The following is a 46,431-nucleotide window of genomic DNA, read 5'->3' as shown; positions in this document are numbered from 1 at the left end:
ACAACACGCTCCAATCAGAGGCCGGATACATTGATGCAAGACCGCATCTGCCAGGTTGACGAAACCTCTTGCAACGCGCGGCCGGACCATACATTGGGGTCAAAAGCTTCGGTCGAGCGCTCGGGTGCAAAACTTCCGGTCCGCCTTGAGAACCGACATGACGAGCCGCCCCTCGGACGGCGGCGATGGGCCAGAAGCAGTCATCAGCTCCCGCAGACTGACGCCTGCCTGGCTCCACGCTGTCGCCCACTCAGGACGAGTGCCACCCTCAGGCATGAATCAGACGGCCCTGTGGGGCCGTCTGATTCAGCCTTAGAGCGGATGACCTATTGGCAGAGATGCCGCAGACCGTCAGCACCCTTGAAATAGGTGCCGGGCTTACAGACGATGCCGTTGCGGGCAGCATACGCATTCCAGTTGCCGTGCCAGCCCATCTCGCCGGACATGGCGTAGGAATTGCCCCAGCTGCCGACGGTAGCGTCGGCCGCCGCCGGCTGGCGATACGCCGTTCGCCGAGTTGATTGCCGATATCGATAACCTCCGGTGGGAGTACTCCCGGTTCCTAAACCCGTGCAGCTGGCGAATTCAGCTTGGCATTCGTCCGGATTGGAGAGGGCCGCCTGCGCCAGTGCAGCAGAGCTGGACAGGGCGGATGCCGCAACAACGACCGCGCCAAGAACTTTCAGATTTATCATGGCTTCCTCCTTGCGCTTGAACCGTGGCCCAATGCCACGTCTCGTAGTAGTCGGTCGGCCTTTGCAAGCCTGTGCTACTTCGGCAAAACTCGCACCGCCAAGATTGGGACTGCCTTGGGTCAAAATGCGAAGAACTCAACTTTGAGCAAATCCAATCGGCTTCAATTCATCTTCTCACGCAGCTTCCGGATGATTTCGCGAAGGTCATTCGCGTACTCCTCAACGATCCGGCGCGCCTCCTCCAAGCGCGTTGGTTTGGGCTCGGGCTTATCGGATCCGGACGGCTTGTTCATCACAGAGCCTTGAACCTGGATCGCGGCAATCCATTGAGCTAAATCAATGGGCTCATCGCTTTAGCTCCTCTCAGTAAATAGTCGCGGTCATCGGTGTGGAGGGACTGTGTATCTCTCATCGTCGCCAGCACGGCCCGTCGCATTTTGGTATCAGGGTTGTGCCGGTCCTTGCGGATCGAAATCGGCAAGCCGCCGCCTGTCGTTTAACATGATCTCTCGCTGATCGTGGTCTAGGAACGTAAGGACGCCCGCTTTACGCAAGCTAGATAGCGCGCGAGAAACCGTTTCGAGCGTCAAGCCGAGATAGTCCGCAATGTCGAGACGAGTCATGGGGAGCGACATCTTGTCTGCTCCCGTGCGGAAATCCATCTCAAGTAAGAAGGCGGCGACCCTTTCTACCGCGGTCTTGCGGCCCAGAAGCAGCATATGGTTTTCTGCGTGCTCCAGGTTGCGGGTGATCATGCTGAGTAGGTTGTGCGAGACGACCGCGTCTTTTGCGGCTACCAATTGAAGGCTTTCTCGCTTAATCAGGCGCACGACGGTTTCGACGACCGCCTCTGCGGTAAATCGATGCTCATCGCCGTTTTCAAGCCCGAAGATATCGCCCACTAAGTGAAAGGCGCCGATTTGACGCCGACCGTCCGAGAGCAACTTGTAACTTCGCACCGCACCATGCTTGACTTGATAGACATACACAGCGGGCTCTTTTTCGCCGAAGATTTCAGTGCCTTTTCGGTATGTAAACTCACCGAGGCCGATAATTCGGTTGAACGCACTCGTCAAACCGAAGTCATCGAGCGTATTGGGCTGAGGTCGTCGATCCGTTGGGATACGCACAAACATGGCCAGTTCCCCTTCCGCATCAATTCTTTTTCCGTATCAATTCTTTGAATAATCCTCTCTCGCCCGCTGGTCGTTCGACGAGCGACCATATTCATTGGATATCCCTCAGGTCATTGTACCAAGGTACAATGTCAGGTTGCTGGCGCCACCGCCGGGCGAATGGCGTAACCACTGCGTTATGGATCAATTGCGAGAGTTACCCCTCGGGCAATGACTTCCGGTCTAATTCCGGCTCCTGACGTCTGGCTGCGCGGCACAAACTGAAGCAATGGGCCACGAGCGGATGCAGCGTTGAATGGCTAAAGTCCGAAGCACTCCACCGGGGTCTGATCCTACTGCTCGCAGGCCATGATCAGCTCAGTGCTACTTTCAGAGCGCGCCCGGTTGAGCAGGTGGACTGGGCCAATCCGATCGTAGGTTGTTTGGGTTATTCCGATCGAACAAGTCCTGCCTTACAAGGCCGCTTGGGCGAGCATCAATTGCGGGTGGAATTCGGCGAGTGTCGTGAATTGGGGCGCCCCCGAATCCCGGCCGTGCGATGCAAGCAACCGGATAGCCAGCGTATTGGCAATAGACTACGTCACTCGCCCTTCCAGTGCTTCCAGCGAACCCAATTATTAGCAATGCCGACAGCGCGATTGATCGTTTCATTTCGGTCTCCTGTGGCGAACCGACTCCCCTACAGCGACATCGGATCAGGGCGGCAGAAAAGCCCCACGGCGTTATGTTGGCGGCACCCAATATTGCTCAAGAATGTCCGCAACGGTCAGAAGCGGACAAACCGCCGAGCCAGTTTAACCGCCGCTACGAAATTGCGTGATGTTCGGCGGTGGTGGATTTGGATGTTTCTTGAGGGTCGCTAAATACTCTTCGACAGTTTTGAGCGCAGGACCCGATACCCAGCCAAACATTGCCGCGACGATGAGGTCCTCGTGCGGATCCATTTCAATGTTGTAAATCTTCGGGTAGCCGGCCATCGGCGCACTCGCGGAGAACATGCCGGGCTGCCGCTGTGGTCCGATGCCGGTCGGATGGACGTCCGTGAAGTAGATACGCCACTGTTTCCAGCGCGCGGCGACGAGATCTCCACCGATAAAGCTCAAGAGGCTTTCGCGAGGCGCTGTCGCCGTGTTGCCCAACAGGAGATCGGCTTGATTGATCCCGTCGATCTGGCGGTCTGTTGGCATCTTGGCACCGACGATGTGGGCAAAGGTCGGCAGGAAATCCATGATCGAGAACATGGCGTATGTGGTTGTGTTTGCCTTGACTTTGCCGGGCCACCGGATGATCCCCGCCGTCCGTATTGCTCCTTCAGTGACTTCGCCTAACTCTCCGCGAAACGGACCTGAATTACCCATATCAGGCGTTCCCTGGTTGCCGTGTTCTCGCGCGGTCTGGCCCTGGGGGCCATTGTCCGAGGCAAAGACAACGATTGTGTTGTCGTCAATGCCGAGTTGCTTCAGCGTATCTAGGATTTGTCCGACGTGATAGTCTCCCTCCATCAACTTGTCGCCGTAGTTGCCGATCCGTGATTTTCCTTTGAACTGTTGAGAAGGCAAGTTTGGAAAGTGCCCCATTGAAAAAGGAAGATAGAGAAAAAAGGGCTGTCCCGATGCTCTCTGGCGCCTCATAAAATCGATTGATCTGTCCACGAACTCATCGTCGATGTTGGCGCGGACGTCCTCGGTAAATGGCTTGACCGCCTGTAGCGGGCCTCCGGCCTTCGCCTCAACGATCTGCGGCCCAGTCTTCAGCAGTGTCTCGTACGGCTCATTGATTGAGTGCGTGAGCGCGATTGTAGCCGGGTATGTTGCTGCATCCCAGCTAATGTCCGGCGGGATACCGTAGAACTCATCAAAGCCGTGCGCGGTCGGCAGACTTTGAGGCGCACTTCCAAGGTGCCATTTCCCGAAGATCGCAGTCGCATAACCAACGCTCTTGAACATCTCGCCCATGGTGAAGGCATTAGCGGGAAGCGTATAGGGACTACCCTCAATAGCGATCAGCGACAGACCGTTTCGGATCGAATATTGCCCAGTCATCAGCGCTGCACGGGAGGGGGTACACGCCGGTTCCACCAGGAACTGTGTGAGGCGCAATCCGTCTCGAGCCATTGCATCGAGATGCGGCGTCGATGCCCCACGCAACTCGCCGCCGCCGTAGCACCCAAGGTCGCCGTAACCGACATTATCGGCGAGAATGAAAACAATGTTGGGCTTATTGTTTTGCTGCGCAAAGGCTGTCGCCGAACCCATCAACGCAAGCAGCACCACCGCCGAGGCGAAGTGCTTGACCGAGTTTTGCATGCGAAACTCCGGAAGATGCTGCGTAACCATTCTAGAGAAAGCCTAACCTCGAAGCTATCCGAAATCCGCGCCAATGTCCGCATTGCGGCGGTAAGACGCCAACCTGGATCGGCGTCCGGCTTGCCTCTGACAGCCGATATGACACATGTTCAACCGGCCTTCGGCCAGGAGCCCAGAAGCTGACATCGATTGCTTATCTCGCATGGCCACCAGGGGCAGATGAAGTGCGTCGCTTACAGCAGCGGTTCGACCTTCGCCGCCATGTCGGGAGAGCGGGTAACCCGATATGTTGCGTTGCTGCACTTCAGGATCCAGACGGCCCGATCCGGACGCGAGCGTTTTGCATCCCTTGAGGCACCGAGCGGTTTGTCACAGGTGAAACCTTGCAAGCGAATCTGCGCTGCCAACATCGACCGCGGCGTTTCGGCTGCAACCCGCGGTGCTGTTGCCTGTTGCGCCTGCACCAACGGGCTGAAAATTAGAGCTGCGGTAGCCAGCAGTATTGACCCAAGCGGTCTGTACATGACGGCAATCCTTATTGCAGTTCTCTCGAACGCGGCAGAGCAAGTGCATCATCGGCTTGTCAGCGTCGCGTTGACGGATTGGATCGTCCGATAGTCTTGGGGCAGCAAAATTGGAGTAGCAGCCTTGGGGCGTCAGCAGCCTTGGGGATCATCGGAGTTGAAGGGACGGCACCCGACGCTGACACAATTGTGCTTGCAACGGGCGGCTTTTTTCAAGACCGCCCGCTTAGACATCATCAAGGCATACTATCCCGCCTCGTTCACTCGCTCTGATGGCCGGACTTCTTCATTTCAGCAAGGATACCATCGAGGTTGTAAGTTTCCGGCGCCTGCATCGGAGGGAAGTCCTTGTAAGAGAATAGCTCCTTTTCCCAGAGAAGTTGGCCGAGGGGCAGGATATTCCAGTCATACAGGTAGGCGGTGCTCGGCGAGCCGATCGAACCGGCATAGCCCAGCAACGATTTGGCATCGGAGCCGACCGTCTGCTCGAATGGGTCACGCTTGATGTTGGCGACCTGCGTCCAATGGAAGCTCTGCGCTCCGAACAACCCGCCGGTCCCGGTGTCCGGCACCATCGTGTAGTACATCTTCCAGTTCTTGTAGCGTACCGCCGATGGCTGCGCGCCGGTGTAGTAGAAGAAGACCTCGCGCGCGGATTTATCCGTGCCTTCGAGATAGGCGCGCTGATCGACGCCGTCGAGCGTTGTCTTGACGATGCCGGGGTAGCTTCCAGCCTCGATCTGCTTCTTCAAAGCGTCGCCCTTCGGCCCGCCGGCGATGTCGACCAACGTCGGCAGCCAGTCGAGTGCCGACATCATCTCGCTCTTGACCGTGCCCGGCTTGATGTGGCCCGGCCAGCGAACGACCATCGGGGCACGCATGCCGCCTTCCCAGGTGGTCAGCTTGCCGCCCTTGAAAAGGGTGGTGCCGCCGTCAGGAAAAGTGATGTTCTCGGCGCCGTTGTCTGTCGTGAAGACGATGATGGTATTGTCAAGCTGGCCCATGTCTTCGAGTTTCTTGAGGACATAGCCGATATTGTCGTCCATCTGCTTCATGCCGGCCTCGTTGAGGCCCCAGTCCTTGCCACCCGGCTCGCCAATCATCGCCTCGTATTTCGGCGGCAGCACGGTCGTGATGTGCATGCGCGCCGGGTTGTACCAGACGAAGAACGGCTTGTTGGTCTTCTTGGGATCGTTGCGATCAAGATAGTCGATGACCTTGGCTGAGATTTCTTCGTCCACGCTTCGTGAACGGTCGAGCGTCAAGGGACCTTCGTCCTTGCAGGTCTGGTTTGCTTGTGAGCCGTCCGACGACTTGCACGCAAGCACCGGCCGCGGCGGCGTCAGGCACGTCGTTGTTCGAGGATCCACGGCGCCGGGGACCTCGGTAAGGCCCGGGACCGGGGTTGCCTTGCACGGCGGCGCAATGCCTTGCACGGTCGGGCTCTTGTTGATGTCCGGGAAACTCACCCCCTGCATCGCGTCGAGGTGATACAGGTACCCCCAGAACTCCTGGAAACCATGGGCGGTTGGTAGCGCCTCGGGATTGTCACCAAGATGATTCTTGCCGAACTCGCCAGTGTTGTAACCGAGGTCGAGCAAGAACTTGGCAACGGCGGGCGTACCGGGCCGCAGCCACGACGGGCTGCCGGGCAATTGCGGAGGAATCATGCCGGTGCGCAGCGGGTGCATGCCGGTGAAAAACGCGTTGCGGCCGGCGGTGCAGCTCTGCTCCGCATAATAGGTCATGAAGAGCGCGCCCTCGTTTCCGATGCGGTCGATGTTCGGTGTCTCTCCGACCATCAAACCGCGATGGTAGATGCTGGGCTGCATGATGCCGATATCGTCGCCCATGATGAAGAGGATATTGGGCTTTTGCGCCGGCTGTGCAGCCACCGGCGTGCTGACCAAGCCGGATGCCGGTATCATCATCGTCGCACCCAGCAGCGCTGTGCTGGACCGCTTGAGCCAGCTTTGGGTCTTGCGTGGCGTTGCGACCGAAAATTTGTGATCGAATACGCAATTCAACATGGCGTCGCTCTCCCGTTAAGATGCCTAAGAGGCTCCTCGCCTGATGCACCGAAATCCAAGATGACTTGTGGAGGTATCGACCGGCTCCGCATGCCGCGCAGCCGGCCGATAGCGTCGGCAGTAATTCGGCGCGCACAAATGCGAGCCGCCTTTGATGACCTTGCGTGGGATCTTGACGTTGGTGGTGCTCGGGTCGTAGCTATCAGCCTCGCGGCCGCCGCGCGGGTTCTCGGGAATGCAGCAGGCCTTTGCAGCGTCGGCTTCATGCCGAGGCGAGTACCAGTCCGACGTCCACTCCCAGACATTGCCGATCAGATCGTGCAGCCCGTACCCGTTCGGCGGGAATGCCGTGACCGGCGATGTCCGTTCGAATCCGTCGTCTCTGGTGTTTTGGCGCGGAAATTCGCCCTGCCAGGTGTTGGCCATATGACGGCCGTCAGGCGTAAATTCATCTCCCCATGCGAACTCGGCGCCGTCCAGTCCGCCGCGCGCCGCAAATTCCCATTCGGCCTCGGTCGGCAAATCCTTGCCGGCCCATCTTGCGTAGGCGAGCGCATCGCTGAAGGCCACATGCACGACGGGATGATCGTCGAGCCCCTGGATTTTGCTCCCCGGTCCGTAGGGATGCCGCCAGTCCGCACCTTTGGCGAAGGTCCACCACTGGCTGAAGTCCCGCAGGCTGACCGGATGGTCAGGCGGCGAGAACACCAGAGAGCCCGCATAGACCATGTGCGGGAGCATTCCGGGATAGTCCTTTGGATCGGGCGTGATCTCGGCAACGGTGACGTGGCCGGTAGCCCCGACGAACGCCTTGAACTGCCGGTTCGTGACGGAATGGCAATCCATCCAGAAGGCATCCACGGCGACGCGGTGGACCGGCGCTTCCTCCGGATAGTGCCGATCCGAACCCATGCGGAACGTGCCGCCCGGCACATACAGCATCCCCTCACCTGCTGGATGCTCGAACGATTGTCCGTCGTCCGACGACGATTTCGTGTCAGCCAAGTGCATCACGATCTCCGGGCCCCTACATCAGCGGCCTGCGTTGCTTCATTTGTGACTCTGTTTATTTGCGACGCTGTTTCGCTCGATATGCATTTTCCGGTACTGGGTCCTTTGACCGAGGCTGAGGCGTAGGGAAACCGGAACGACACACTTCAGGGTTGATCTAGATCAAAGGATATCCGACTCGGATCATTCGAGTCGAATTGGTCGCGTCTCCGCCACGTCCGGTCTGGCCTCAACCACCGACTTGCCGGACGCTATCGCCAGCTTCGCCTTCGGGCCAACCGCGTCAGCAGCATTGACTCAGTTGCCGTCTGCGAATTGGTGACGGGGTGAGCAACAAGCGTTATGTGATTTGTGTCGCAGAAGGGTTATCCGGGATTTGGCGTTCTGGTCGAGTGGACGGTGCCATGGAAAACCTGACGCATTATCCTGCTCTGGTGTTCGCGGTGGCCTTTGTTTCGCGCCGCTGTCGGCGGTGCCGGTGGCGTTCGGTGATGACTTCGGCGATGATCTCGCCGTCGCGCTCGACATAGCCTCCGAGATCCGCGAAGGCCGAATTGCCGCCCAGCAGCTTGCCGTCATGCATGCACATGATGCTGCGGTCGAAGGCATCGTTGCCCCTCCTCACGGTTTGGGAGCGGACATGATCAGCTCGCTTTAGCGAGCTGGCTCATGGCCAACAGGCGACATCGCAGGCTTAGCGCTGACATGAGAGAGGCCACCCGTTGGAGCGGCCTCAACTTGTTCTGTCGCGCCAACTTCGCCATCAGCGAACGGTGCCGCTCACTCTGTCGTACGATTGAGCGCTGCACCATTGAGAAGTGGCATTTAGATCCCAAGCCCACTTCTTTCCGGCTGCCTGGCAAGCTTCGAAAGTGGCCCACTTGGGAGGCCAAGGCTCACCTGGATTCCATACCGGCGCGGTCTGTGGTTTCTGGATCTTTTGAGTATCGCGGGCATTCGCCGGCGCCACCGACAAGATCGCGACAACGATACCCATGGACAAAAGTGCCGAGACTTTCACTGCCATGTCCTCCTAGATTTCCGGGACAGCAAACGCTATCCCAAGAGGCATGATAGCACATTTTCAACCAAGGGGATTCCGGACGTCGTTCTTCTTCGGGTCAAAGGCGGCGGTCGGCCGCCGAGTGGGACGACTTCCGCTCTACCTTTCGCTTCGGACACGTCGCCGCCGTGTGCCAGCCATCGCGATGGGCCACAAGCGATCACCGGCGAAAAGGAACGGCCGCCTCGACTCTGCGGCGGCCGCCTCCATTCTTGGCTGTCAGTCAGGCGGATGTGCCTCACATCTTGACGATCTCGGTGCGATATTTCGGCAGCAGGGCCGCGATCAGTTTTCCCTTCTCGGCCATCTCTTCCGGGGTCGGCTTCGGCGGCGGCGATGTGCGGCCTTCGACGGGGAAACCGACCGCCAGAAAGAATTCATCCTGTCCTGCCGGCGTACACATGCAGAGCATGCGAGCCGTCTTGCCGGACAGGTTCTTAAACGCGTGCGGGGCGTTCGCCGGAACGTTGACGGTCGATCCCGCGCGTACGGTGTGCGACTTTCCGCGAAAAGTGAACTCGAGTTCGCCTTCGAGCAGCGAGAACATTTCCTCGAAGTCGTGGCGATGCGGCGGGGGGCCACCGCCGGCGGGCACCAGCATATCGACCAGGCAATAGCGTCCCGCGGTCTGCGCGCCCGACACCAGGATCGTGTAAGTGCCGCTCGCCACCGAGATATGCGGCACGCCGGCGCCGTCAGGATCGGCTACCGTCAGACAGCGACCAGGATCGTCGGCGGGGATCGAGGAAGCAGACGGAGCATTCGCAGGAGAGGTGTCGGTCATCTCGACCTCGTTTCCATGATTTTGAGGAGAGGCACCTTACCATCACAAGCGGTGTCTTTTTCGAGGCCGGATGTCCGCTCCGGGTCAACAGCCGACATCGCCGCGAGTTGGACGTCAGGCCTGCTTTACCCTCGAGCGGACATCCCAGATCTCTAAGTAACCGCCCTACGCTCGCCGCATCAGTTTAAGCGAGGCCGCCAGCCGCAGGCTGCGCTTGCCGGCCAGCGCGATGCCTTCGAGCTCACCGCTGTCCGCCGTGCAGGTTCCGGAGAAGCCGATGCCGACCTCGTAGCCGCCGAACACGGGGTTCTCGCCTTTCGCCGGCGTATGCTCCTGGTTGAGCATCTCGCCCTTCCAGCGGCCGTCGGCCGAGGAATAGGAGCCGAGATAGTAGAAGAACGCATCGCCGCCCAGGATGCGGCCGTCGATCAGCAGCATGACGCCGGAGAGCCCGGCGTCGACGCCGTCGAGCGCGCGCAGATGGATCGCATAGAGCCCGTTCACGACCCCGCCCGGACCGATCGTCCCCTGCGGCGGTAACCCCTCGTCATCGAGCCGCGTGAGATTGGCCCAGAAACCGGCGCCCGGCATCGTGTCCGCGCTGCCGGCGAGACGGATCTGGTTGCCGACGAGCCGTCCGCGCGCGCCGATCGCGGCGACGTCAGCCCCCATCAGCGGCTTGTAGTTGGGATCGTCGTTGTGCCGTTCGGTGATGACTTCGGCGATGATCTCGCCGTCGCGCTCGACATAGCTCCCGAGATGCGCGAAGGCCGAATTACCGCCCAGCAGCTTGCCGTCATGCATGCACATGATGCTGCGGCCGAAGGCATCGTTGACGCCGTATTCAACCTTGTAGAGCCCGTCCAGCAACGCAATTGACCCGGAAATATCAGAAGGAAAGCACGCGCTACCTAGCACCGCCGTCGCACCAAGGCCATCGGGCTTTTTCGCGCAGGGCCATTCGCGGAGCCACACCTGCCATGATGCCATCATGCGCCTGTTTTGCCCGACGGCGCAATCGATTTCGGCGTTTCCGCAGATGGCGATTTCACACCATTTGCAGGCCTGTGATTTCAACCACTTGGCTACTGTGCATGGGGTTGTTTTTCGAGTTTTTTGTTTGACCGGTGGTGAATGGCGTTCCTCAGGCGCTAGTGACGCTTGAAATACTGCACCTCGCGCTCATGCTTCTCGGCCGCGGCGCGGCTCCTGAACGTGCCGAGGTTGCGGCGCTTGCCGGTCTTGGGATTCACTTTGCGCGAATACAGCCGATATTCGCCGGATGCGAGCTTGCGGATCATGGTTGCGCCTCCTGCTGTCGAGGATTCAACGGACCGTGTCCAGGCTGGTTCCTGACGCATTCGAACCCGTCGACACAAGCACGCGACAAAGTGGGCATGGAGCAGTCACGGCCATCGGCGGCGGACGAAACATGATCCGGAAAGGTGCGCAGCGGTTTTCCGAAAAGATCATGCTCGCAAATAACTCTAAAGCGCGTTCACCGCGCTTTTAGAAGCACAGCGTGGTGACGAGCTTGCCCTGCTTGTCCTTGATCGCATAGGGACAGCGCAGCCGCTCCAACGCCTGCTTGGCATCCTCGTCGCCGAGCGCCGCGGCGCGCTCGTAATAGGATTTCGCGGCGTCCTTGTCCTTTGGCCCGCCGCGGCCCTCCTGTGCGAAGGCCCCCATCCGCTCCAGCGCGCCGGGATGGTTTTGCGCCGCCGCCTTCTCGAACAGCGCGCGTGCCGCGGCGTCGTCCTTCGCCCCGCCCGTGCCTTCGGAGAGCATCATGCCGAGCTGGTACTGCGCCTCCGCGTTGGTCTCGGCCGCCTTGCCGAGCAATGCGCGCGCCTGTGCGGGATCGGCCGGCGTGGCACCGCCGGTGCCGCCGAGCGCGGCGAGATTGCTGATGCCGCGGGGATTGCCGGCCTGCGCCGCCTTCTCGAACAATTTGCGCGCCTGCGCTTCATCCCTGGCGACGCCGGAGCCGGTGCCGTAGGCCACACCGAGCTCGACCATCGCCGCACTCGATCCCTTGTCGGCGGCCTTGCGCCAGGCAGCCATCGCGTCCGCCGTCTGCCGGTTGGCCGCATAGGCGCGGCCGAGCGCGAACATCGCGCGCCGCGACGAGGGCGCAGCCTGCTTGCAGAACTTGATGGCGGTCGCAACGTCGGCGGCCGCAATCTCCGTCACGCCCCTCATATCGGCTGGCTTGTCGGGATCACTGGGATCGGCGGCGACGCGGTCGCACAGGACGAGATCGGCCGATTGCGCATGCGCAGATAACGGCGCCGCAAGCGTGAGAAGGATGGCAACGAGGAAAGTCCGCATGGACGCCAGGTTGCGTCGTCGTCCCGGCAAATTCAAGGCTCGAGTCCCGATTGGCGCAGCACGGGGACGACCTCGGGCGACGCCAGATAGCGCAGCAGCCGATCCGCGGCGTCGGCGTGCTCGGCGTTTGTCATCCGGCCAGCGGAGAACACGGCCGGCGTTTGCAGATCGTGCGGAATCGGGCCGACCACCTCGATGCCCTCGACCTGCTTCAGCTCGCTGATCTGCTGCACGGCGAGGTCAGCCTCGCCGCTCACGAGCCGCTCTGCGGTAAAGCCCTGCTCGACGATGGTGGTCTTGGCGTTGATCTCTGCCGCGATCCCCATCTGCGCGATCAACCGAGCGAAATAGACCCCGCTCGCACCCAGCCGCGAATAGGCCAGGGACCGCGCCGCGAGCAGCGTGTTGCGCAGTGCGGTTTCCGTGGCGATGTCGGGATGTGCTTGCCCTGCCCGCACCGCGATGCCGACGAAGGAACGCGCGAGATCGGCCGCGTTCCCTGAGACGACGCGGCCCTCGCCGATCATCTCGTCGAGCCCCTCGCGGGTAAGGATCACGAGATCGGCGGCCTCGCCGTCGCGCAGTCGTTTGAGCAGCGCCAGAGTCGGCGCGAAATCGGCATCGATGTGGACGCCGGTCGCGGTCTCGTATGCGGAGGACAGGCTGCGCATCGCGCCCATCAGGCCGAGCGTCGAAAGCACGCGAATTTTTTCCATCAGCGATTCCCGTGGCGATCAGGCGCGATGCATCAGCTTGAGCGCGGCGGTCAGGCGCAGGCTGCGCTTGCCGGCAAGCGCCGTTGCCTCCAGCACCGCCTGCTCGGCGTCATAACTGCCGGAGAAGCCGATGCCGACCTCGTGGCCGCCGAAGATCGGATCGTCCTTGGCCGGCGTGTGCTCCTGGTTGAGGATCTGGCCCTTCCAGCGCCCGTTGGCGGCGGTGTAGCTGCCGAGATAATAGAACGATGCATCGCCGCCGAGGATGCGGCCCTTGTTGAGCAGCATCACGCCGGTGAGACCGCCGTCGACGCCGTCGAGCATGCGCAGATGCACCGAGTAGAGCCCGTCGGCGATGCCGGCCTCGCCGACGCCGCCGGCGATCGGCATCTCGTCTTCGGTGATGGGTGTCATCAACGACTGAAAGGGTACGCCGGGCAGCTCCTTGAGCTCGCCCTTGCAGCGATAGAGATCGCCGTCGGCCCAGCCCTTGGCAAGCAGGGTCGCATCGTCAGTGCCGGCCATGGCGCGATAGTTCGGATCGGGGTTGTGGCGGACGGTGTTGATCACGATGTCGACCCCGGCTTCGGTCTTGGCGTAGGTGCCGATATGGGCGAAGGCCGAATTGCCGCCGAGCATCTTGCCGTTGCCGGCATGCATCACGCTCCGGCCAACGGCGTCGCCGAGCTGAAATCTCACCTTGTAGAAGCCTTCAAACACCAGCCGTCCCTGGCCCTGCGCGCATCCAGACGCACTCTATCCCGCTTTCGGCGGCGATGGACAAGTTTCGCGCCATGAGGTCCGAGGGGTCTCCGCACCGGCTGTCATCAGAATGAAAAATCCGCCGAAGCCTTTCGGCTTCGGCGGATCGAAGTCCAACCCGGGCCAGCCCCCCAGCCCGGGCCGGGAGGATCTTAGGCGGCGGCCTTCTTGTCGGCCGGCACGGAGGCGATCGTCTTCAGGATCTGCGAAGCGATCTGGTATGGGTCGCCCTGCGAATTCGGACGACGGTCTTCCAGATAGCCCTTGTAACCGTTGTTGACGAAGGAGTGCGGCACGCGGATCGAAGCACCGCGATCGGCAATGCCGTAGCTGAACTTGTTCCAGGGCGCGGTCTCGTGCTTGCCGGTTAGACGCTTGTCGTTGTCCGGGCCGTAGACGGCGATGTGGTCCATCAGGTTCTTGTCGAAGGCGGCCATCAGTGCCTCGAAGTACTCCTTGCCGCCGACCGTACGCATGTACTCGGTGGAGAAGTTGGCGTGCATGCCGGAGCCGTTCCAGTCGGTGTCACCGAGCGGCTTGCAGTGGAACTCGATGTCGATGCCGTACTTCTCGGTCAGGCGCAGCATCAGGTAGCGGGCCATCCACATTTCGTCAGCGGCCTTCTTGGAGCCTTTGCCGAAGATCTGGAATTCCCACTGGCCCTTCGCGACTTCCGCGTTGATGCCTTCATGGTTGATGCCGGCTGCCAGGCAGAGGTCGAGATGCTCTTCGACGATCTTGCGGGCGACGTCGCCGACGTTCGAGAAGCCGACGCCGGTGTAGTACGGACCCTGCGGGGCCGGATAGCCCGAGGCCGGGAAGCCGAGCGGACGGCCGTCCTTGTAGAAGAAGTATTCCTGCTCGAAGCCGAACCAGGCACCGGAATCGTCGAGGATGGTGGCGCGCTTGTTGGTCGAATGCGGGGTCTTGCCGTCGGGCATCATGACTTCGCACATCACGAGCACGCCGTTGGTGCGGGCGCCATCCGGGAACACCGCGACCGGCTTCAGCACGCAATCGGAGCTGTGGCCTTCAGCCTGCTGGGTGGAGGAGCCATCGAAGCCCCAGAGCGGAAGCTGCTCGAGCGTCGGGAACGACGCGAATTCCTTGATCTGAGTTTTGCCGCGCAAGTTCGGAGTCGGCGTATATCCGTCGAGCCAGATGTACTCGAGCTTATACTTGGTCATTGAGCCTCTCTGTAGATGATGCGAAAGGTGGGGGCCGCAGGCCCCCGCACGATTGTTTACCCGGCCAACATCGGCCGACCCTTTCCAAGCATTTAACGTGCCAAAAGGCCGCAGCGCGGGAGGTTTTCCACCGCGGCCGGCCTCCTCTCCATCCCGGCGGATCGGCGAGTGAGCCGTGCGTCATAGCGGCGCACCTTTGCGTGAAGCTGCACCGCAAAAACCCCGCGGAAAACGCCCGATTCTGGAGCAGGCAGGCCCGGGCCTGAGGTTGCCGACTAAACGCGCATCAACGTCCGGCAATATTCGCCAAGTCTGCGCCCGCCGCCCGCAACCTTCGCAACGGCCCACGCGTTAGCCACCCGACCGCTGCCTTAGAGGAAGCAGAATGCAGTCTGCCTACAAAATAGGCCAAGGCTGATTTCCTTTTCAGCACTTTGCATTTCGGAATGCACGGCCGATATGGGGATTCCAGTAACCACAAGCCAACGAGTCGGGCGCACCATGGAGGCCCAGCGCTGCGATCTCGGGAGATACCGCAATGATGAACAATGGACTGAGTCACGGATCTGCACAGATCTACCAATTCCCTGTCGGGGGCCGCTCGGCTCTCGGGGGGCGCCGCAACGGTGAGACCCGCCTTCCCGCCAACCACGCCTCGCTCCCCGTGAACGAGACGATTTGCAGCGGCAGCTGGTACCATCAGGAAGCAGTCGATGAAGCCAAGCCGAAATGGGATCGCTGATGCCTGCGTTCGGTTCAGTACCGCCGCGCTCTCTCAAGCGTCCGGCGTCAGATTGAAAAAGGGTCGAAACAACGAAGTTTCGGCCCTTTTTGATTCCGGACTTGATTACAGGATCATGTGGTCCCACAGCCGTCACCGACCGTTTCAGATGCCTGACAAGACACCTCCATGAAAGACTCCCCTGCCCGCCATCTCGCCCTGCAGGGCGCCAGTAATTTTCGCGACCTCGGCGGCTATCCGACCGCAGATGGCCGTACCACGCGCTGGCGGCACATCTTCCGCTCCCGGCGTGCGCAGCGCCTTCGATTTTCGCGGCGTCGAGGAGCGCGCGGCGGGTGTCTGTGTGGTCGACGAGATCGCCGTGCATTCGTTGCCGATCGAGCCGACGGTCGTGGCTGCGCTGCGCGCCGAGCTCGCCAGGGGCAGGCTGACCGCGCCGGTCGCGCTCGAACTCATGCGCGAATCCTATCGCAACTATGTCCGCCACAACACGGCCAGTTTCCGCAACATGTTCGGGCATCTCCTGGAGGACCACGCGCCGCTCGTCATTCACTGCACCGCCGGCAAGGATCGCACCGGCTTTGCCAGCGCGCTGATCCTTCATGCGCTCGGCGTAGCCGACCACGTCATTGCCGAGGACTACCTGTTGACCAACCTGCACTACAAGCGCGACGCGTCAAACGTCTCCGATCTTCCTGCCGACGTTCTCGACGCGATCGGCACCGTCGAGGCCTCTTATCTTGCCGCTGCTTTCGAGGCCGTCGGTAGCGAGTATGGCGATCTCGAAACCTACTTGCGCGACGGTCTCAAGCTCGGCACAGCGGAGCGGACCGCGCTGAAGGCGCGCTATCTGCAATCGTAAGCGGCCGTAAATCTTGAGCGGCCGCGCCGGGAGAACGATGATGCAAGGCAAGGTTCTGATCGTGACCGGAGCACTCGGCGCACTTGGAAAAGTCGTCGCCGAGACCGCGCAGTCGCGCGGCGCGCGCGTCGCCGGCATCGACCATGCGCCATCGCAAATCTCCGCGACGCCTGAGCGCATCGAGATCGGCGGCGTCGATCTGTCCGACGCAGCACAAGCAAAGACGGCGGTCGAGGCGGCGGCGAAGCATTTCGGCCGGCTCGATGCGCTGATCAACATTGCCGGCGGCTTCGCCTTCGAGACCGTCGGCGACGGCGACATCAAGACATGGCAGCGCATGCATGCGCTCAACTTGCTGACGGCGCTCAACGCCTCGCACGCGGTGCTGCCGCATCTGGCCGCGTCCAAGGCCGGCCGCATCGTCAATATCGGCGCCATGGGCGCGCTTCAGGCCGGCTCCGGCATGGGCCCCTACGCAGCGTCGAAAGCCGGCGTCCATCGCCTCACGGAGGCGTTGGCGAGCGAGTGGAAAGGCAAGGTGACCGTGAACGCAGTGCTGCCTTCGATCATCGATACCAAGGCCAACCGCGCCGACATGCCGAAGGCCGACTTTGCCAAATGGGTGACACCGCAGGAGCTCGCCGAAGTCATCCTGTTCCTCGCCAGCGATGCCGCCAGCGGCGTCACCGGCGCGCTGATCCCGGTCGGCGGGCGGGTGTAGCATCTTTTCCCGGGCCCATCGGGCTGCTATATTTGAACAATGACAACTGAAGATATCGAACGAGCGATCGAACGGCTTACGCCTGACGAATTGGTGCGGTTTCGCGCCTGGTTCGAGCAGTTCGATGCACAACGCTTCGATCATGTCCTGGAGCAGGACATCAAGGCGGGTAAGCTCGATCAATTTGCCGAGGAAGCGCTGAGCGATTATCGCGCCGCCCAAACGCGCGACTTGTGAAGCACACCGCTTCCACGAGATTCTGGAAGGCTTATGAGGCCTTGCCCGTCAATGTTCGGCGGCTCGCCGATGCCAATTTCAAGCTGCTGAAGAACGACCCCACTCATCCTTCGCTTCAGTTCAAACGGGTCGGTCGATTTTGGTCCGCCAGAGTCGGCCTACGTTACCGCGCCCTGGCTATCGAATCTGACGGCGCCTGCGTTTGGTTCTGGATCGGCTCGCACGCAGACTACGATCGTCTCATAGGCTAAAGGCGTCAATCCGGCACCAACAGCGGGAGATTGCCTCTGAAACGGATGCTCTGCTTGCCGGCGAGTGCGATGCCCCCGCCCATGTCGTCTGTTCCCCGTCAAATGGCTCAGAGCCCTAAGTCCGTTCCGGGCTAAAGTGCCGAGACTGATTCTCCGATCGGACGTGACACTCGGAAGCTTCCTTTGGAAACCACGCTCTATTTGCCCGTAAAACGCTTCCTCGAAGAGCTCGGCTTCACGGTCAAGGGCGAAATCGGCGGCTGCGATCTCGTGGGCCTTAGCGCCGGCGATCCGCCGGTGGTGGTGATTGGCGAGCTCAAGCTGACCTTCAATCTCGAGCTGATCCTTCAGGCCGTTGATCGTGCACCGGCCGGCGACGAGGTCTGGATTGCCGCAAAGATGTCAGTGCGCGGCAAGGGACGCGAGACCGACGCACGCTACCGCAATCTCTGTCGCCGCCTCGGCTTCGGCATGCTCGGGGTGACCGACAGGGGCCAGGTCGAGGTGCTGGTGAAACCGCCGACGGCAGCGCCACGCCGCGAGCCGAAGGTCCGTTCCCGCTTGGTCGCAGAGCATCAGCGCCGCCAAGGCGATCCGGTGCTGGGCGGCAGCACGCGCGCGCCGATCATGACGGCCTATCGGCAGCAGGCGTTGGCCTGCGCCTCGGAGCTTGCAGCAGGCCCGCGGAAGGTGAGCGAATTGCGCCAACGCTGTCCCGATGCCGGCAAGATCATGCTTAACAATGTGTATGGCTGGTTCGAACGCACCGAGCGGGGAATCTACGGGCTGACGGAAGCGGGCCACGCGGCGCTGAAACGCTGGCCACAGCAGCGGGTTGCGGATGTTGCCGGTGTCGCGTCACCACCCTGACACCCAACCGGTGCATAGCTGAGATGCCGCACCGATTTCATATTGCAATGCAACATAGACGGCACTAGGTATCCCGGCATCGAAACGAGGCCGTTATGAACGCAGACTGGAATACCAAATATGGCACGCGGCGCGTGCGCCACGATCCGCCGACCCTGGACGAGGCGATCTTCGCTGCCGTCGGCATCACCGATGATCAGGAGCAGCAGGCCGAGATCGCCGCAGCCCTGATGGGTATGCCGCTCGATGTCGTCCAGGCCGAGGTCAAGAAACAGGTTCGCACCAACAGCCGCATCACCTCGACGCGCGTGATCGCCGGCGAACAGGGCGCGCAGCGCTCGGTGGTGGTCGAACGCCGTGTCGTGCGCCGCTTCGGCAACGACAAGCGCACCGGCACCTGAGCGCTTAGTTCCCTTATATCCAATACAAAAGCGGACCGGTTTTGCCGGTCCGCTTTTTTGATTCCAGTCGGCTTTTTCAGGTCAGGCGGCGCGATTACCGTAGATGCTGGAAATGATCTTCCAGCAGGTCGAGTTGAAGCTGATCAGAGCGCGGCCGGCTGTGAATGGCGAGGCCGCAAGATCAGCGAGCTCGTCCTCAGGCGCCTTGGCGAGATCGATCGTACCGGTCGATTCGCCGTGACGGAATTGCAGATGCGCCCCAAACTTCCTGGCGAGCGCGCGCATCGCGTGATTCTCGGCGCCGGTGGTAATGCGCAGGCGCTTGTAGCCTTTCCAGCGCGCTTCCGCGATCAGGCGGCTGAACAGCACAGTGCCGACGTTCTGGCGCCGCGCCGAGGCTTCGACGCTGAAGGCGACCTCGGGCAACGAATCGCCCTCGGGCGGATGCAGCTCGGCCGCCCCGCGGACCACGCCATCCACGATATAGGCGACGATCACGGTGCCGTCCTCGGCACAGCGGGCTGCGTAACGCTCGATAAAACTGTCGTCGAGAAAACCGTTGAAGCGATCGTGCCGGCTTTCGGCATCGAGCCTCAGCAGATGATCGCGCAAAAGCGGCAATTCTTCCTGCTGGCTCAAGGTGCGCACGTAGCCCTGAACGGACTTCGGGCGGCTGGTTACTTCAAGTCCAAAATCTGCTGCGAGTGACAAGTCAAAACTCCTCTTGGTGTCCCTCGAGGAGGCGTTCGAATCCCTAGGCCTCCAATATTGTGCATCGCAACAAACTTTTCAAGACGGGAACCTGCCCAAGTTTCGGGCATTGGAGGCGACTAATTCGTTAATAAAATCAAGCCCCCGTATTCATACGAGGACCAGTTGGGTCTGCGTCACCACCGCGACCAGCTTGCCGTCCTCGGTCTCCAGCCGGGTGGTCCAAACCTGGGTGCGCCGGCCTCTGTGGATTGGGGTGGCGGTCGCGACCACCGTGGTTCCCTCCTTGGCCCCGCCGATGAAATTGGTCTTGCTCTCGAGCGTGGTCGTGCCCTTTGCGTCCTCCGGCAGATTGATCACGGTGGCCGCCGCGCCGACGGAATCGGCCAGCGCCATCACCGCGCCGCCGTGAATGGTGTGATGAAGCGTGCAGAGATCGGGCCTGACCGTCATCCGCGCCACCACGCGATCTTTCCCGGCCTCGACGAACTCGACGCCCTTGAGTTCGGCAAACGGCATCTTCATCGCTTTAAGTTTTTCGAGCGGCGTCATCGGATCTCCTCCCAAATCATTCTGCTCACAGGGTGAATTGCTCTGCGCGACAAAGCAATGACGTCCGAGGTCATCAGTGCGAGCGCAGCGAAGCAATTCGAGAATCTTTCCGCTGATACATTTCTGGATTGCTTCGCCGCGCTCGCAATGACGGGAGACAGCCGTCGTATCTCACGTCACCGCATTCACCACCTGATACTCCGGCCGCCGCCAAATCTCGCCCGCGATCACCTCCTCGATGAACTCGGCTGCCCGCAGGATCTCGCTCTCGCCGATATAGAGCGGTGTGATGCCAAACCTCATGATGTCAGGCGCGCGGAAATCGCCGATGACGCCACTGGCGATGAGGGCCTGCATCGCGGCGTAGCCGCCGTCGAAAGCGAAGGAGACCTGAGAGCCGCGCCGCTCATGGGTGCGCGGCGTAACAAGCTTCAAGGACGGACAGCGGCGCTCGACCTCTGCAATCAGGAGATCGCCGAGCGCCAACGAACGCGCCCGGACCTCCGCGATATCGACGCGGTCCCAAATGTCGAGCGAGGCCTCCAGCGCCGCCATTGCCAGCACCGGCGGTGTTCCGACGCGCATGCGCTCGACACCGCCGGCGGCCGCATAGGCAAGCTCGAACGCGAACGGCTTTGCGTGTCCCATCCACCCCGACAAAGCGGCGCGCACGCTGTCGGCGTGGCGCGGCGCGACGTAGAGGAAGGCCGGCGCGCCGGGGCCGGCGTTGATGTATTTGTAGGTGCATCCGGCGGCGAAATCAGCGCCGGTGCCTGCAAGGTCAACCGTCAGCGCCCCGGCCGAATGCGCGAGGTCCCACACCGTGACGATGCCGAGCGCATGCGCTCTCGCAGTCAGCTTCGCCATATCGTGGCGTCGTCCGGTGCGGTAATCGACCTCGGTGATATAGAGCACCGCGATCTCCTCCGACAACGAAGACTCGATCTCCTCCGGCGCCACCAGGCGCAATTGATGGCCACGTCCAAGCGTCGCGATCAGGCCTTCAGCCATGTAGAGGTCGGTCGGAAAGTTGCCGGTGTCCGACAGAACGATTTTGCGCGATGCGTTCATGTCCAGCGCGGCGGCGAGCGCCTGATAGACCTTGAGCGACAGCGTATCTCCGACCATGACAGAGCCGGCTTCCGCACCGATCAGTCGCGCGATGCGGTCGCCGACATGGCGCGGCTGGGCATACCAGCCCGCCGTATTCCACGCGCGGATCAACTCATCGCCCCACTCGGCGATGATGACGCGGCTGACGCGCTCGGCAACGCCAAGCGGCAACGCCCCGAGCGAATTGCCGTCGAGATAGATCACACCGTCGGGCATATGGAACAGCGCTTTGGTGTCGTCGTAAACGCGAAGCTTGGTCATGAAAATCTCTACAGGATCGTGCGCACGCGCCAGAGCTCGGGAAACAGCTCGACCTCCAGCATGCGCTTGAGGTAGCTCACGCCGCCGGTGCCGCCGGTGCCGCGCTTGAAGCCGATGACGCGCTCGACCGTCGTCACATGGTTGAAGCGCCAGCGCCGGAAATAATCCTCGAAATCAACCAGCTTTTCGGCCAGCTCGTAGAGCATCCAGTGCGTTTCCGGCGCTTCGTAGACGATACGCCAGGCCTGCAGCACACCTTCGTTGAAGCTATGGGTCTCGCGAACATCGCGCGCCAGCACCGCCGCGGGCATCTTGAGCCCGTTGCGGTCGGCGAGCCGCAGCACCTCGTCATAGAGGCTCGGCGTCGCGAGCTCGGCTTCGAGCAGCTGCGTGGTTCCCAGATCGTGCGCGTGCGGCTTGAGCATGGCGTGGTTGCGGTTGCCGAGCAGGAATTCGATCAACCGGTATTGCCGCGACTGGAAGCCTGAGGACTGGCCAAGCTGCGAGCGGAAGCGCGTATACTCGCTGGGCGTCATGGTGCGCAGCACGTCCCAGGCGCCGTTGAGCTGCTCGAAGATACGCGACATCCGTGCCAGCATCTTCATCGCAGGCTGCACCTCATCCTTCGCGATCGAACGGCGTGCGGCGCTGAGCTCGTGGATGGCGAGCCGCATCCACAGTTCGGTGGTCTGATGCTGGATGATGAACAGCATCTCGTCATGCGCTTCCGACAGCGGATGCTGCGCGCCGAGGATCGCGTCCAGCGCCAGATAGCTGCCATAGGACATGCGCCGTGCGAAATCGGTCTCGGCGCCTTCGCTTGCGGGATCGTATTGGCTGGACGTCATGGCAGGCCCTTTCGATCGATCTTTGAGGCCTGGTCAGTCGAGGCCGATCAGGCGCGCGGTAATTGGCGACGACGGATCCTTGAGAGCGTCGATCACGGTGAAATGGTTCAGTCCGGGATCGACGACAAGACGCGTCGGCACGTCGAATCCAGTCCAGACATTGGCCATCAGATCGGACTGGCGGATGAATTCGGGCCGCTCGTTGCCGCCGACCCAGGCGGTCACGGGCGAAGGCCCGCGCGGTAGATGCAGCGCGGCGCTTTCCAGCGTCGCCTCCTCCATCGTCATGCGCAGGGTGTCGTTCATCCTGGTCTTGAGCAGCGGACGCAGATCATGCAGGCCGCTGATGGACAGCGTCCCAGCGATGCGGTTGAAGACGGCGGGATCGAGCCGGCTATCATCGCACAGCATGCGCGTGACGAGATGACCGCCCGCGGAATGGCCGGCGAGCCGGATCGGCCCCGCGACCAGCGCGGCCGCCTTGGCGATCGCTGCGGTGATTTCCGCCGTAATGTCGGAGATGCGCGCGGCCGGCGTCAGCGTGTAGCTTGGCATTGCCACCGCCCAGCCATGATGGCGCGCGCCTTCGGCGAGATCAGTCCATGTCGATTTGTCGAAGCGCATCCAGTAGCCGCCGTGGACGAACACAACGAGGCCCTTGCTGTCGCCGTCGGGCAAGACGAGGTCGAGGCGCTGGCGCTCGCCGGAGCCATAGGCGATGTCGGCGCGAAACTCCTTCAGCCCGGCCCGATAAGCCGCCGCCCGCTCCGCCCACAGCGCCGGTATCTTGTCCGAGCCCGGGATATGGGCCGAATTGGCGTAAGCGTCATCCCAATCGCGCATCGTTGCTTCCTCGGACTCGTCCTGCGGACCGGGCGTTAGTCTGCCACCGGCGCGGGCGGCATCCTAGTCTTTATTTTAAGCTTAAAGGATTTTGGAACGCCGGTGGATTGGGCAGCGGACCGGCAGGATATTTGTTTCGTCATTGCGAGGAGCGTAGCGACGAAGCAATCCAGACTGCCCCGGCGGGGGATACTGGATTGCTTCGCTGCGCTCGCAATGACGGCCGAGAGAGCCGAGCCTGTCGCTACCCCTTCTCGACCCCGCACCAATCCGCAATGAACAGCGCCATCGCCTTGGTCGTCTTCTTCAGCGAGTCCAGATCGACATACTCATTGAAGCCGTGCATCTCGCCGCCACTCGCGCCGAAACACAGGCTCGGGATACCGTGATTGAGGCCGTAGAAGCGGGTGTCGGTGAGCGCGGTGAAGACGAGGTCTTCGATCTGGCCGCCATAAACGGTGCTGAAGGCCTTGCCGAACGCCGCCTCAGGCGCGGCGGCCTCGGTCAGCTCATAGCCTTCCGACAAAAAGCCCGACCATTCGACCTCCGGCGGATTGTTGGCGAGGAAGCGGTGGTTGCGCGCGGCAGCAGCAACGCAGGCCATGATCTCCTTCTGGTGATCGGCGATCGACCAGCCCGGCAACACGGCAATCCGGCAATCGACGTCGCACCAGGCCGGCACGCTGGAGGCCCAGTCGCCGCCCTTGATGATGCCGGGGTTGAAGTTGATGGGATGGTTCAGCGTCTTGAAGTGACGATCGGCTTTCGCGCGCTCGTTCCACTCGATCTCGAGTTTTTGCAGCGCCTGGATCAAATGATAGGCCGCCATGATTGCGTTCGCGCCGGAGCCGGCGAAGGCGACATGGGTCGGATGGCCCTTCACGCGCAGGCGGAACCAGATCACGCCAACCTGCGAGCGCACCATCTTGCCGCCGGTCGGCTCAGGAATGAAGCAAGCATCCGCACGATAGCCCCGTTGAAGCGTCGAGAGCGCGCCGACGCCGGTGCTCTCCTCCTCGATCACGGACTGGAAGTGAATCCGCGCCGTCGGCCTGAGGCCCGCGGCCTTGATCGCATCGAGCGCGGAGAGCGCTGCGATGGTGCCCGACTTCATGTCGCAGGCACCGCGACCGAACATCTTGCCGTCCTTGATGACGGGCGAGAACGGCGGGGTGTCCCACAGTTCCAGCGGCCCGGCCGGCACGACGTCGCAGTGGCCCTGGAGGATCAGCGATTTGCCCGCCTCGGTTTTGGGCCGGTACGTGCCGACCACAGTGCGCGCCTTCGAAAAATCATGCTCGATGGGCCCGAAGCCGCGCAGATCCTTGAGGTCGTCGACATTGATGTGCCAGTCGTCGACCTCGTAGCCGCGCGCGCGCAGGAGGTCGCCGATCATGTCCTGGCATGGCCCCTCCGCACCGCGGGTCGAGGGGATCGCGACGAAATCGCGTGTGGTCGCGAGCTGGGCTTCGAAGCCGGCATCGACGGCGTCAAGAATCCTCTGCTGCGTTTCGGCATTCATCAGGCAACTCCAATCGGGCATTGAGATCATCGATGGAGCGCAAGCTAGCCGATTTCAGCCGTTCGGGTACTCTGCAAAATAGGCATCCCGCAATGCATCTTCGAGCGGCCGGCCCTCCGAATAGCCATTCAGCGTCGCCGGCCTGCTCACGCCGTCGAGCAGCCGCGGGCAAGGTTCTGGCGCGCCAATCACCGTGCGCACCGGGATGCGCTCGGCATAGATCGGCAATTCATAGTCCTCCTCGTCGTCGGCGACGCCCTTGGCGCGGATCTTCGCGGAGGCTTCCTCGATTTCCATCGCGATGAAGGAGGTCGCCTTGATCTCCTGTGTGTTGCTCGCCCGCAGGCTCGCAGTGCGATCCGGGAAGAAGCGGTCGACCATCGCGATGACCGCGCGTTCTTTCTCCTCGGGATCGGTGACGAGATAGGCGGTGCCGAACGCCATCACGGCGCGGTAGTCGGCCGAGTGATTGAACCCACATCGCGCCAGCACCAGGCTGTCGAGATGGGCGACCGTCAGGCACACACGCTCGCCCCGGGTCTGGTTGCGCAGCATGCGGCTGGCGCTCGAGCCGTGCCAATACAGCTTCGTCCCTTCGCGCCAGAAAAAGGTCGGCGTGCAATAGGGTTGGCCGTCGATCGCGTAGGAGACGTGGCAGAGCATCGAGGAATCCAGGATGCGATGAACGGTGTCGTAATCGTAGAAGCCGCGATCGTGACGGCGCTTCACCTGGTTGCGCGCAGATGTCGGATAGGAATTTTGGTTCTCGGTCTGGCTCACGGCCGCTCCTGTCGGATTGGAACACTTCCAGGGCAGTTGTAGCCGCGGATTTGGTCTGCGATAGTGCCAATTCCATGCGAAAAATTCCGACCAATTCTGTCCCCTCGCCGGCCAAGGCCGAGCTGCCGCTCGACCTCGCGGGACCGCACATCACGGCTGGCGCCTCGTCGGCGCACCGGCTGTATCAGGCACTGTGCGAGATGATCGTCGGCGGTCTGGTGAAACCCGGCGAGCCGCTGCCGCCGTCGCGCACGCTGGCCAAACAGACCGGCTTTCGCCGCAATGCCGTCGTCACCGCCTATGAGCGGCTGATCGCCGACGGCTTTGCCGACGCAACCGTCGGCTCCGGCACGTTCGTCGCCGCGCGCATCCCCGCGCGCGCGGCCGAGCCGAAGCGGCCGAAGATCAGCGTCGAAACGCCGGGGCAAGGCGCGTTTTCGCTCGGCTGCACCCATATCGACGCGCGCGCCGTGCAGCGTTTCCGCGCCTTTGTCGGCCGTCGCATGCGCGCCTTCGGCGCGGAGCATCTGCACTATGGCGATCCCCGTGGCAGCCGCGAGCTGCGTGCGGCGATCGCCGATCATCTGTTGTCGGCGCGGGGCCTGCGCTGCGATCCCGATCAGATCATGCTGACGTCAGGCACGCTGCACGCGCTGCGCATCGTGCTGAGCGCGATCCTGAAGCCCAACGACCAGGTCTGGTGCGAGGATCCAGGCTACCCCGCTGCGCGCAGAACCATCGCACATTGCGGCTATCGCGCCGTGTCCGTTCCCGTCGACGCGCACGGCATGCGGGTCGCCAGAGGCCGCGCAGCGGCGCCGTCCGCGCGCGCAGCCTATGTGACGCCGTCGCACCAGTTTCCGCTGGGTGTGCAGATGTCGATGCCGCGGCGGCTCGAGCTGCTGGACTGGGCCAGGCAAGCCGGCGCCTTCGTGCTGGAAGACGATTACGACAGCGAATTCCGCTACGACGGCGCTCCGCTGATGTCGCTGGCCGGCATCGATCACCTCCAGCGTGTGATCTACATGGGCACGTTCGCCAAGACGTTGTTTCCAGGTCTGCGCATTGGCTATTGCGCCCTGCCCGAGCGCTTGATCGCGGATGTCACCGCCGCGCGGGCCGCCCTCGACCGCTTTCCCGGCACGCTGATGGAGGGCGCGGTGGCCGACATGCTCAATTCCGGCGCCTTCGCAGCGAACCTGAAGCGCGTCCGCAAGCTTTACCGCGAGGCGCGCGACGCGCTGGCTGGGACGCTCGAAGCCGCATCCGACGGCGTGCTGTCGGTGCCGGTCCCATCGCAGGGTCTGCACCTTGTCGCCCGGTTCGATCCCTCGGTCGATCTGCTGGTGGCGGCAGACGCCAAGCAGGCCGCCGGCGCCGAAGGCTGGCTGTTGGCCGACACTTATTCACGCTCACGTCCACTGCCCGGTTTCGTGCTGGGATTTTCCGGCCACGCGATTCCGAATCTCGTGGCATCCGCCGAGCGGCTCGCGCGGGAATCGCGAGCGGCCTTGCGTGCGCGGCGCAAGCCGGCCCGGCGGGCATGACGAACGTTCACTATGAGAATCGGCAGCCGCTCCCTACATTGCGGCATCCATGCCGGGAGCTCACACCATGCTGCTACGCCGCGCGACTTGCCTCTCGCTCCTGATCTTCATCGCGCTCGCCGCGACGGCGCGCGCAGGCTCGGTCGGGCGCGAGCAGGACATCGTCGATCTCAAGCTCGGCCAGCGCGTGCAAGTCGACGACGGAACTTGTCCCGCCGGACAGGTCAAGGAAGTGCGCGGCGCCAAGATGACCGACAAGGGCGTCGCACGGACCAGCACCTGCGTGTCGCGGTTTGGCCCGAAATCGAAGCGATGAGCGCTACTTTGCCGGGTCGAACATGCATTGCAGGGTCGGCTTGGCGATCTTGGTGAAGGTCGGGCCGATTTCGGTCTGCTTTGCGGCCGGCACCCAGTCGGTCTCGATCGTCGGCACCCCGGTCTCGCTGATGCCGCGCAGCAGGGCCTCGCGGAGATCGCGATCCTCGACGACGGCGGCAGCATGATCGTGCAGACAGCCGCAAACCTCTTCCGGATGCTCCCACCGCCCGAGCATCCGCGGCGCGCATTGCCTCACGAACTCGGTACGGGGATCTGGTAATCTGGAGGGAGAGCGCACCTGCGCCTGAACGGCACTGATCGTCAGAAGGGATATGAACGCCGCGGCGCAGATACGAGCAAGCATGATGGCCTTTATCGGCTGATTTTTCTTGTTGGCGATCAGAAGCGCGCGGCAACCACGATCGGCTGGGGCGCCGGGGTCATGATCGGCGAACCGCTATACTGGAAAGTGCCGATACCGGGGACATTTCCGTCCGGCGAGCCTGCGAACGAGGAGCCGGCGAGCACGAAAGCGAAAGCAAGGATGAGGCTGAGCGTGCGCATGGAGTTCTCTTCCGAATTCGGTGGCCGGCGTGCGCCGTCGTCGTTGTGAGGTTGATAACCATGGGCGGTTTCGCGCGTGATGCGCCAAAGCCGGAAAATGGTTTCATCTCCGTGAGAATTGTTTCGTCCCGTTCGGGGCGACGACATATTCGACGGAAAATCTCAATCTTTTCAGATGGGTCGTGCGCCTACCCAATGTGGCCTGGCAGGTTCCGGGCGAGTTCGGATGCGCGCCGGAACGCTGGCGCCGTCATGATCCCGCCTCACTCCCTTCACATGCGTTTTACGTTTTTCTGCTGAAGAGAAGCCGAACGAAGGCTGGGTACTGTCGAACCGGCGGCGCTTCGACTGCGACCCAAGCTATCGAGACCGAGGACGCCCGGGTATCGCCGAGCGCGTTCATGCGAGGAACGGCCATCATGACGGCGCAAGATCGCGCAACGACGCGCGATGCAGACCAACGAACGGACCGCCGGGAGCAACGGCCTGTTCGCAGCAGCGCCAATTCGCCCGGCGAAATGGCGCTGCAATCGAGCCGTGGCTTTGAGGCCACGCCGCAATCATTCGTGCGGCTGACCGGCTCGCATCTTGCAAAACCGCGCGCCAGCCGCGCTGACATCATCGAGTGAACGCAAGAGCGTCACTGTGAACGCAAACCCCTCACTGAGTGAACGCAAGCGCGTCACTGAGTGAAGAACTCTCCACACTTCTGGACGTTCGCGTCCGCCGGGCCCCACGGCATGACCGGCACTGTCGAGGTCGAGTTCTTCGGTGAACCCTCGATCAGCCTGTCCGAATAGACCATGTAGACCAGCACGTTGCGCTTGGCGTCACAGCCGCGCACGATCTGCATTTTCTTGAAGAACAGCGACCGTCGCTGGCGGAACATGTCGTCGCCCTGCTCCATCTTGTTCTTGAACTTGATCGGGCCGATCTGACGGCAGGCGAGCGAAATGTCCGAGACCTCCTCGGCAAGGCCCAGCCAGCCCTTGAAGCCGCCCTTCTCCGGCACCGTGAAATGACAGGCCACGCCCTCGACTTCAGGATCGTCGAGGCCGTAGGTCGCAAGCTTGTCGTTCGGGCTCATCCATTTGAACACGGTCGAGCGGCGGAAGATCAAATCCGGCTCGTCCGCGGCGAAGGCGGACGCTGCCGGCCCGGTCAGCGCTAGGAGGAATAAAGCGAGGCCTTTCAAGCGGATGCTGGAAAGACTGGGGAAACGAGATGACATGAAGTTCTCCGGTAACAAGTCCCAGCAATGTAGGCATCGGGCGACCGATCAGGAAGACGACCGGCAAGCTGACACGGCCGCCGTTTACCGCTCCGTGAGGCTTTTTTGCTACTCTTTGGACAAAATTAGCTGATCGCAGAACCGCCGTGCTGGTGAACGCGTATCCCCTCTGAGAGACTAACATCTGATTTGGATTATGGATTCGATGATGAACAGCGTGAACGGGTCTGGTTTTTCTGCCAAACCGGCGCGATTTTGGCAGGTCGCCGTTTTGACGGCGGCGGGTGCGATCGGCACGGCGAGCCAAGCGGACGCGGCGTTTTATTACTGGACGGATTATTCCGACGGGTCCTATGGCCGCCAGGAGCGCCATCCCGACGTCCCGCGCCAGAAGCCGCAGAAGCGCGCTACGGCCGGCAAGAAAGACCTTGTTGCCGAAAAGGAAGCCGGCACGAAACCGCAAGGTCCTCTCGTCATCGTCGTCTCGATCGATCGGCAGAAGGTCACGGTCTACGACACCAACGGCGTGTTCGCGGAATCCCCGGTGTCGACGGGCATGAAGGGCCATTCGACGCCGATGGGTGTGTTCAGCGTCATCCAGAAGCACAAATTTCACCACTCCAACATCTATAGCGGCGCGCCGATGCCGTACATGCAGCGGATCACGTGGTCGGGCGTTGCCATGCACGCCGGCGTGCTGCCGGGCTATCCGGCCTCGCACGGCTGCATCCGCATGCCGATGGCGTTCGCGGTGAAGATGTGGAACTGGACCAGAATGGGCGCGCGCGTGATCGTTTCGCCCGGCCAGATGTCGCCGCAGAACTTCTCGCATCCGCTGCTTGCCTCGGTACGCGTGCCGCCGCAACCCGCGGCCAGCCTGGAGCCGCAGACCAATGCCGGCGACAAGGCCGACAAAGGCGCGGCAAATACCACGGCCACCGAAGCAAAGCCTGTTGAAACGAAGACCGCCAGCGCGGACGGCGTGCTCGAGCTGCGCTCGTCGGTCGGCCACACCGTGATGTCGGATGTGACCACCGGATATGCCCCGGCCCGCGAGGAGGCCGCGGCATCGGACGACCAGACCGAGACAACGGCAAGGCCCGAGACCAAGACTGCAGAAACGGCGGACGCGGCCAAGCCCCAGACCGGAGACGCCGTGCAGCCCGCGAACACTGAAGCGAAGCCTGTCGAGGCCGCGGAGACGCCGAAGTCCGAACCCGCAAAGTCCGAAACCGTGAAGTCCGAGCCCGCGAAGACGTCCGATGCGCCGGCCATAGCGCAAGCGCAGGCGGCCACGCCCGACGTCAAGAAGGACGAAACCCGTATTGCCGATCCGGCGCCCGTGGCGAAACCTGAAGCGCTCAAGCGGGCGGGCCAGATCGCGGTCTTCATCAGCCGCAAGGATTCCAAGCTCTACGTGCGGCAGAACTTTGCGCCACTGTTCGACGTGCCTGTCACGATCGCCGCGAGCGATCGGCCGCTCGGCACGCATGTCTTCACCGCCGAGGTCGACAAGGCCGATTCCAATGCGCTGCATTGGTCGGTGGTGTCCTTGCCAGTGTCCGTCCGCTCTGCCGCGCGCGAAGACGACGGCCGTGTGACAGGCCGCCAGCGTGGCGCGGCCGTGATTCCCGTCGCCGCAAAGCCTGTGGTCACGCCGGACAGTCCGGCCGAGGCCCTTGACCGTGTCTCGATCCCGGCCGACACGATCGCGAAGATCAACGAAATGCTGACGTCAGGCGGCTCGATCATCGTCTCCGACCAGGGCATCAACCAGGGCGAGACTGGCGAAGGCACCGATTTCATTGTCCGCCTGTACTAGCGCGCTTCATCGCGGCAGATAACGCGGTGTTGACGAGGCCGCACGCAGCGGCGGGGTAACATGCGCGCCTGATCATTTCGGGGGACACCGTCATGATGAACCGCAGGACCATGCTCATCGCCGCCTTTGCAGGCACGCTGGCGCCGGCGGCGCGTGCACTGGCTGATGGCGGCATGAGCCGAATCTCCGCCTACGCCTTCTCTTTCCCGGCATTATCAGGCGACGACATCCGCCTTGCGGCCTTCACCGGCAAGCCACTGCTGGTGGTCAACACCGCTTCGCTCTGCGGTTACACGCCGCAATATGCCGGCCTGCAAGACATCTGGGGCGAGTTTCGCGAACGCGGCCTCACCGTCATTGGCGTACCCTCCAACGATTTCGGCGGACAGGAGCCCGGCGGCACCAGCGAGATCTCGGAAACCGCCCACCACCAATACGGCGTTACCTTCCCGATCGCGGCCAAGGCCGTCGTGGTAGGTGCGAAGGCGCATCCGTTCTACAAATGGGCGGCAGAGGCGCGCCCGCGAGAAGTTCCTCGCTGGAACTTCCACAAATATCTGATCGGCCGGGACGGTTATATCGCCGATGTCTTTGCATCTACGGTCGAGCCGGCCGACACGCGGGTCAAGACGGCGATCGCGAAGGCACTGGCCGACACTTGACGCCACGCGTTCCCAACCCGGTTGGGCACAATTGGGCTAGCGCGCCAAACAGCCGTTGCAATGGCGAGGGCCCACCATCTAGGCTAGGATCGTTAGGGGCAGGATGGTTTTGCCGGAGGCGAAAAGCCGCGGCGGAACAACGGGATCAATCTCGAGGACAACACCATGCGTGTGGCGGCAGGACTGATATTGGCAAGCGCGATGTCTCTGGCGATGACGGGCGCGGCATGGTCGCAGGCCCCGGCTGCAAAGCCCGCTGCCGCGACGCAGGCCGCACCGGCGGCAACACCGGCTGCGGCTGCGCCCGCTGCAGCTCCCGCACCCGCTCCTGCAGCAGCCGCCGCGCCGGCGGGCTTCGTCAATCCTCCCCCGCCTAAACAGGCGCCGCAGCCCGCCCGCGCCGCCTGCAACACGCCGGGCGCGCTCGGAGTCGCCCGCACCGTCGAGATCGACACCACGGGTGGTCCCGGCTTCGGCTTCGAGCATTTCAAGGAGCTCGATTTCCTGCGCGACCACGAGGTGGTGCTCACCTTCGACGACGGCCCCTGGCCCAAGAACACGCCCGCCGTGCTGAAGGCGCTCGCCGACGAGTGCACCACCGGCATCTTCTTCTCCATCGGCAAGCACGCGACCTACGAGCCGGAGATCCTCAAGCAGGTCTACGCGGCCGGCCATACCGTGGGCACCCACACCTGGTCGCACGCCAACCTCAACAACAAGAAGCTCACGGAAGCGCAGCGCAAGGAAGAGATCGAGAAGGGCCTTTCCGCGGTGAAATGGGCGCTCGGCGGCATTTCGCCCTCGCCTTTCTTCCGCTTCCCGGCGCTCCAGCATCCGCCGGAGATGGTCACCTATCTCGGCAACCGCAACACGGCGATCTTCTCCTGCGACATCGACTCCTTCGACTTCAAGGCCTCGAAGCCCGAGAAGGTGATCGAGACCGTCATGAAGAAGCTCGACAGCAAGGGCAAGGGCATCATCCTGATGCACGACTTCCAGAAGCACACTGCGGAAGCGCTGCCTGAATTGCTCAAGCGCCTGAAGGCCGGCGGTTACAAGGTGGTGGCGATGCGCGCCAAGTTCCCGGCCTCGACGCTGCCGGAATACGACCAGGAGCTGCTCAAGGACGTCAAGCTGCCGACGGTGAGCAACCGGCCGGTCAACAGCGTCGTGACGACGGTCTCCGAATAGCCGCGCCATTGTCCTTTCGGATCGAAGGCTACGTCATCGTCTCCGCGGACGGCATGCTCGCGGACGCCGACCATGTCATGCCCGACAGCCTGAAATTCGAAGGCGACAAGCTGTTCTTCGAGCAGGCGCTCGATCGCGCGGCACTGATCGTGCACGGCCGTCACTCGCACGAGCAGCAGCCGAATTCACCCAAGCGCAAGCGCCTGATTCTGACCCGCAAGATCGAGGCGCTGACCGTCGATCCCGAGATGCCGAACGCGACCTTGTGGAATCCGGATCACGCCAGCTTTGAGGACGCCTGCGCGTTCGCCGATGTCGCTTCCGGCACCGTCGCAATCATCGGCGGCCCCGTCGTGTTCGACATGTTCATGGATCGCTACGACACGTTCTGGCTGTCGGAAGCGCCGCATCTGCGGCTGCCCGGCGGCGAAGGCTGTTTTGTCGAAGTACCGGGGCGCACGCCTCAGGAAGTGCTGGCCTCACACGGGATGAAGCCGGGCGCGCCGTATCTGCTCGACGCCTCGCATGACGTGACTGTCACGCCGTGGCGCAGGATGTAGTGGTTTGACCGTCACACGTCCCCGTAGGCCGCCTCGGCCGGACGCGTAGCGCGGCCGTAGCCCATGATCATGAACAGCGCGCCGATGATGGACAGGTTCTTGAGCGCGTCGACCAGCATCTTGCCGTTGTCAGGGGGCACCTGGTTCCAGAAGTCGTAGAACAGGAAGGTCGCGACCGCGACATAGATGATCATCAACATCGCGAAGAAGCGCGCGCCGAAATTCAGCGCGATCATCACCCCCGCGATGATCTCGAGCACGCCAACCGCGATCGCCAGCAGCTGCGGCGTGGTCATGGCCGTCGCCGTCTCGATCTGCTTGGCGTAAGGCGCAATCATGTCGGGCACCACGACCTTGGCGGCGATGAAATCAACGGTCGCCTGCATGGCAAACAATCTTGCCGCACCCGTGTAGATGAACAGCACGGCGAACAGGATCCGCCCAAAAGTCACGAACGCTGGCATGATCGGCCTCTTTGCTCAGGCTTTTTGAAACCGGATTTTTGCGAAAGCATCGGGGGATTATGGAGAGTCGTGCGCCGGTTTACAAACGGGGAAATGGACGAATGCGAGTAATTCAATACTAGCGCCAAGAGCTTCTTCCCCTCTCCCCTTGCGGGAGAGGGTGGCTCGCCGCGAAGCGGCGAGACGGGTGAGGGGTTTCTATCGGCACGGACAACTCTCGAGATTTCGTCTCGCGCAGAGAACCCCTCATCCGGCGCTTCGCGCCACCTTCTCCCGCAGGGGGGAGAAGGCACGGCACCTGCCGCGCGGCTAGAGCCCCGCCCTTACGTAAACAACGTCGGCTGCTGCCGCGACGCGCGCTCCTGCGCTTCCACCACAGCCACCGCGGTCATGTTGAGGATGCCTCGCGCCGTCACCGACGGGGTGAGGATGTGGGCCGGGCGCGCCGGGCCGATCAGGATCGGGCCGACAGGAAGCGCGTCCGCCAGCGACTTGATCATCTGGTAGGCGACGTTGGCGGTGTCGAGGCTTGGCATGATCATGATGTTGGCTTCGCCCTCGAGGTTCGAGTGCGGCAGCACCATTTTGCGCGCAGCCGCCGAGAGCGCGGTGTCGCCCTGCATCTCGCCGTCGGCCTCGAGTTCCGGATGCTTCTCCTTCAGGAGCTGGGTCGCCCGGCGCATTTTGCGCGAGGATTCCGTGTCGTAGCTGCCGAAATCCGAATGCGAGACGAAGGCGATCTTCGGCTTGATGTTGAAGCGTTGGACGTGGACCGCCGCGAGCGAGGCGATCTCGGCGAGCTCTTCGGCGCTCGGATTGGGCCGCACCTGGGTATCGGCGATGAAGAAGGCGCCCTTGCTCGTGATCAGCAGCGCCAGCGCCGCATAGTCGCTGATCCCCGGCGTAAACCCGACGATCTCGCGGACATGGCGCAGATGGCTCATGTAGCGGCCCTCGACGCCGCAGAGCATGGCGTCCGCCTCTCCGCGCACCACCGCGAGCGCCGCGATGACGGTGTTGTTGGTGCGCACCACCGTGCGCGCCGCATCCGGCGTCACGCCGCGGCGGCCGGCGACCTCGACATAAGACTGCACGTAGGAGCGGTAGCGCGGATCGTCCTCGGGATTGACGAGGTCGAAGTCCTTGCCGGCCTTGATCGACAGGCCGAAGCGCTTGATGCGCGCCTCGACCACCGACGGGCGTCCGACCAGGATCGGCGTCGCCAGCTTTTCTTCCAGCACCACCTGGGTCGCGCGCAGCACGCGCTCATCCTCGCCTTCGGCGTAGATCACGCGCACCGGCTGGGTCTTGGCCTTCGCGAACATCGGCTTCATGACGAGGCCGGAGCGGAACGCGAAGCGCTCGAGCAGCGCAGTGTACTCGTCGAAATTGGTGATGGGCCGGGTCGCGACGCCCGATTCCATCGCGGCCTTCGCCACCGCCGGCGCGATGCGCAGGATCAACCTCGGATCAAAGGGACTCGGAATCAGCGAGCCCGGGCCAAACCCTTGCGTCTCCCCGGTATCGAAGCCTTGCGCGACCGCATCGGACGGCGCCTCGCGCGCGAGCTGCGCGATGGCCTCCACGGCGGCGTGCTTCATCTCCTCGTTGATGGCGCTGGCGCCGACATCGAGCGCGCCGCGGAAGATGAAGGGAAAGCACAGGACGTTGTTGACCTGGTTCGGATAATCGGAGCGGCCGGTGCAGATCATGGCGTCGGGACGCACCTTGCGCGCCTCCTCCGGCATGATCTCCGGCGTCGGATTCGCGAGCGCCATGATGAGCGGCTTGTCGCCCATCGCCTTGGCCATCTCGGGCTTAAGCACGCCCGGTGCGGAGAGGCCGATGAAGATGTCGGCGCCGCCGATCACGTCGGCCAGCGTGCGCTTGTCGGTCTTCTGCGCATAGACCGCCTTCCAACGGTCCATCGTGGTGTTGCGGCCTTCGTGAACAAGGCCGTCGATGTCGCAGACCCAGATATTCTTGCGCTGAGCGCCCATCGACACCAGCAGGTTCAGTGTCGCGAGCGCGGCGGCCCCTGCCCCCGATGCCACGATCTTGACGTCCGACAGGTTCTTGCCGTTCAGGCGCAGGCCGTTGGTGATCGCGGCGGCGACGATGATCGCGGTGCCATGCTGGTCGTCATGGAAGACCGGGATCTTCATGCGCTCCTTGAGCTGCGCCTCGATCTCGAAGCATTCCGGTCCGCGGATGTCCTCGAGATTGATGCCACCAAAGGTCGGCTCGAGCGCGGCCACGGTCTCGACCACGCGTTCGATGGTGTCGGCCGCGATCTCGATGTCGAACACGTCGATGCCGGCGAATTTCTTGAACAGGACCGCCTTGCCCTCCATCACCGGCTTCGAGGCCAGCGGGCCGATATTGCCGAGGCCGAGCACGGCGGTGCCGTTCGAAACCACGGCGACCAGATTGGAGCGGATCGTCAGCGTCGCCGCTTCCGCCGGGTTCTTGGCGATCTCCATGCAGGCGGCGGCGACGCCGGGCGAATAGGCCAGCGCGAGATCGCGCTGGTTGGCGAGCGGCTTGCTCGCCTGGATCTCGAGCTTTCCGGGGCGCGGCAGCCGATGATAGGCCAGCGCCGCCTGGTGGAGATCATCAGAATAGGACGACATGCGGTGTCTTGCCTCGCGTTACCGGCCTCAAACTACGTTGTCCTGACCGGCCCGCCTTCGGGTGGTATTTCCGGGTCATGGAAACGGGATGAAGCACGCCGGGCGGCCCGGTGGCAACATCCGATTGCGGCCCCATCAACAGGGCGCGCAGTCAAATATCTGATAGCGCTCACTTTCTCTGGACCGCGCGTTGCTTTGCGAATATGGCAGGTTGCGTCCTGCAACGCGAGCAACTGGAGCTGGGAATGAAGCGAATCCTGATCGGCCTGATCGTCGTGGCCGTGATGGCCGCGGGCGGATGGTTCGGCTTCAGCTTCTACGTTCAGCATCGCGTCGCCGCCGAGATCGAGGCGGCCTTCGAGCAGATCCGCGCCAGTGGCGGCAAGGCGAGCCACGGCAAGGTGGCGTTCGATCTCGTGACCCGGACGCTGACGATCGAGGATATCGCGGTTGAGCCTGCCAACCAGCCGCAGGCTCATGTCAAGATCGCCGCTATCAAGGGCGTCGGCATTCGCCAGGTCGAGGAGACACGCTTCGCGGCCGACAGCATCGATATCTCCGGCTTCGAGGTCGCGCTGGACGAGGTCGGCCCCGGCAAGCTGAAAGTCTCCTACAAGGTCCCGCAGTTGACCATGCGGGACTACGTCGGTCCCATTCATGCTCAGAACGCGCCGACGTCAGGCTCCCTGATCGACATGTACCGCTTCGCGCTCGATCAGTACGCAAATGTGACGGCTTCTTCCGTCATAGCGCCGACCCTCGCATTCGCCTTCGATGCGGGCAGAAGCGCCGGAGGTAGTGGCGAGGTCGCCTATTCGGGTCTCGCGATCCAGAAGCTCGCCCAAGGCAAGATCGCCGCGATCAAGGCGGAGCGCGCCAGCTTCACGATCAACGTGCCGCAGCCAGGCAAGGCGGACAAGCTGACTGGCGAGGTGTCCGACATCATCATCAATGATTTCGCTTCGACCGCGATCGCCGCCGCGCTCGATCCCCAGAAGGCGAACGACGACAGCTATCATCGTGTCTACGGGCAGATGTCCACCGGCACTTATGTCGTGACGTCGACGCTCGGCATCCGGATGCAGGTCGACGGGATCGCCATCACCGACATCGCGGTGCAGCCATCGAAATTCCGGCCGGCCGAGATCCTGGCGCTGCTTCCGGCGGACAGCACGGTCCCGCCGACGCCGGCGCAATCGCGCAATCTGATGGAAAAGCTCGCCGGTTTCTATGAAGGCCTTCGCGTCGGCAAGCTCGAGATCGGCACCATGTCGATGACGACCCCGCAAGGGACGCCCCGGCTCAGGGCCATCAGATACCAAGAAGGCGGGTTCGCGCTCGAAGGCCTGGATGCGCCGACGCCGCAAGGGCAAATCAAGGTGGAGCGCTTCGCACTCAAATCGCTCAGCATCACGAACCTGATGCGCTGGGCAGCGAGCCTCACCACTCCCGGGCGGGCGCCCTCGCCGGATCAGATGCTCGGGCTGTTCGGCGTGCTCGCAGGCGCGGAGATCAAGGGCGTGACGGCGCCGTTCAAGACCACCAAGGAGCTGGTCATGATCGACACACTGAGCCTGGACTGGGGGCAGCTCGTCGGCTCGATCCCGAGCAAGGCGCATGTGGTTGCCAAATTTGTCACGCCGGCCGATCCATCCGATCCAAAACAGCTTCCATTGATTGCCAGCGGGATCGACAAGCTCGCGGTCGACCTCGATCTCGGCGCTGCCTGGACCGAACAGTCCAACAGCTTCGTTCTGACGCCCGCGACGCTCGACATCGGAGGCATCGCAAGAGCGCAATTGCGTATCGCGCTCGGCAACGTACCACGCGAGGTGTTTTCGGCCGATCCCGCCCAGCTCATGGGCCAGGCGGCCCGGATCGAGGCGGGCACGCTCGAATTCTCATTGCGCGACAGCGGCGTCGTCGATCTCGTCGCGGCACAGTTCGCGCGCATGCAGAATGTCAGCCGCGATACCGCACGCCAGGCGCTCGTCGAGAGCATCAAGGCTAAACGCGAGCAAGTTGCTTCCGCCAATCCGGATGCGAACGCGGCCGTGGACGCGATCGCCCGCTTCGTCGAGACGCCGGGCCAGACGCTTTCCATCAAGCTGTCCCCGCGCGCCAAGGCACCGCTGATGCAATTGATGCAGCTCTTGCAAACCGACCCACAGAGCGCGCTTGCGCAGTTCAGGATCGAGGCGTCGACGGGGCTGTAGGGAACGACGCTGCGCGCGGGGATGGCAGTTGGACCGGCGAAAATCCCTCCCCGTCATTGCGAGCGAAGCGAAGCAATCCAGAGCCACTCCGCGGAAAGATTCTGGATTGCTTCGCTTCGCTCGCAATGACGCTGTGGAGACAGCCTCACTTCTGCGGCAGGCTCACCTTCACGTGCAGCTCGCGGAGCTGCTTGGGGCTGGGCTCCGACGGCGCGCCCATCAGGAGGTCCATGGCCTGCTGGTTCATCGGGAACAGCGAGATCTCGCGCAGATTGTTGGTGCCGCACAAGAGCATGACGATGCGGTCGACGCCGGCGGCCATGCCGCCATGCGGCGGCGCGCCGTACTGGAAGGCGCGGTACATGCCGCCGAAGCGATCAACGACTTCCTGCTCGCCGTACCCTGCGATCTCGAACGCCTTCACCATCGCTTCCGGCACGTGGTTGCGGATTCCGCCCGAGGCGATCTCGTAGCCGTTGCAGGTGATGTCGTACTGGAACGCCTTGATGGTCAGCGGATCCTGGCCCTTCAAGGCATCGAGACCGCCCTGCGGCATCGAGAACGGGTTGTGCGAGAAGTCGACCTTCTTGTCCTCCTCGTTGTACTCGTACATCGGGAAGTCGACGATCCAGGCCAGCTCGAACCGCTCCTTGTCGGTGAGGTTCAACTCCTCGCCGACCTTGTTGCGGGCCAACCCTGAAAACTTCCAGAACTTGTCGGGATCGCCGGCGACAAAGAAGGCGGCATCGCCTTCCTTCACGCCGATCTGCGCGCGGATCGCGGCGGTGCGCTCAGCACCGATGTTGTTGGCGAGCGGACCGGCACCCTCGCCGCCCTCGCGCCACATGATGTAGCCAAGGCCCGGCTGTCCCTCGCCCTGCGCCCATGAATTCATGCGGTCGCAGAAGGCGCGCGAGCCGCCACCCGGCGCCGGGATCGCCCACACCTGGTTCTTGGGGTCCTCCAACATCCGCGCGAACACCTTGAAGCCGGAGCCGCGGAAGTGTTCGGAGACGTCCTGCATCTCAATCGGGTTGCGCAGGTCCGGCTTGTCGCTGCCGTATTTGCGCAGCGCCTCGGCGAAAGGAATCCGGCGCCAGCCCTTGGTCACCGGCTTGCCCTTGGCAAATTCCTCGAACACGCCCGTGATGACAGGCTCCATCGCGGCGAAGACATCTTCCTGCGTGACAAAGCTCATCTCGACGTCGAGCTGATAAAACTCGCCCGGCAGGCGGTCGGCGCGCGGGTCCTCGTCGCGGAAACAGGGCGCGATCTGAAAGTAGCGATCGAAGCCCGACATCATCAGGAGCTGCTTGTACTGCTGCGGCGCCTGCGGCAGCGCGTAGAACTTGCCGGGATGGATGCGCGACGGCACCAGGAAGTCGCGCGCGCCCTCCGGCGAGGACGCGGTCAGGATCGGCGTGTTGAACTCGAAGAAGCCCTGCCCCTCCATCCGCCTTCGCATCGACTTGATGATTTCGACGCGCGTCATGATGTTCTGGTGCAGCTTCTCGCGACGGAGGTCGAGGAAGCGGTACTTCAGGCGGATGTCTTCAGGGTATTCCTGGTCGCCGAACACCGGCAGCGGCAGGTCGCCGGCCGGGCCCAGCACCTCGATCTCGCTGACATAGATCTCGATCTTGCCGGTCGGCAGATCGTCATTGTCGGTGCCTTCGGGGCGGCGGCGGACTTTGCCATCCATCTTGACCACGAATTCCGAACGCAGCTTCTCGGCCTGCGAGAACGCCGGCGAGTCCGGATCGACCACGCACTGGGTCAGGCCGTAGTGGTCGCGCAGGTCGATGAACAGCACGCCGCCATGGTCGCGAACGCGATGGACCCAGCCCGAAAGGCGGACCGTCTCGCCGATGTTGCTCTCGCGGAGCGCGCCGCATGTATGTGACCGGTAGCGATGCATGGTCGTCCCAAATTCAATGTCGGAGGATCGAATCGAACCGCCGAAACGGCCGGTCCAAAGTTGCGGCAGGGTTTACCTCGGGAGGACGGGGGCGGCAACCAAGGGAACGGCCCGTTTTCGGCTGGAAGTGCCCATTTTTGCCCAATCTGGGCTCAAGCCTTTGCCATCAGGCGTTCCACCCCTATCTTGAGGTCATGACAGTCCATTTCCCGTTCCAGAACTCCTATTCGGCACTGCCGGACAGCTTTTTCGCCCGGGTCGCACCGACGCCGGTGGCGGCGCCCCGGCTGATCAAGCTGAACCGGCCGCTGGCGGTCCAGCTCGGGCTCGATCCAGATGTGCTGGAGACCCCTGAAGGCGCCGAAATCCTGGCGGGCAAGACGGTTCCCGCCGGCGCCGATCCCATCGCCATGGCCTATGCCGGCCACCAGTTCGGACAGTTCGTGCCCCAGCTCGGCGACGGACGGGCGGTGCTGCTCGGCGAAGTCGTCGACAAGGACGGCATCCGCCGCGACATCCAGCTCAAGGGCTCGGGCCCCACCCCGTTCTCCCGCCGCGGCGACGGCCGTGCCGCGCTCGGGCCGGTGCTGCGCGAATACATCGTCGGCGAGGCGATGTTCGCACTGGGCATTCCGACCACGCGCTCGCTCGCGGCCGTCGTCACGGGCGAACATGTGCTGCGCGAGACGGCGCTGCCGGGCGCGGTGCTGACGCGCGTCGCCTCGAGCCATATCCGCGTCGGCACCTTCCAATTCTTCGCTGCCCGCCGCGACACCGAGGCGGTCCGCCGGCTCGCCGACCACGTCATCACCCGCCATTATCCGGAGCTGCTTGGCGCCGAGCGGCCCTATCACGCGCTGCTGTCCGGCGTCGTCGCGCGCCAGGCCGAACTGGTCGCACGCTGGCTGCTTGTCGGCTTCATCCATGGCGTGATGAACACCGACAACTCTTCCATCTCCGGCGAGACGATCGATTACGGTCCGTGCGCCTTCATGGATTCCTACAATCCGTCGCAGGTGTTTTCCTCGATCGACGAGATGGGCCGCTATGCCTACGCCAACCAGCCGCGCATCGCGCTGTGGAATCTGACGCGGCTTGCCGAATGCCTGCTGCCGCTGTTCTCCGACGATCAGGAAAAGGCGGTTGCCGAGGCCCAGGACATTCTCGGCGCCTTCTCCGAGACGTTCAGCGACACCTATCAGGCGGGCCTGCGCAAGAAAATCGGCCTGTTCACGGACCGCGACGGCGACGACGTGCTGATCCAGGACCTGCTGGATGCCATGGCCAAGAACCAGGCCGACTTCACCCTCACCTTCCGCAAGCTTGGTGATGCTGCGGCTGACGAGACCGGCATCGCCGACGTCCGCGCGCAGTTCATGGACCCCGACGCGTTCGACGACTGGGCGGGACGTTGGCGCGAGCGCACGGTCCTGGAGCCGCAAACCGGAGCCGAACGGCAGGCCGCCATGCATGCCGTCAATCCCATGTTCATCCCGCGCAATCACCGCGTCGAGGCCGTAATTCAGGCGGCGGTAAATGATGACAATTACGCGCCGTTCGAGGAGTTGGTGAAGGTGCTGGCGAAGCCGTTCGAGGACCAGCCGGACTACGCCGCCTACGCCGATCCCCCGCTGCCGGACCAGCGGGTGCTGCAGACGTTTTGCGGGACGTAGCGACGAACTCGGTGCGTAGGGTGGATTAGCCGAAGGCGTACTAAGCCGAGCTTGTGGACGCCTTCGCGCCACCGGAACCGCTGTCATCAAACTGAAACACTCGCACTCTAACGGCCTGTCAGGGTCGTCTTGCCGGAGGCGCCCACCCTCCAACGATCCTGACAAGTGCCATGCCTTTCAAGTTCATCCACATCACTGACACGCATCTCGCGAATCCCGGGCTGAAGCTCTATGGCCTCGACCCGCGCGCCCGACTGGATGCTGCGATTGCCGACATCAACAAGCATCACGCCGACGCGGCCTTCGCGGTCGTGACCGGCGACCTCACCCATTGGGGCGAGGCTGAATCCTACGCCAATTTCACCGACGCAATGGCGGCGCTGAAAATCCCCTACATCGCCATGGTCGGCAACCACGATCGCCGCGTCACCTGCCTCGATAGCCTGAAGGCGGCGCCGCGCGATCCCAACGGCTTCGTGCAGGGCACCCGCACCACTGAGCACGGGCTGTTCGTCTTCCTCGACACGCTGGACGAGACCAGCCATGCCGGCGAGATGTGCGCCAAGCGCCTCGGCTGGCTCGCGAGCACGCTCGCGGCCGCGCCGGCCGACATGCCGTTCGTCGTGTTCATGCACCATCCGCCGTTCACGGTCGGCGTCCATGCGATGGACGAAATCTCGCTGGCACAGAGCGCCGAATTCGCCGAGGTGATCGCACCCTATCGCTCGCGCATCCGCCACCTCTTCTTCGGCCACGTGCACCGGCCGATCTTCGGCAGCTACGGCAAGATCCCGTTCTCGACGCTTCGCGGCACAAACCACCAGGTCTGGTTCGAGCTCGACGCTGCCGCGGCCGAGCATCTCGCCAGCCACGAGCCGCCGGCCTACGGCGTGGTGCTGATCGACGGCGAGAACCTGGTCGTGCACAGCCACGACTTCCTCGACACCAGTCTGCGCTTTCCCTTCGAGCCACCGGCGGGAGTGGACGGCCGCGACTATGCGCTCAATTTCCCGGCGCGATGAGATGAGCTTCGCAGAACCCGCGGCTCTCCCGGTCGCGGCCTCGGCGCCGCCGCGCCTGCATATCCTGAATCGGTTTTCTCACCGCTTCAAAACCTCCCTGCCCGCCTATCTGCTGCTGCTGCCCTCGCTCGTGTTCCTCGCGCTGTTCACCTACGGTGCGATGGGCCGCGTCCTCGTCGACGCGCTCTATCAGCGCGCCACGCCCAGGGCGCCGGTTCGTTTCGTCGGTCTCGACAACATCGCAGCGGTGCTTGCTGACCCCGCCTTCACCGGCGCGGTCGTCAACAATCTCGTTTATGCCGTCGGCACGGCGATCCCGAGCATTGGCCTCGCGCTGCTGTTCGCGCTGGCGCTGTCGCGCACCAACGCGTTGACCAGTGCACTGCGCGCCGCGCTGTTCCTGCCGGTGCTGATCCCGATGGTCGCGGCCTCCGCGCTGTTCCTGTTCATCTTTCTGCCCAATGTCGGACTGCTCGACTATTACATCGGCCGTTTCCTGCCGGTGCTGCCGAACTGGCTCGGCGATTCCGACATCGCGCTCTATGCCATCATGGTCATCACGATCTGGAAGAACGCCGGCTATTACATGCTGTTCTTCCTGGCCGGCCTCCAGGCGGTGCCGGAAGATGTCATGGAAGCCGCCCATCTGGACGGCGCAGGGCCGTACCGGCGGCTGCGCCACATCATCCTGCCCGAGCTCAAGCCCACCTTCCTGTTCGTCACGGTCATCGCCACACTCAACGCGGTCACGCAGGTCGACCACGTCTTCGTCATGACCAAAGGCGGGCCGTCCAACGCGACCAATCTCGTGCTGTTCTACATCTACCAGCAGGCGGTCGAGCACTACGACATCGGCAAGGCCTCGGCAGCGACACTGCTGACGCTTGCGGCGCTGATGGGCCTCACCGCGCTCTCCTTCCGGACCATGGCGAACCGCGAGGGCGGGGCATGAAGCTGATCGGTAAGCTCTTCAAGGACGCCCCGCTCGCCACCCGCCGCGAGATCACGCCAAAGCTCGGCTTTGCGCTGACCGTGCTGCTCGCGGTCGTCTGGCTGATCCCGTTCCTGTGGATGGGCGTGGCGACGCTGCGCCCGGCATCCGACGGCATCAATCTGATGGCCGAGTTGATGCCGAGCCTGAAGCCGACGCTCGACAATATCAGGGACGCCTGGGAGATCGGCGATTTCCCGCGCTACACCCTCAACACTATCATGATCTGCACCGGCATCCTGTTGGTGCAGGTCGTCACGATCACGCTGGCGGGCTTTGCCTTTGCCCGGCTCGACTTCGCCGGAAAATCGCTGATCTTCTATCTGTTCCTGATGCAGCTGATGCTGGTGCCGGTGCTGCTGATCGTGCCCAATTTGAGCCTGGTGGCGCAGCTCGGCCTCTACGACACGCTCACCGGCGTGATGATGCCGTTCTTCGCTTCCGCCTTCGGCACCTTCCTGATGCGGCAAGCGTTTGAGGCTATCCCGACCGAGCTGGAAGACGCTGCCCTGATCGACGGCGCCAGCCTGCTCCAGCGCATCCGCCACATCTACGTGCCACTGTCGATGCCGAGCTTCTCGGCCTTCGCCATCATCTCCGTGACCAGCCACTGGAACGACTTCCTGTGGCCTCTGATGGTGATCAACTCGCCGGACAAGCGGCCGCTCACGGTGGGACTCTCGGTGTTCACCGCGACCGCGGAAGGCACGCAGGCCTGGGGCACCATCGCCGCCGGCACGCTGATGGTGATCGCACCGCTGCTCATCACCTTCCTGATCTTCCAGAAACGCTTCATCAGCTCTTTCGTCACCTCAGGCATCAAATAGGAGATTTCTCGATGCTGTTTTCCCGCAGGATCATGCTTGGCCTTGCCATTGCAGGCACTTTGGCAAGCGCCCTCACCTTCCCGGCGCTGGCCGAAGGCCCGACCGAGATCGACCTGTTCTTCCCCGTCCCCGTCGACGGCAAGCTCGCCCGCGACATGGGCACCTTGATCAAGGAGTTCAACGAGACCCATCCCGCGATCAAGGCGACAGCCGTCTACACCGGCTCTTATGACGACACGCTGATCAAGACGCGCGCCTCGATCAAGGCCGGCAAGCCGCCGGCTGCCGTGATCATGTCGGCGAACTTCCTGCTCGATATGCAGATCGAGAACGAGCTCACCAACCTCGATCCCTTGATCGCCGCCGACGGCACCACCAAGGAGCAGTTTCTGGGCCAGTTCTTTCCGGCGCTGCAGGGCAACGCGGTGATCAACCGCTCAGTCTACGGCGTGCCATTCCATAACTCGACGCCGCTGCTCTACATCAACGCCGACAAGGCCAAGGAAGCGGGCCTCGATCCGAGCAAGCCGCCGCAGACCTGGGCTGAATTGACCGACTGGGCCAAGAAGCTCACCAAGCGCGAGGGTGACAAGGTGACCCAATGGGGCATCGCGATCCCGTGCGCCTACGATTATTGCGGCTGGATGATGGAAACGCTCACCATGACCAATGGCGGGCGCTACTACAACGAGGAGTTCGGCGGCGAGGTCTATTACGACACGCCCTCGATGCTGGGCGCGCTGACCTGGTGGAACGACCTCGTCACCAAGCACAAGGTTCACCCGCCCGGCGCGACGCCTGGCCCGGCCGTCAGCACCTCCTTCATTTCCGGCAATGCCGCGATGATGATGCTCTCGACGGGCTCGCTGACCTATGTGCGTGACAACGCCAAGTTCGCCTACAAAGTCGCCTTCATCCCGCGCAACGTCCGCAACGCCGTGCCGATCGGCGGCGCCTCGCTGATCGTTCCGGCGGGCCAGGAAGCCGACAAGCAGAAGGCCGCATGGACGCTGATCAAGTGGATGACCTCGCCCGAGAAGAGCGGCTGGTGGAGCCGCGCCACCGGATATTTCGCCCCCAACATGGCCGCCTACAAGACGCCCGACATGGTCGAATTCCTGAACAAGAACCCGGACGCCAAGACCGCCGTCGAGCAGCTCGAGGTCGCAAAACCGTGGTTTGCGACCTACAAGACCGTACCCGTGCGCAAGACGCTGGAGGACGAGGTCATGCTCGTCCTCAACGGCAAGAAGCAGCCGAAGGAAGCGCTCGTGGCCGCCCAGAAGGCCGCGGACGAGACGCTCAAGCCGTACAACGCGGAGACGTCGCTGAAGCTGCCGTAAGGGCTTCGAAGCTTCGTAGGGTGGATTAGCCGAAGGCGTAATCCACCAAGGCAGTTCCGCGTGTGAGAAAAGTGGTGGGTTACGCCTTCGGCTAACCCACCCTTGTAATAGCGCGATCAGTTATTCTCGACCTGTTCCGTGAGGAATGGCCTGCCGCGGTTTGCACCCCGCGACAGGCCGCTGATGATCG

At 62.9% G+C, this 46,431-nt stretch carries 46 protein-coding genes and 1 pseudogene; 20 read left to right on the top strand and 27 right to left on the bottom strand.

From position 1 onward, the window contains the following. Positions 1-326 precede the first annotated feature (326 nt). From ABIB80_RS36465 to ABIB80_RS36400, 14 genes are all read right to left on the bottom strand, one after another. Positions 327-695, bottom strand: coding sequence for a hypothetical protein (locus tag ABIB80_RS36465; protein ID WP_007591810.1), 369 nt, complete (start codon positions 693-695; stop codon positions 327-329). A 443-nt stretch (positions 696-1,138) separates the two neighbouring features. Further along, a complete protein-coding gene (locus ABIB80_RS36460) occupies positions 1,139-1,831 on the bottom strand; it encodes a helix-turn-helix domain-containing protein (RefSeq protein ID WP_007591812.1) in 693 nt (230 codons plus the stop codon). A 794-nt stretch (positions 1,832-2,625) separates the two neighbouring features. Continuing rightward, positions 2,626-4,137, bottom strand: a complete 1,512-nt coding sequence (locus ABIB80_RS36455; protein ID WP_007591814.1) for an arylsulfatase — start codon at positions 4,135-4,137, stop codon at positions 2,626-2,628. Positions 4,138-4,370: 233 nt separating this feature from the next. Beyond that, complete coding sequence (locus ABIB80_RS36450) at positions 4,371-4,661, bottom strand: hypothetical protein (protein ID WP_007591816.1); 291 nt, start codon at positions 4,659-4,661, stop codon at positions 4,371-4,373. 260 nt (positions 4,662-4,921) lie between these two features. Continuing rightward, positions 4,922-6,592 carry an arylsulfatase gene (locus ABIB80_RS36445; RefSeq protein ID WP_035994933.1) on the bottom strand — a complete coding sequence of 557 codons (1,671 nt, stop codon included), beginning with the start codon at positions 6,590-6,592 and terminating at the stop codon, positions 4,922-4,924. Between the two features lie 123 nt (positions 6,593-6,715). Continuing rightward, positions 6,716-7,702, bottom strand: coding sequence for a formylglycine-generating enzyme family protein (locus ABIB80_RS36440; protein ID WP_007591820.1), 987 nt, complete (start codon positions 7,700-7,702; stop codon positions 6,716-6,718). 421 nt (positions 7,703-8,123) lie between these two features. Then, complete coding sequence (locus tag ABIB80_RS36435; protein ID WP_354129303.1) at positions 8,124-8,285, bottom strand: hypothetical protein; 162 nt, start codon at positions 8,283-8,285, stop codon at positions 8,124-8,126. A gap of 718 nt (positions 8,286-9,003) precedes the next feature. Then, positions 9,004-9,549 carry a cupin domain-containing protein gene (locus tag ABIB80_RS36430; protein WP_007591822.1) on the bottom strand — a complete coding sequence of 182 codons (546 nt, stop codon included), beginning with the start codon at positions 9,547-9,549 and terminating at the stop codon, positions 9,004-9,006. A gap of 165 nt (positions 9,550-9,714) precedes the next feature. Continuing rightward, positions 9,715-10,419 carry a hypothetical protein gene (locus ABIB80_RS36425; protein WP_035992811.1) on the bottom strand — a complete coding sequence of 235 codons (705 nt, stop codon included), beginning with the start codon at positions 10,417-10,419 and terminating at the stop codon, positions 9,715-9,717. A 281-nt stretch (positions 10,420-10,700) separates the two neighbouring features. Beyond that, positions 10,701-10,850: a hypothetical protein gene (locus ABIB80_RS36420; RefSeq protein ID WP_007591825.1), complete on the bottom strand. Its 150-nt coding sequence runs from the start codon at positions 10,848-10,850 to the stop codon at positions 10,701-10,703. A 208-nt stretch (positions 10,851-11,058) separates the two neighbouring features. After that, positions 11,059-11,880: a tetratricopeptide repeat protein gene (locus ABIB80_RS36415; RefSeq protein ID WP_007591830.1), complete on the bottom strand. Its 822-nt coding sequence runs from the start codon at positions 11,878-11,880 to the stop codon at positions 11,059-11,061. A 32-nt stretch (positions 11,881-11,912) separates the two neighbouring features. Further along, positions 11,913-12,596: a substrate-binding domain-containing protein gene (locus tag ABIB80_RS36410; RefSeq protein ID WP_007591831.1), complete on the bottom strand. Its 684-nt coding sequence runs from the start codon at positions 12,594-12,596 to the stop codon at positions 11,913-11,915. 18 nt (positions 12,597-12,614) lie between these two features. Next, positions 12,615-13,316 (bottom strand): GrlR family regulatory protein, encoded by a 702-nt coding sequence (locus ABIB80_RS36405; protein WP_007591832.1) that lies wholly within the window; start codon positions 13,314-13,316, stop codon positions 12,615-12,617. Positions 13,317-13,510: 194 nt separating this feature from the next. Next, positions 13,511-14,545, bottom strand: a complete 1,035-nt coding sequence (locus ABIB80_RS36400) for a glutamine synthetase beta-grasp domain-containing protein (protein ID WP_007591833.1) — start codon at positions 14,543-14,545, stop codon at positions 13,511-13,513. 538 nt (positions 14,546-15,083) lie between these two features. On the opposite strand from ABIB80_RS36400, the gene ABIB80_RS36395 reads away from it, so the two are divergent. The 7 genes and pseudogenes from ABIB80_RS36395 to ABIB80_RS36370 all read left to right on the top strand — a co-directional run bounded on the left by ABIB80_RS36395 (position 15,084) and on the right by ABIB80_RS36370 (position 18,629). Next, the gene (locus ABIB80_RS36395; protein ID WP_007591835.1) at positions 15,084-15,287 is read left to right on the top strand and encodes a DUF2735 domain-containing protein; all 204 of its coding nucleotides are present in this window, start codon (positions 15,084-15,086) and stop codon (positions 15,285-15,287) included. A gap of 168 nt (positions 15,288-15,455) precedes the next feature. Continuing rightward, positions 15,456-16,083 (top strand): annotated as a pseudogene (locus ABIB80_RS36390) (tyrosine-protein phosphatase); the annotation flags it as partial. A gap of 106 nt (positions 16,084-16,189) precedes the next feature. Further along, on the top strand, positions 16,190-16,870 hold the full coding sequence (locus tag ABIB80_RS36385; RefSeq protein ID WP_007591838.1) for an SDR family oxidoreductase: 681 nt from the start codon (positions 16,190-16,192) through the stop codon (positions 16,868-16,870). A 39-nt stretch (positions 16,871-16,909) separates the two neighbouring features. Further along, complete coding sequence (locus tag ABIB80_RS36380) at positions 16,910-17,107, top strand: hypothetical protein (protein ID WP_007591840.1); 198 nt, start codon at positions 16,910-16,912, stop codon at positions 17,105-17,107. Further along, positions 17,104-17,358 (top strand): ParE family toxin-like protein, encoded by a 255-nt coding sequence (locus ABIB80_RS39515; RefSeq protein ID WP_007591841.1) that lies wholly within the window; start codon positions 17,104-17,106, stop codon positions 17,356-17,358. Before ABIB80_RS36380 ends, ABIB80_RS39515 begins: the two co-directional genes overlap by 4 nt. 183 nt (positions 17,359-17,541) lie before the next feature. Then, entirely contained in the window at positions 17,542-18,228 is a 687-nt protein-coding gene (locus ABIB80_RS36375) for a DUF2161 domain-containing phosphodiesterase (RefSeq protein WP_219683542.1), read from the top strand. A gap of 95 nt (positions 18,229-18,323) precedes the next feature. Then, on the top strand, positions 18,324-18,629 hold the full coding sequence (locus ABIB80_RS36370; RefSeq protein WP_007591844.1) for a hypothetical protein: 306 nt from the start codon (positions 18,324-18,326) through the stop codon (positions 18,627-18,629). An 81-nt stretch (positions 18,630-18,710) separates the two neighbouring features. Here ABIB80_RS36370 and ABIB80_RS36365 read toward each other — a convergent pair whose 3' ends face one another. The 7 genes from ABIB80_RS36365 to ABIB80_RS36335 form a co-directional block, all read right to left on the bottom strand. Then, positions 18,711-19,340 (bottom strand): GNAT family N-acetyltransferase, encoded by a 630-nt coding sequence (locus ABIB80_RS36365; protein ID WP_007591845.1) that lies wholly within the window; start codon positions 19,338-19,340, stop codon positions 18,711-18,713. Positions 19,341-19,490: 150 nt separating this feature from the next. Further along, positions 19,491-19,892 (bottom strand): PaaI family thioesterase, encoded by a 402-nt coding sequence (locus ABIB80_RS36360; RefSeq protein WP_007591846.1) that lies wholly within the window; start codon positions 19,890-19,892, stop codon positions 19,491-19,493. A gap of 171 nt (positions 19,893-20,063) precedes the next feature. Continuing rightward, positions 20,064-21,266: a kynureninase gene (gene kynU, locus ABIB80_RS36355; protein ID WP_354129302.1), complete on the bottom strand. Its 1,203-nt coding sequence runs from the start codon at positions 21,264-21,266 to the stop codon at positions 20,064-20,066. Positions 21,267-21,274: 8 nt separating this feature from the next. Next, positions 21,275-22,114, bottom strand: coding sequence for a tryptophan 2,3-dioxygenase (kynA, locus tag ABIB80_RS36350; protein ID WP_007591854.1), 840 nt, complete (start codon positions 22,112-22,114; stop codon positions 21,275-21,277). 33 nt (positions 22,115-22,147) lie between these two features. After that, positions 22,148-22,957 (bottom strand): hormone-sensitive lipase, encoded by an 810-nt coding sequence (locus ABIB80_RS36345; protein WP_007591860.1) that lies wholly within the window; start codon positions 22,955-22,957, stop codon positions 22,148-22,150. A 244-nt stretch (positions 22,958-23,201) separates the two neighbouring features. Next, positions 23,202-24,479, bottom strand: coding sequence for an ArgE/DapE family deacylase (locus ABIB80_RS36340; RefSeq protein WP_007591861.1), 1,278 nt, complete (start codon positions 24,477-24,479; stop codon positions 23,202-23,204). A 54-nt stretch (positions 24,480-24,533) separates the two neighbouring features. Continuing rightward, on the bottom strand, positions 24,534-25,259 hold the full coding sequence (locus tag ABIB80_RS36335) for a pyridoxamine 5'-phosphate oxidase family protein (protein WP_007591862.1): 726 nt from the start codon (positions 25,257-25,259) through the stop codon (positions 24,534-24,536). A 74-nt stretch (positions 25,260-25,333) separates the two neighbouring features. On the opposite strand from ABIB80_RS36335, the gene pdxR reads away from it, so the two are divergent. Together pdxR and ABIB80_RS36325 are read left to right on the top strand one after the other, a co-directional pair. Continuing rightward, on the top strand, positions 25,334-26,806 hold the full coding sequence (gene pdxR, locus ABIB80_RS36330) for a MocR-like pyridoxine biosynthesis transcription factor PdxR (protein ID WP_007591864.1): 1,473 nt from the start codon (positions 25,334-25,336) through the stop codon (positions 26,804-26,806). 67 nt (positions 26,807-26,873) lie between these two features. After that, positions 26,874-27,122, top strand: coding sequence for a DUF6719 family protein (locus ABIB80_RS36325; protein ID WP_007591866.1), 249 nt, complete (start codon positions 26,874-26,876; stop codon positions 27,120-27,122). 3 nt (positions 27,123-27,125) lie between these two features. Here ABIB80_RS36325 and ABIB80_RS36320 read toward each other — a convergent pair whose 3' ends face one another. Both ABIB80_RS36320 and ABIB80_RS36315 read right to left on the bottom strand, forming a co-directional pair. Then, on the bottom strand, positions 27,126-27,488 hold the full coding sequence (locus ABIB80_RS36320; RefSeq protein ID WP_007591868.1) for a hypothetical protein: 363 nt from the start codon (positions 27,486-27,488) through the stop codon (positions 27,126-27,128). Between the two features lie 35 nt (positions 27,489-27,523). Continuing rightward, a complete protein-coding gene (locus ABIB80_RS36315) occupies positions 27,524-27,688 on the bottom strand; it encodes a hypothetical protein (RefSeq protein WP_007591870.1) in 165 nt (54 codons plus the stop codon). A 419-nt stretch (positions 27,689-28,107) separates the two neighbouring features. Between ABIB80_RS36315 and ABIB80_RS36310 the strand changes: the two genes are divergently transcribed. Further along, complete coding sequence (locus ABIB80_RS36310) at positions 28,108-28,317, top strand: hypothetical protein (protein ID WP_007591871.1); 210 nt, start codon at positions 28,108-28,110, stop codon at positions 28,315-28,317. A gap of 53 nt (positions 28,318-28,370) precedes the next feature. Here ABIB80_RS36310 and ABIB80_RS36305 read toward each other — a convergent pair whose 3' ends face one another. Continuing rightward, the gene (locus tag ABIB80_RS36305; protein ID WP_007591873.1) at positions 28,371-28,919 is read right to left on the bottom strand and encodes a CreA family protein; all 549 of its coding nucleotides are present in this window, start codon (positions 28,917-28,919) and stop codon (positions 28,371-28,373) included. A 208-nt stretch (positions 28,920-29,127) separates the two neighbouring features. On the opposite strand from ABIB80_RS36305, the gene ABIB80_RS36300 reads away from it, so the two are divergent. The 4 genes from ABIB80_RS36300 to ABIB80_RS36285 all read left to right on the top strand — a co-directional run bounded on the left by ABIB80_RS36300 (position 29,128) and on the right by ABIB80_RS36285 (position 33,154). Next, positions 29,128-30,741 (top strand): L,D-transpeptidase, encoded by a 1,614-nt coding sequence (locus ABIB80_RS36300; protein ID WP_354129304.1) that lies wholly within the window; start codon positions 29,128-29,130, stop codon positions 30,739-30,741. Between the two features lie 92 nt (positions 30,742-30,833). Then, positions 30,834-31,403 carry a glutathione peroxidase gene (locus ABIB80_RS36295; RefSeq protein WP_354129301.1) on the top strand — a complete coding sequence of 190 codons (570 nt, stop codon included), beginning with the start codon at positions 30,834-30,836 and terminating at the stop codon, positions 31,401-31,403. A gap of 165 nt (positions 31,404-31,568) precedes the next feature. Next, entirely contained in the window at positions 31,569-32,594 is a 1,026-nt protein-coding gene (locus tag ABIB80_RS36290) for a polysaccharide deacetylase family protein (protein WP_007591880.1), read from the top strand. A gap of 8 nt (positions 32,595-32,602) precedes the next feature. Beyond that, on the top strand, positions 32,603-33,154 hold the full coding sequence (locus ABIB80_RS36285; protein WP_007591882.1) for a dihydrofolate reductase family protein: 552 nt from the start codon (positions 32,603-32,605) through the stop codon (positions 33,152-33,154). Between the two features lie 11 nt (positions 33,155-33,165). Here the strand turns inward: ABIB80_RS36285 and ABIB80_RS36280 are convergent, their stop codons facing one another. Together ABIB80_RS36280 and ABIB80_RS36275 are read right to left on the bottom strand one after the other, a co-directional pair. Further along, positions 33,166-33,618 carry a DoxX family protein gene (locus ABIB80_RS36280; protein WP_007591884.1) on the bottom strand — a complete coding sequence of 151 codons (453 nt, stop codon included), beginning with the start codon at positions 33,616-33,618 and terminating at the stop codon, positions 33,166-33,168. A 323-nt stretch (positions 33,619-33,941) separates the two neighbouring features. Beyond that, positions 33,942-36,251 carry an NADP-dependent malic enzyme gene (locus ABIB80_RS36275; protein ID WP_007591886.1) on the bottom strand — a complete coding sequence of 770 codons (2,310 nt, stop codon included), beginning with the start codon at positions 36,249-36,251 and terminating at the stop codon, positions 33,942-33,944. A 245-nt stretch (positions 36,252-36,496) separates the two neighbouring features. Between ABIB80_RS36275 and ABIB80_RS36270 the strand changes: the two genes are divergently transcribed. Continuing rightward, positions 36,497-38,467: an aq_1923 C-terminal domain gene (locus ABIB80_RS36270; protein ID WP_007591887.1), complete on the top strand. Its 1,971-nt coding sequence runs from the start codon at positions 36,497-36,499 to the stop codon at positions 38,465-38,467. A gap of 145 nt (positions 38,468-38,612) precedes the next feature. Here ABIB80_RS36270 and aspS read toward each other — a convergent pair whose 3' ends face one another. Beyond that, positions 38,613-40,385, bottom strand: a complete 1,773-nt coding sequence (aspS, locus tag ABIB80_RS36265) for an aspartate--tRNA ligase (protein ID WP_007591888.1) — start codon at positions 40,383-40,385, stop codon at positions 38,613-38,615. Positions 40,386-40,579: 194 nt separating this feature from the next. Here aspS and ABIB80_RS36260 point away from each other — a divergent pair, with 194 nt between their 5' ends. The 5 genes from ABIB80_RS36260 (at position 40,580) to ABIB80_RS36240 (ending at position 46,241) form a co-directional block, all read left to right on the top strand. Beyond that, entirely contained in the window at positions 40,580-42,058 is a 1,479-nt protein-coding gene (locus tag ABIB80_RS36260; protein WP_007591895.1) for a protein adenylyltransferase SelO, read from the top strand. 170 nt (positions 42,059-42,228) lie between these two features. Further along, a complete protein-coding gene (locus ABIB80_RS36255; RefSeq protein ID WP_007591896.1) occupies positions 42,229-43,080 on the top strand; it encodes a phosphodiesterase in 852 nt (283 codons plus the stop codon). Position 43,081: 1 nt separating this feature from the next. Next, the gene (locus tag ABIB80_RS36250) at positions 43,082-44,032 is read left to right on the top strand and encodes a carbohydrate ABC transporter permease (RefSeq protein WP_354129300.1); all 951 of its coding nucleotides are present in this window, start codon (positions 43,082-43,084) and stop codon (positions 44,030-44,032) included. Next, positions 44,029-44,898, top strand: a complete 870-nt coding sequence (locus ABIB80_RS36245; protein ID WP_007591903.1) for a carbohydrate ABC transporter permease — start codon at positions 44,029-44,031, stop codon at positions 44,896-44,898. The genes ABIB80_RS36250 and ABIB80_RS36245 overlap by 4 nt, the downstream gene beginning before the upstream one ends. 11 nt (positions 44,899-44,909) lie before the next feature. Further along, a complete protein-coding gene (locus tag ABIB80_RS36240; protein WP_007591904.1) occupies positions 44,910-46,241 on the top strand; it encodes an ABC transporter substrate-binding protein in 1,332 nt (443 codons plus the stop codon). Positions 46,242-46,431: the final 190 nt, after the last annotated feature.

Source organism: Bradyrhizobium sp. i1.15.2 (assembly GCF_040548425.1).
GTDB classification, from domain to species: Bacteria; Pseudomonadota; Alphaproteobacteria; order Rhizobiales; family Xanthobacteraceae; genus Bradyrhizobium; species Bradyrhizobium canariense.
This window is presented reverse-complemented; position numbering and strand designations above follow the sequence as displayed.

What these genes read in the sequence shown, in the direction of transcription:
- ABIB80_RS36465 (WP_007591810.1), bottom strand. Translation starts at nt 695, where the DNA reads ATGATAAATCTGAAAGTTCTTGGCGCGGTCGTTGTTGCGGCATCCGCC.
- ABIB80_RS36460 (WP_007591812.1), bottom strand. Translation starts at nt 1,831, where the DNA reads ATGTTTGTGCGTATCCCAACGGATCGACGACCTCAGCCCAATACGCTC.
- ABIB80_RS36455 (WP_007591814.1), bottom strand. Translation starts at nt 4,137, where the DNA reads ATGCAAAACTCGGTCAAGCACTTCGCCTCGGCGGTGGTGCTGCTTGCG.
- ABIB80_RS36450 (WP_007591816.1), bottom strand. Translation starts at nt 4,661, where the DNA reads ATGTACAGACCGCTTGGGTCAATACTGCTGGCTACCGCAGCTCTAATT.
- ABIB80_RS36445 (WP_035994933.1), bottom strand. Translation starts at nt 6,592, where the DNA reads ATGATGATACCGGCATCCGGCTTGGTCAGCACGCCGGTGGCTGCACAG.
- ABIB80_RS36440 (WP_007591820.1), bottom strand. Translation starts at nt 7,702, where the DNA reads ATGCACTTGGCTGACACGAAATCGTCGTCGGACGACGGACAATCGTTC.
- ABIB80_RS36435 (WP_354129303.1), bottom strand. Translation starts at nt 8,285, where the DNA reads ATGCATGACGGCAAGCTGCTGGGCGGCAATTCGGCCTTCGCGGATCTC.
- ABIB80_RS36430 (WP_007591822.1), bottom strand. Translation starts at nt 9,549, where the DNA reads ATGACCGACACCTCTCCTGCGAATGCTCCGTCTGCTTCCTCGATCCCC.
- ABIB80_RS36420 (WP_007591825.1), bottom strand. Translation starts at nt 10,850, where the DNA reads ATGATCCGCAAGCTCGCATCCGGCGAATATCGGCTGTATTCGCGCAAA.
- ABIB80_RS36415 (WP_007591830.1), bottom strand. Translation starts at nt 11,880, where the DNA reads ATGCGGACTTTCCTCGTTGCCATCCTTCTCACGCTTGCGGCGCCGTTA.
- ABIB80_RS36410 (WP_007591831.1), bottom strand. Translation starts at nt 12,596, where the DNA reads ATGGAAAAAATTCGCGTGCTTTCGACGCTCGGCCTGATGGGCGCGATG.
- ABIB80_RS36400 (WP_007591833.1), bottom strand. Translation starts at nt 14,545, where the DNA reads ATGACCAAGTATAAGCTCGAGTACATCTGGCTCGACGGATATACGCCG.
- ABIB80_RS36395 (WP_007591835.1), top strand. Translation starts at nt 15,084, where the DNA reads ATGATGAACAATGGACTGAGTCACGGATCTGCACAGATCTACCAATTC.
- ABIB80_RS36385 (WP_007591838.1), top strand. Translation starts at nt 16,190, where the DNA reads ATGCAAGGCAAGGTTCTGATCGTGACCGGAGCACTCGGCGCACTTGGA.
- ABIB80_RS36380 (WP_007591840.1), top strand. Translation starts at nt 16,910, where the DNA reads ATGACAACTGAAGATATCGAACGAGCGATCGAACGGCTTACGCCTGAC.
- ABIB80_RS36370 (WP_007591844.1), top strand. Translation starts at nt 18,324, where the DNA reads ATGAACGCAGACTGGAATACCAAATATGGCACGCGGCGCGTGCGCCAC.
- ABIB80_RS36360 (WP_007591846.1), bottom strand. Translation starts at nt 19,892, where the DNA reads ATGACGCCGCTCGAAAAACTTAAAGCGATGAAGATGCCGTTTGCCGAA.
- kynU (WP_354129302.1), bottom strand. Translation starts at nt 21,266, where the DNA reads ATGACCAAGCTTCGCGTTTACGACGACACCAAAGCGCTGTTCCATATG.
- kynA (WP_007591854.1), bottom strand. Translation starts at nt 22,114, where the DNA reads ATGACGTCCAGCCAATACGATCCCGCAAGCGAAGGCGCCGAGACCGAT.
- ABIB80_RS36345 (WP_007591860.1), bottom strand. Translation starts at nt 22,957, where the DNA reads ATGCGCGATTGGGATGACGCTTACGCCAATTCGGCCCATATCCCGGGC.
- ABIB80_RS36340 (WP_007591861.1), bottom strand. Translation starts at nt 24,479, where the DNA reads ATGAATGCCGAAACGCAGCAGAGGATTCTTGACGCCGTCGATGCCGGC.
- pdxR (WP_007591864.1), top strand. Translation starts at nt 25,334, where the DNA reads ATGCGAAAAATTCCGACCAATTCTGTCCCCTCGCCGGCCAAGGCCGAG.
- ABIB80_RS36325 (WP_007591866.1), top strand. Translation starts at nt 26,874, where the DNA reads ATGCTGCTACGCCGCGCGACTTGCCTCTCGCTCCTGATCTTCATCGCG.
- ABIB80_RS36320 (WP_007591868.1), bottom strand. Translation starts at nt 27,488, where the DNA reads ATGCTTGCTCGTATCTGCGCCGCGGCGTTCATATCCCTTCTGACGATC.
- ABIB80_RS36315 (WP_007591870.1), bottom strand. Translation starts at nt 27,688, where the DNA reads ATGCGCACGCTCAGCCTCATCCTTGCTTTCGCTTTCGTGCTCGCCGGC.
- ABIB80_RS36310 (WP_007591871.1), top strand. Translation starts at nt 28,108, where the DNA reads ATGACGGCGCAAGATCGCGCAACGACGCGCGATGCAGACCAACGAACG.
- ABIB80_RS36305 (WP_007591873.1), bottom strand. Translation starts at nt 28,919, where the DNA reads ATGTCATCTCGTTTCCCCAGTCTTTCCAGCATCCGCTTGAAAGGCCTC.
- ABIB80_RS36300 (WP_354129304.1), top strand. Translation starts at nt 29,128, where the DNA reads ATGAACAGCGTGAACGGGTCTGGTTTTTCTGCCAAACCGGCGCGATTT.
- ABIB80_RS36295 (WP_354129301.1), top strand. Translation starts at nt 30,834, where the DNA reads ATGATGAACCGCAGGACCATGCTCATCGCCGCCTTTGCAGGCACGCTG.
- ABIB80_RS36290 (WP_007591880.1), top strand. Translation starts at nt 31,569, where the DNA reads ATGCGTGTGGCGGCAGGACTGATATTGGCAAGCGCGATGTCTCTGGCG.
- ABIB80_RS36280 (WP_007591884.1), bottom strand. Translation starts at nt 33,618, where the DNA reads ATGCCAGCGTTCGTGACTTTTGGGCGGATCCTGTTCGCCGTGCTGTTC.
- ABIB80_RS36275 (WP_007591886.1), bottom strand. Translation starts at nt 36,251, where the DNA reads ATGTCGTCCTATTCTGATGATCTCCACCAGGCGGCGCTGGCCTATCAT.
- ABIB80_RS36270 (WP_007591887.1), top strand. Translation starts at nt 36,497, where the DNA reads ATGAAGCGAATCCTGATCGGCCTGATCGTCGTGGCCGTGATGGCCGCG.
- aspS (WP_007591888.1), bottom strand. Translation starts at nt 40,385, where the DNA reads ATGCATCGCTACCGGTCACATACATGCGGCGCGCTCCGCGAGAGCAAC.
- ABIB80_RS36260 (WP_007591895.1), top strand. Translation starts at nt 40,580, where the DNA reads ATGACAGTCCATTTCCCGTTCCAGAACTCCTATTCGGCACTGCCGGAC.
- ABIB80_RS36255 (WP_007591896.1), top strand. Translation starts at nt 42,229, where the DNA reads ATGCCTTTCAAGTTCATCCACATCACTGACACGCATCTCGCGAATCCC.
- ABIB80_RS36250 (WP_354129300.1), top strand. Translation starts at nt 43,082, where the DNA reads ATGAGCTTCGCAGAACCCGCGGCTCTCCCGGTCGCGGCCTCGGCGCCG.
- ABIB80_RS36245 (WP_007591903.1), top strand. Translation starts at nt 44,029, where the DNA reads ATGAAGCTGATCGGTAAGCTCTTCAAGGACGCCCCGCTCGCCACCCGC.
- ABIB80_RS36240 (WP_007591904.1), top strand. Translation starts at nt 44,910, where the DNA reads ATGCTGTTTTCCCGCAGGATCATGCTTGGCCTTGCCATTGCAGGCACT.